The sequence below is a fragment of the Pseudoalteromonas sp. HF66 genome (assembly GCF_011806445.1).
GTDB lineage: Bacteria > Pseudomonadota > Gammaproteobacteria > Enterobacterales > Alteromonadaceae > Pseudoalteromonas > Pseudoalteromonas apostichopi.
Map to the genome: position 1 here is coordinate 1 of NZ_JAATOU010000026.1, position 51,990 is coordinate 51,990.

At 40.8% G+C, this 51,990-nt stretch carries 48 protein-coding genes and 1 riboswitch; of the genes, 30 read left to right on the top strand and 18 right to left on the bottom strand.

The features are described 5' to 3' along the window. Nucleotides 1–378 precede the first annotated feature (378 nt). From HCZ11_RS17890 to ung, 11 genes are all read left to right on the top strand, one after another. Nucleotides 379–807 carry an FKBP-type peptidyl-prolyl cis-trans isomerase gene (locus HCZ11_RS17890; RefSeq protein ID WP_167659121.1) on the top strand — a complete coding sequence of 143 codons (429 nt, stop codon included), beginning with the start codon at nucleotides 379–381 and terminating at the stop codon, nucleotides 805–807. An 83-nt stretch (nucleotides 808–890) separates the two neighbouring features. Further along, on the top strand, nucleotides 891–1,508 hold the full coding sequence (locus HCZ11_RS17895; protein WP_167659122.1) for a histidine phosphatase family protein: 618 nt from the start codon (nucleotides 891–893) through the stop codon (nucleotides 1,506–1,508). Between the two features lie 12 nt (nucleotides 1,509–1,520). After that, nucleotides 1,521–1,659: riboswitch (cobalamin riboswitch) on the top strand. A gap of 80 nt (nucleotides 1,660–1,739) precedes the next feature. Then, a complete protein-coding gene (locus HCZ11_RS17900; protein ID WP_167659123.1) occupies nucleotides 1,740–2,570 on the top strand; it encodes an ABC transporter ATP-binding protein in 831 nt (276 codons plus the stop codon). Further along, the gene (locus HCZ11_RS17905) at nucleotides 2,536–3,552 is read left to right on the top strand and encodes an iron ABC transporter permease (protein ID WP_130049542.1); all 1,017 of its coding nucleotides are present in this window, start codon (nucleotides 2,536–2,538) and stop codon (nucleotides 3,550–3,552) included. Before HCZ11_RS17900 ends, HCZ11_RS17905 begins: the two co-directional genes overlap by 35 nt. Before the next feature lie 3 nt (nucleotides 3,553–3,555). After that, a complete protein-coding gene (gene cobT, locus HCZ11_RS17910) occupies nucleotides 3,556–4,617 on the top strand; it encodes a nicotinate-nucleotide--dimethylbenzimidazole phosphoribosyltransferase (RefSeq protein ID WP_167659124.1) in 1,062 nt (353 codons plus the stop codon). Between the two features lies 1 nt (nucleotide 4,618). Then, on the top strand, nucleotides 4,619–5,425 hold the full coding sequence (locus HCZ11_RS17915) for an adenosylcobinamide-GDP ribazoletransferase (protein WP_167659125.1): 807 nt from the start codon (nucleotides 4,619–4,621) through the stop codon (nucleotides 5,423–5,425). Next, entirely contained in the window at nucleotides 5,422–5,949 is a 528-nt protein-coding gene (cobU, locus tag HCZ11_RS17920) for a bifunctional adenosylcobinamide kinase/adenosylcobinamide-phosphate guanylyltransferase (RefSeq protein WP_167659126.1), read from the top strand. Before HCZ11_RS17915 ends, cobU begins: the two co-directional genes overlap by 4 nt. Further along, entirely contained in the window at nucleotides 5,949–7,445 is a 1,497-nt protein-coding gene (locus HCZ11_RS17925; RefSeq protein WP_167659145.1) for a cobyric acid synthase, read from the top strand. The genes cobU and HCZ11_RS17925 overlap by 1 nt, the downstream gene beginning before the upstream one ends. Next, nucleotides 7,442–8,041, top strand: coding sequence for a cob(I)yrinic acid a,c-diamide adenosyltransferase (gene cobO, locus HCZ11_RS17930; RefSeq protein WP_130049538.1), 600 nt, complete (start codon nucleotides 7,442–7,444; stop codon nucleotides 8,039–8,041). Before HCZ11_RS17925 ends, cobO begins: the two co-directional genes overlap by 4 nt. 1 nt (nucleotide 8,042) lies before the next feature. After that, nucleotides 8,043–8,900 (top strand): cobalamin-binding protein, encoded by an 858-nt coding sequence (locus HCZ11_RS17935; RefSeq protein WP_130049537.1) that lies wholly within the window; start codon nucleotides 8,043–8,045, stop codon nucleotides 8,898–8,900. Continuing rightward, nucleotides 8,897–9,571 carry a uracil-DNA glycosylase gene (ung, locus tag HCZ11_RS17940; protein ID WP_167659127.1) on the top strand — a complete coding sequence of 225 codons (675 nt, stop codon included), beginning with the start codon at nucleotides 8,897–8,899 and terminating at the stop codon, nucleotides 9,569–9,571. The genes HCZ11_RS17935 and ung overlap by 4 nt, the downstream gene beginning before the upstream one ends. 32 nt (nucleotides 9,572–9,603) lie before the next feature. Here the strand turns inward: ung and HCZ11_RS17945 are convergent, their stop codons facing one another. Further along, nucleotides 9,604–9,792 carry a DUF3545 family protein gene (locus HCZ11_RS17945; RefSeq protein WP_054554247.1) on the bottom strand — a complete coding sequence of 63 codons (189 nt, stop codon included), beginning with the start codon at nucleotides 9,790–9,792 and terminating at the stop codon, nucleotides 9,604–9,606. A gap of 186 nt (nucleotides 9,793–9,978) precedes the next feature. Continuing rightward, a complete protein-coding gene (gene tal / locus HCZ11_RS17950) occupies nucleotides 9,979–10,929 on the bottom strand; it encodes a transaldolase (RefSeq protein WP_130049535.1) in 951 nt (316 codons plus the stop codon). Between the two features lie 221 nt (nucleotides 10,930–11,150). On the opposite strand from tal, the gene yaaA reads away from it, so the two are divergent. Continuing rightward, nucleotides 11,151–11,930: a peroxide stress protein YaaA gene (gene yaaA / locus HCZ11_RS17955; RefSeq protein WP_167659128.1), complete on the top strand. Its 780-nt coding sequence runs from the start codon at nucleotides 11,151–11,153 to the stop codon at nucleotides 11,928–11,930. Nucleotides 11,931–12,047: 117 nt separating this feature from the next. Continuing rightward, a complete protein-coding gene (locus HCZ11_RS17960; RefSeq protein ID WP_167659129.1) occupies nucleotides 12,048–12,983 on the top strand; it encodes a mechanosensitive ion channel family protein in 936 nt (311 codons plus the stop codon). A 375-nt stretch (nucleotides 12,984–13,358) separates the two neighbouring features. On the opposite strand, the gene serA is transcribed toward HCZ11_RS17960, so the two are convergent. From serA to HCZ11_RS17985, 5 genes are all read right to left on the bottom strand, one after another. Further along, nucleotides 13,359–14,588 carry a phosphoglycerate dehydrogenase gene (gene serA / locus HCZ11_RS17965; protein WP_167659130.1) on the bottom strand — a complete coding sequence of 410 codons (1,230 nt, stop codon included), beginning with the start codon at nucleotides 14,586–14,588 and terminating at the stop codon, nucleotides 13,359–13,361. Nucleotides 14,589–14,602: 14 nt separating this feature from the next. After that, nucleotides 14,603–15,256, bottom strand: coding sequence for a ribose-5-phosphate isomerase RpiA (gene rpiA, locus HCZ11_RS17970; protein ID WP_167659131.1), 654 nt, complete (start codon nucleotides 15,254–15,256; stop codon nucleotides 14,603–14,605). Between the two features lie 54 nt (nucleotides 15,257–15,310). Beyond that, the gene (locus tag HCZ11_RS17975; RefSeq protein ID WP_167659132.1) at nucleotides 15,311–15,907 is read right to left on the bottom strand and encodes a 5-formyltetrahydrofolate cyclo-ligase; all 597 of its coding nucleotides are present in this window, start codon (nucleotides 15,905–15,907) and stop codon (nucleotides 15,311–15,313) included. Nucleotides 15,908–15,920: 13 nt separating this feature from the next. Further along, nucleotides 15,921–16,487 (bottom strand): hypothetical protein, encoded by a 567-nt coding sequence (locus HCZ11_RS17980; protein WP_130049530.1) that lies wholly within the window; start codon nucleotides 16,485–16,487, stop codon nucleotides 15,921–15,923. A gap of 118 nt (nucleotides 16,488–16,605) precedes the next feature. Then, on the bottom strand, nucleotides 16,606–18,123 hold the full coding sequence (locus HCZ11_RS17985; protein ID WP_167659133.1) for a S10 family peptidase: 1,518 nt from the start codon (nucleotides 18,121–18,123) through the stop codon (nucleotides 16,606–16,608). 242 nt (nucleotides 18,124–18,365) lie between these two features. Between HCZ11_RS17985 and HCZ11_RS17990 the strand changes: the two genes are divergently transcribed. The 5 genes from HCZ11_RS17990 to mrcB all read left to right on the top strand — a co-directional run bounded on the left by HCZ11_RS17990 (nucleotide 18,366) and on the right by mrcB (nucleotide 24,092). Then, the gene (locus HCZ11_RS17990) at nucleotides 18,366–19,595 is read left to right on the top strand and encodes a diguanylate cyclase (protein WP_130049528.1); all 1,230 of its coding nucleotides are present in this window, start codon (nucleotides 18,366–18,368) and stop codon (nucleotides 19,593–19,595) included. Between the two features lie 181 nt (nucleotides 19,596–19,776). Continuing rightward, nucleotides 19,777–20,115 carry a P-II family nitrogen regulator gene (locus tag HCZ11_RS17995; protein ID WP_054554260.1) on the top strand — a complete coding sequence of 113 codons (339 nt, stop codon included), beginning with the start codon at nucleotides 19,777–19,779 and terminating at the stop codon, nucleotides 20,113–20,115. A gap of 9 nt (nucleotides 20,116–20,124) precedes the next feature. Then, nucleotides 20,125–21,354, top strand: coding sequence for an ammonium transporter (locus HCZ11_RS18000; RefSeq protein ID WP_130049527.1), 1,230 nt, complete (start codon nucleotides 20,125–20,127; stop codon nucleotides 21,352–21,354). 160 nt (nucleotides 21,355–21,514) lie between these two features. Next, entirely contained in the window at nucleotides 21,515–21,676 is a 162-nt protein-coding gene (locus HCZ11_RS18005) for a YqaE/Pmp3 family membrane protein (RefSeq protein ID WP_082401591.1), read from the top strand. A gap of 91 nt (nucleotides 21,677–21,767) precedes the next feature. Continuing rightward, the gene (mrcB, locus tag HCZ11_RS18010) at nucleotides 21,768–24,092 is read left to right on the top strand and encodes a penicillin-binding protein 1B (protein ID WP_167659134.1); all 2,325 of its coding nucleotides are present in this window, start codon (nucleotides 21,768–21,770) and stop codon (nucleotides 24,090–24,092) included. A 402-nt stretch (nucleotides 24,093–24,494) separates the two neighbouring features. Here mrcB and HCZ11_RS18015 read toward each other — a convergent pair whose 3' ends face one another. From HCZ11_RS18015 to HCZ11_RS18045, 7 genes are all read right to left on the bottom strand, one after another. Continuing rightward, nucleotides 24,495–27,422, bottom strand: a complete 2,928-nt coding sequence (locus HCZ11_RS18015) for a TonB-dependent receptor (protein WP_167659135.1) — start codon at nucleotides 27,420–27,422, stop codon at nucleotides 24,495–24,497. 500 nt (nucleotides 27,423–27,922) lie between these two features. Next, on the bottom strand, nucleotides 27,923–29,203 hold the full coding sequence (gene hemL / locus HCZ11_RS18020; protein WP_167659136.1) for a glutamate-1-semialdehyde 2,1-aminomutase: 1,281 nt from the start codon (nucleotides 29,201–29,203) through the stop codon (nucleotides 27,923–27,925). Between the two features lie 72 nt (nucleotides 29,204–29,275). Further along, nucleotides 29,276–30,292, bottom strand: coding sequence for an aspartate carbamoyltransferase (locus HCZ11_RS18025; protein ID WP_130049524.1), 1,017 nt, complete (start codon nucleotides 30,290–30,292; stop codon nucleotides 29,276–29,278). Between the two features lie 104 nt (nucleotides 30,293–30,396). After that, a complete protein-coding gene (locus tag HCZ11_RS18030) occupies nucleotides 30,397–30,831 on the bottom strand; it encodes a CopD family protein (protein ID WP_130049523.1) in 435 nt (144 codons plus the stop codon). Nucleotides 30,832–30,851: 20 nt separating this feature from the next. After that, complete coding sequence (locus HCZ11_RS18035; protein WP_167659137.1) at nucleotides 30,852–32,534, bottom strand: chloride channel protein; 1,683 nt, start codon at nucleotides 32,532–32,534, stop codon at nucleotides 30,852–30,854. A 98-nt stretch (nucleotides 32,535–32,632) separates the two neighbouring features. Beyond that, nucleotides 32,633–33,838, bottom strand: coding sequence for a transporter substrate-binding domain-containing protein (locus HCZ11_RS18040; RefSeq protein ID WP_167659138.1), 1,206 nt, complete (start codon nucleotides 33,836–33,838; stop codon nucleotides 32,633–32,635). 193 nt (nucleotides 33,839–34,031) lie between these two features. After that, a complete protein-coding gene (locus HCZ11_RS18045; RefSeq protein ID WP_130049520.1) occupies nucleotides 34,032–36,407 on the bottom strand; it encodes a diguanylate cyclase in 2,376 nt (791 codons plus the stop codon). A gap of 177 nt (nucleotides 36,408–36,584) precedes the next feature. On the opposite strand from HCZ11_RS18045, the gene erpA reads away from it, so the two are divergent. Together erpA and HCZ11_RS18055 are read left to right on the top strand one after the other, a co-directional pair. Then, nucleotides 36,585–36,923 (top strand): iron-sulfur cluster insertion protein ErpA, encoded by a 339-nt coding sequence (gene erpA, locus HCZ11_RS18050; RefSeq protein WP_036966451.1) that lies wholly within the window; start codon nucleotides 36,585–36,587, stop codon nucleotides 36,921–36,923. A 1,190-nt stretch (nucleotides 36,924–38,113) separates the two neighbouring features. Next, nucleotides 38,114–38,353: a helix-turn-helix transcriptional regulator gene (locus HCZ11_RS18055; RefSeq protein ID WP_054562310.1), complete on the top strand. Its 240-nt coding sequence runs from the start codon at nucleotides 38,114–38,116 to the stop codon at nucleotides 38,351–38,353. Between the two features lie 117 nt (nucleotides 38,354–38,470). Here the strand turns inward: HCZ11_RS18055 and HCZ11_RS18060 are convergent, their stop codons facing one another. The 4 genes from HCZ11_RS18060 to HCZ11_RS18075 are packed head-to-tail and all read right to left on the bottom strand — an operon-like array spanning nucleotide 38,471 to nucleotide 42,205. Beyond that, the gene (locus HCZ11_RS18060; RefSeq protein ID WP_167659139.1) at nucleotides 38,471–39,850 is read right to left on the bottom strand and encodes an MFS transporter; all 1,380 of its coding nucleotides are present in this window, start codon (nucleotides 39,848–39,850) and stop codon (nucleotides 38,471–38,473) included. 36 nt (nucleotides 39,851–39,886) lie between these two features. Then, nucleotides 39,887–40,504, bottom strand: a complete 618-nt coding sequence (locus HCZ11_RS18065; protein WP_167659140.1) for a peptidylprolyl isomerase — start codon at nucleotides 40,502–40,504, stop codon at nucleotides 39,887–39,889. 2 nt (nucleotides 40,505–40,506) lie between these two features. Further along, the gene (locus HCZ11_RS18070; RefSeq protein ID WP_167659141.1) at nucleotides 40,507–41,058 is read right to left on the bottom strand and encodes a YajG family lipoprotein; all 552 of its coding nucleotides are present in this window, start codon (nucleotides 41,056–41,058) and stop codon (nucleotides 40,507–40,509) included. Nucleotides 41,059–41,071: 13 nt separating this feature from the next. Continuing rightward, nucleotides 41,072–42,205 carry a methyltransferase gene (locus HCZ11_RS18075; RefSeq protein ID WP_167659146.1) on the bottom strand — a complete coding sequence of 378 codons (1,134 nt, stop codon included), beginning with the start codon at nucleotides 42,203–42,205 and terminating at the stop codon, nucleotides 41,072–41,074. Nucleotides 42,206–42,246: 41 nt separating this feature from the next. On the opposite strand from HCZ11_RS18075, the gene HCZ11_RS18080 reads away from it, so the two are divergent. The 10 genes from HCZ11_RS18080 (at nucleotide 42,247) to HCZ11_RS18125 (ending at nucleotide 51,876) form a co-directional block, all read left to right on the top strand. Continuing rightward, nucleotides 42,247–42,834, top strand: coding sequence for an alpha-ketoglutarate-dependent dioxygenase AlkB (locus HCZ11_RS18080; protein WP_167659142.1), 588 nt, complete (start codon nucleotides 42,247–42,249; stop codon nucleotides 42,832–42,834). A gap of 73 nt (nucleotides 42,835–42,907) precedes the next feature. Further along, nucleotides 42,908–43,219: a BolA family transcriptional regulator gene (locus HCZ11_RS18085; RefSeq protein WP_167659143.1), complete on the top strand. Its 312-nt coding sequence runs from the start codon at nucleotides 42,908–42,910 to the stop codon at nucleotides 43,217–43,219. Between the two features lie 179 nt (nucleotides 43,220–43,398). Further along, a complete protein-coding gene (fabV, locus tag HCZ11_RS18090) occupies nucleotides 43,399–44,592 on the top strand; it encodes an enoyl-ACP reductase FabV (RefSeq protein WP_130052186.1) in 1,194 nt (397 codons plus the stop codon). A gap of 347 nt (nucleotides 44,593–44,939) precedes the next feature. Next, the gene (locus HCZ11_RS18095) at nucleotides 44,940–46,283 is read left to right on the top strand and encodes a Na(+)-translocating NADH-quinone reductase subunit A (protein ID WP_130052185.1); all 1,344 of its coding nucleotides are present in this window, start codon (nucleotides 44,940–44,942) and stop codon (nucleotides 46,281–46,283) included. A 4-nt stretch (nucleotides 46,284–46,287) separates the two neighbouring features. Beyond that, entirely contained in the window at nucleotides 46,288–47,490 is a 1,203-nt protein-coding gene (locus tag HCZ11_RS18100; RefSeq protein ID WP_130052184.1) for an NADH:ubiquinone reductase (Na(+)-transporting) subunit B, read from the top strand. Next, nucleotides 47,483–48,235 (top strand): Na(+)-translocating NADH-quinone reductase subunit C, encoded by a 753-nt coding sequence (locus tag HCZ11_RS18105; RefSeq protein WP_054562304.1) that lies wholly within the window; start codon nucleotides 47,483–47,485, stop codon nucleotides 48,233–48,235. Before HCZ11_RS18100 ends, HCZ11_RS18105 begins: the two co-directional genes overlap by 8 nt. Then, entirely contained in the window at nucleotides 48,235–48,867 is a 633-nt protein-coding gene (locus HCZ11_RS18110) for an NADH:ubiquinone reductase (Na(+)-transporting) subunit D (protein WP_054554281.1), read from the top strand. The genes HCZ11_RS18105 and HCZ11_RS18110 overlap by 1 nt, the downstream gene beginning before the upstream one ends. A 10-nt stretch (nucleotides 48,868–48,877) precedes the next feature. Beyond that, nucleotides 48,878–49,486 (top strand): NADH:ubiquinone reductase (Na(+)-transporting) subunit E, encoded by a 609-nt coding sequence (nqrE, locus tag HCZ11_RS18115; protein WP_016708692.1) that lies wholly within the window; start codon nucleotides 48,878–48,880, stop codon nucleotides 49,484–49,486. Between the two features lie 19 nt (nucleotides 49,487–49,505). After that, nucleotides 49,506–50,732: an NADH:ubiquinone reductase (Na(+)-transporting) subunit F gene (nqrF, locus tag HCZ11_RS18120; RefSeq protein ID WP_130052183.1), complete on the top strand. Its 1,227-nt coding sequence runs from the start codon at nucleotides 49,506–49,508 to the stop codon at nucleotides 50,730–50,732. 112 nt (nucleotides 50,733–50,844) lie between these two features. Further along, complete coding sequence (locus tag HCZ11_RS18125) at nucleotides 50,845–51,876, top strand: FAD:protein FMN transferase (protein ID WP_167659144.1); 1,032 nt, start codon at nucleotides 50,845–50,847, stop codon at nucleotides 51,874–51,876. Nucleotides 51,877–51,990: the final 114 nt, after the last annotated feature.

Genomic DNA, 51,990 nt, shown 5'->3' on the forward strand with positions numbered 1-51,990 from the left:
TGCCGAACTCAGTAGTGAAACGAAACAGCGCCGATGATAGTGTGGCATTTGCCATGTGAAAGTAGGACATTGCCAGGATCCTATTAAAGAAAGCCCGATTCGAAAGAGTCGGGCTTTTTTGCGTTTTAGCTGTCAGCTTTCAGACGTCAGCTGAATGATCGCTGACGGCTGAAAGCTGATAGCTCTGTATTGGGTTTCGCTGAGCTCTACCCAACCTACGCCAGACCCTCAAACTTTCCCTTTTCTAACTCGTATCTTTCCCCTTTCTAGCTTGTAACTTTACTCTCGCTAACTCGCTACAGACGATACTTGCCCTTGCTTCACTGACTTTGTTATGCGATAAAGCGTTTTAAATTTGTAATACAATTAAGGTTTGATGTGTCTCGTAAGAAAACAACCAAGTCGAAAGGCTCTTCAGGTTTAAATCGTAAAAATAGTGAAGCATTTATTGCTAAGTTCTCATCTCATCCTGATACACATCTATGTTCGTCGGGTTTAATGTATAAAGTGATTGATGAGCTTGAAGAGGAGCGAATTACAGAGTTCGACACAGTGGTCATTAATCAGCGCATTATGCTTGCTGATGGCACTGTGATTGCCGACAGTTACAAAGCGGGTATGCCAGAGGTGTTTGCATTATCTGAAGCAATCGAAGGGTTAAAAGAAGGCTTGTTGCTAATGAATATTGGTTCTCGTTATGAATTTGTGATCCCTCCAGAGCTTGCCTGGGGTAAAAAAGGTAACGGTGGCAAGATTGGCGCAAATGCAGTGCTTCATTTTGACGTTCGATTAATGCGTTTAGCTTAATTCTCTTAGTGTAACAGCCTTAGCATAACTCGACAGAGTAATTAAAACGCGTTAACGTTCACTATTGGTTACTGAGGAACATTATGAACGCATTTGCTTCACGAGTTTACTTTCTTCGCCATGGCGAAATAGCTACGCCTGGAATTCTTTCTGGGCAAATCGATGTTGATTTATCTGAACAAGGCTATAGACAAATGCGCCAAGCCTCAGCTGAACTCAAAAATTTAAATGCCATATATAGCTCACCGCTGAAGCGTTGCTCAGTTCATGCTGACTATTTAGCAAATCAACACAGATTGAACGTTCGGTATTATAACGCTCTGAAAGAGTTCAATTTTGGTGATTGGGATGGCCAAGACTACCAGCAGCTTTGGCAGCAAACAAGTAAACCTCATATCGGTGATTTTTGGCAGCATCCTTGGCAAGTAAAAGTACCGAATGGTGAAGCTATGGCTGATTTTTATACTCGGGTAGATACATGGTGGCAAACGTTTTTAGAATCATTGTGTGAATCTAAACATACTCAGTCACTAGTAATTAGCCATGCTGGTGTGATTAAACAAATTCTAGCTATCGTTTGTCAAATGCCTAAACAATCAGCTACACATTTAAATGTTTTTCATCTCCCATATGCTGGGCTTATAACACTCGATGTATATATTGATGAACAAGGACAGGCTTGGCCAAAAATTGTTTTTTAGCCATCTAGAGCGATATTCATTGAATTATTTACTTAGCCCGCCATAATACTCATATGCTATGGAATGGAGTGCAATTCTCCAGCTGTTCCCGCAACTGTAATCCATCTAAATAATGGTTAGCCAGATACTTAGCACTAACAATTAATCATCGAGCGGGTCAACTCACATCATTTTCTGGTACTTACCAGTGCTTTCTTGTGCGTTGCTATTACTCGCCAAGAGAGAATAAACTTGCAACAAAATAGCCTTAGCGCTGCGCCATTAATATCAGTTTCTGATTTAAGTTGGGGTACTGCGAATAAAACCATACTTAAATCAATTAGCCTTGAATTAAAAGCAGGGCAATTTATCGGTTTACTCGGCCCTAATGGTGCTGGTAAATCAAGTCTGCTGCGCTGTCTTTATCGTTACTTGAAACCTCAGCAAGGAGCCGTGCTGCTAAGCGGTGAAGATATTTGGAAAATCAGTGCTGATGAATATGCAAAGCAGGTTGCGGTGGTTTTACAAGAGTCTCCATCGCAGTTTAATTTGTCATTATTTGATGTTGTGAGTCTGGGCTTAACCCCTCATAAACGACTTTTCAGCGGTACCTCTGTCAAAGATAAGCAGCGAATATATCAAGCGATTAAGCAGGTTGGTTTGTCGCATCATAGTGAGCAAGCATTTGATTCTCTCTCTGGTGGCGAAAAGCAAAGAGCGCTCATTGCACGCTCTATCGTACAGCAGCCTAAGCTGTTGATCATGGATGAACCAACTAGCCACCTTGATGTTAAATACCAAATTCAAATAATGGAATTAGCAAAGTCCCTCGATGTGACTGTGCTTGCTTCTTTCCATGATTTAAATCTCGCAGCAAGTTTATGTGATGAATTACTGGTGATTGATGAAGGTCGCTTGATTTGTCAGGGACAACCAAAAGCGGTACTAACAGAGCAGCTGTTAAGTGATGTATTTGGTGTATGCGCAACAGTATCTGCTCATCCCCAATCAAACAATGATAAGTATATTCCACACATTACTTACTTCTATGGTTATCAGACTCAGGAGTATCATCGTGACTGATGCAATACGTTTAAGTGTCTGTATCCTAGTTGGGCTTATTAGTTGCTTTTTAGCTCTTAGCTTTGGTGCTGCTAATACACCACTGAGTGAAGTATTTGATGGCTTATTTAGCCAAGGTAGCGATGAGTTTGTGCAGCGTATTATTTGGCAGCTACGCATGCCAAGAACCGTACTGGCATTTTTAGCGGGATCTGGGCTTGCCCTTGCGGGATTAATTTTGCAGACCGTAACCCGAAACCCACTTGCTGATCCTTATTTGTTTGGAATTTCTTCGGGAGCTTCATTCGGTGTCGTGTGCTTTATAGCCCTAACAGGCGTGAGTTTTGGTTTTAGTATGTCAATTGCAGCATTTGCCGGAAGCTTACTCTCTATGCTGTTGCTCATTGCTATTGCAGGCCGTCGCCATGTTGGCCAAGTTGAAGCCATGTTACTTGCCGGCGTTGCTTTATCATTCTTATTTAGTGCTATGACTAGTTTGCTACTTTATTTTAGTGATCCTCAAGCCATTACAGCTATTTTATTTTGGACCATGGGCAGTTTTTCTCGTGCGCAGTGGGATACTCTTTGGATGCCATTTATAGTTATTACTGCCTGTATGGCACTGATGATTGCTTTTCGTCGTCAGCTTAATGCAATGCTACTTGGTGATGAAAGTGCCGCGACTTTGGGGATTCATGTACAGCGCTTTCGGATCATGATGCTACTGCTAAGTTCATTAATAACTGCAGTGCTTGTTGCTATGTGTGGTGGCGTCGGTTTTGTTGGCCTGATGATCCCACATATTGTGCGTTACTTTTCGCCACAAGGCAGCAGCCATAACTTAATCATGACTTCGCTAGTCGGCGGTATTTTTATGGTGTGGGTTGATGTGCTATGCCGAACCTTATTGAATAATCAAGAATTACCCGTTGGTGTGATCACAGCAGCTATCGGCAGCGTGTTTTTTTTATTCTTATTGTATTTTCGTAAACAGAGCAGGTAGTTAATGTTTAATATCATGCCAATTAACCAGCAGTTTTCAGCTATTATTCAACAAAAAATAGACCTTAAAGCGAAGCCGCTTGGTGCGTTAGGTCAGCTTGAAAGCTGTGCTAAACAATTAACGCTTATTTTCTCAAAGCAGCTCGATAGAGAGCAGGCGCTTCTAGCCTTCAAACCGGTTATTTCTAGCCCTACTCTGGTTGTATTTGCTGGCGACCATGGTGTTGCAAGCCAAGGGGTGTCAATTGCTCCTAGCTGCGTTACATCACAAATGGTGGCAAACTTTGCAGCAGGAGGCGCAGCGATCAATGTATTTTGTCGTCAGCTAGGTTGGCAGCTCGAAATTGTTGATGCCGGAACCCTCAGTACTGCACATGGTAAAGGTGTGCATAACCAGCGTTTAGGTGAAATCACCGCACCTTTAAATACCGAAATGGCGATGTCTCTTAGCCAAGTTAAGAAAGGGGTTGAGTTAGCAAAGCAGCGAGTTCATTCACTCTATGAGCAAGGCTGCAATACCATCGCCTTTGGTGAGATGGGCATTGGCAATACCACAAGTGCTGCGGCATTGATGGCTGCCTTGTTGTCGTTACCTGCCAGTCAATGTGTTGGTAAAGGCACAGGCGTGAGTGACGAGGTTGTTGCTAAAAAAATCAAGGTTGTCGAGCAAGCCCTTCAATTACACCAAGCTCATTTTAGCGATCCACTAATGACGCTTGCGGCATTAGGTGGTTTTGAAATTGTTCAGATCACCGGTGCTATTTTAGCTGCTGCCGAGCTTGGCATGGCTGTGATCGTGGATGGCTTTATTTGTACTGCAGCAGCGCTTGTTGCAACTCGGATTAATGCAAACGCTCGCGATTACATGATATTTGCTCATGCCTCTGATGAACAAGGGCACAAAGCAATGCTCAATGCCTTGCATGCAGCACCTTTATTGCAGCTTGATTTACGTTTAGGAGAGGGCACCGGGGCTGCGCTTGCCTTACCTTTATTGCAAGCATCTTTGGCGTTTTACAATGACATGGCAAGTTTTGCCGATGCCAATGTTGAGCAAGTATTTTAATATGAGCACTGAACTTAACACATCAAATACTACCCCAAGTCAGCTTCAGTTACTTTTACTGGCGCTTAGCTTTTTAACGCGCATACCCGTTAAATTAAACTTTGCAGTATCGAGCACGGCACTCAATCAGGCCAGCCGTTATTTTGCATTAGTCGGGGTTTTATTAGGTGTACTTTTAGCGCTAAGCTTTTTGTTGTTGAACTGGTTATTCCCCGCTGCTATAGCAATAGCGTTAGTTATGGCCTTTAGCTTGATAATTACAGGGGCATTTCATGAAGATGGCCTTGCTGACGTGTGGGATGGCTTTGGTGGTGGTTGGCAAGTTGCAGATAAACTCAGCATTATGAAAGATAGTCGCTTAGGGACGTATGGTGCAGCGGCGTTAGTGATGGTTTTATTAATTAAGTACCAAACACTCGTCGCACTCACCGAAGCAACCAGTATTCTTGTTATTGCACTTGTTCTAGGGCAAAGCCTAAGCCGAGTTGTAGCAACAAGCTTAATTGCAGATATGGATTATGTAAGTCAGGATGCCACATCTAAAGTAAAACCAATAGCGATGCATTTAAGCACACAAAGTTATCAAATACTGCTAGCAACTGGCGGCGCAGTCTTGGCAATAGCATGGTTGTTTTTTGGCTTCACTCTAGGGCAATTACTGATACTCATTAGCGTGCTTTTTGTTACTCGATTATTATTAAAGCGCTGGTTTGAAAAACAATTATCTGGCTATACCGGCGATTGCCTAGGTGCTGCCCAGCAAGTGTCAGAGCTTGTTACCTACCTTTGCTTGGTGAGTCTATTATGAGCCAACAACATACTTTAATTTTAGGCGGTGCTCGCAGTGGTAAAAGTCGTTTTGCTGAGCAGTTGGCAACTAATTCAAACAAACCGCTTATCTACGTTGCTACCGCAAACGCTGGCGATGAGGAAATGGCTGCCCGAATTAGTAAACATCAAATAGAACGAAGTAAGCATTGGCAACTTGTTGAAGAGCCTTTGTATTTAGCCAAAGCATTACAACAGCATAGCCAGACTGAAAACTGTATTTTAGTGGATTGTTTAACGCTGTGGTTAAGTAATTGCTTATGCCAGCATGGTGAGGCATTTTGGCTTGAGCAAAAAGCGGCCTTACTCGATGCGCTAGTGCAATTGCCGGGTGAGGTGATCTTGGTCAGCAATGAAGTGGGTCATGGTATCGTGCCGCTAGGTGAATTAAGCCGTCAGTTTGTTGATCATTCAGGTTGGTTGCATCAAGCCTTAGCACAGCAAGTTGCACGTGTTGAGTTTGTGATTGCAGGTCTTGCACAAACCTTAAAAAGAGAACAATGATGAAAACATTAATGGTGCAAGGCACGACCTCAGATGCAGGTAAAAGTACCCTTGTAGCAGCTCTTTGCCGGATCTTTGCAGAGCGAGGCATTAAGGTTGCCCCCTTTAAGCCACAAAATATGGCATTAAATAGCGCTGTAACCGCTGATGGTGGCGAGATAGGTCGAGCACAAGCTCTGCAGGCTATAGCAGCAAAAGTGCCCGCAGAAGTCGATTTTAACCCTATCTTGTTAAAGCCCAATAGCGATACAGGGGCGCAGGTTATCGTCCATGGCAAAGCGCTTTCGAATATGGAAGCGGGCAGTTACCACGATTATAAAAAAGTGGCCATGGATGCGGTTCTTACTTCGCAGCAGCGCTTAAGTGAGCGTTTTGAGTTATTGGTCGTTGAAGGAGCTGGCAGTCCTGCAGAAATCAACCTACGTGAAAATGACATTGCTAATATGGGTTACGCTGAAGCGGTGGACTGCCCGGTAATTATTATTGCTGATATCGACAAAGGCGGTGTGTTTGCTCACTTAGTTGGGACGTTAGCGTTATTGTCTGAGTCGGAGCAGGCGCGAGTTAAAGGCTTTGTAATTAACCGCTTTCGGGGTGATATTGCGTTATTGCAAGACGGTTTAGATTGGTTAGAACAATATACAAATAAGCCCGTGCTTGGGGTTTTACCTTATTTACATGACTTAGCGTTAGATGCAGAGGATGCTGTTGCTATAAGTAATCAGGTCGATAAACCGCAATTACGGATAGCAGTTTTGTTATTGCCTCATATTAGTAATCATACCGACTTTGATGCACTGCGATTACAACCAGAAATCGATTTACTGTATGTACGTCATACTCAAGCTATTCCTAATGTCGATTTGATCATTATCCCTGGTAGCAAAAATGTTTTAAGTGACCTAGCCTTTTTAAAAAATGAAGGTTGGCATAAACAAATAACACGTCATTTACGCTATGGCGGTAAAATACTCGGTATATGTGGTGGACTACAAATGTTAGGCAATTACCTAGAAGATCCACATGCTGTTGAATCTAATTTAGGTAGTGCAGAAGGATTAGGGCTTGCTGACTTTAAAACGCAATTAGGGCAGCAAAAAGTACTAAGCCAAGTATCTGGCATACTTCATTTAAATAATAGCGATAACGCAATTTCAGGTTATGAAATTCACGCCGGGATAAGCCAAGGATCAGCACTTAAAAAGCCATTTTTGAGTTTTAATAATCACCCGAGTGGATTTAAAGAGGATGGTTTTATTAGCGATGATAACCAAGTGGCGGGTACTTACTTACACGGCTTGTTCGATACGCCAGAGGGCGTGGGCGAGTTAACAGCTTGGCTTGCTCCAAATAGCCAAATTAAGCCAATTGATATTAATTTAAACCGTGAACAACAGTTAAGCCGTTTAGCGAACGTGGTAGCAGAGAATCTCGATATTGAACAAATCATCAATATTTATGAGAACTTCAATTTAGAGCATAAGGAACAACAATGAGCGAACAGAATCAAGATAAGCACCAACAACGCCAGCAAAAAGTAAAAGAAAAAGTAGACGAACGTATTGCTGCGGCACAAAAAGAGCAGGGGATTTTTCAAGTTATAACTGGCAACGGTAAGGGCAAATCTACCTCTGGTTTTGGCACTGTAGCACGTGCGGTAGGTCACGGAATGAAAGCGGCTGTGTGCCAGTTTATTAAAGGCACATGGGAGTGTGGTGAACGTAACTTACTCGAAAAAGCTGGGGTTGAATTTGTCATTATGAACACAGGTTTTACCTGGGAAACACAAAATAAAGAGTCAGATACCGCTGCTGCGCAAGTGACATGGCAAGAAGCAAAAAGAATGCTGAAGGATGAGTCGATTAACCTCGTTATGCTAGACGAAATAACCTACATGATCACCTACGGCTATATTGATTTAGACGAAGTGCTAGAGGCAATTAGCTCTCGCCCTGCTATGCAATCGGTAATTATTACAGGTCGTGGTGCGCACCGTAAACTAACCGACTTAGCTGATACAGTCAGTGAAGTCAGAAACGTAAAACATGCTTTTGATGCCGGTATCAAAGCGCAAAAAGGATTCGATTATTAACATGAAGGCCATTAAGTTTGCACTCTTAGGTTTTTTATTTTATTTACCGGCACTTACACAGGCCCATGAAATAAACAAGCCACAGCGCATTGTTGCTTTAGCGCCGCATATCGTTGAAAACCTGTTTGCGATTGGTGCAGGTGAGCGCATTGTTGGTACCGTTGACTATGCTGACTTTCCTTTGCAAGCGAATGATATTGAACGAGTAGGTGGCTATTACGGCATTAACATGGAAAAACTGTTGTCGTTAAAACCGGATCTTGTACTAGCTTGGAAAACGGGTAACAAAGCTGAAGATCTAGCTTATATTGAAAAGCTAGGTATTCCAGTTGCTTACAGTAATCCTAATCAGGTTGATAATGTTGCCGATGAACTACGTAAACTGGGTACGCTTACGCATTTGCAAACAAAGGCAAATAAAGTTGCCAAAGAGTTTGAAGATAAACTCAATGCTATTCGTACAGCTCAAAAGGGCAAACCGAAAGTTTCGGTGTTTTATCAATTATGGCCTGAACCTATGATGACAGTTGGTGGAAACACTTGGATCAATCAGCTATTAACCATTTGCCATGCCGACAATGTGTTTGCTAATAGTGATACCGACTATCCGCGTATTAGTATTGAAAATGTATTGGTTGCCAAACCTGAAGTGGTGATTATTCCAGATGAAAAATCGAAAAAGCCTCAGCCTAAAATTGATTGGCGCCAATGGCCCGAATTGCCAGCTGTGCAGCATAACCAGTTTATTAGTGTGAACGCTGACTTATTGCACCGTTTTACAACTCGTATGCTTGATGGCTTGACTGATATGTGTGGTAAAATAGACATTTCTCGTCAGCAAATACAGGCTTCAAAATGATCGACTGGCAAACATTTCTAGATACCGAACTTGCGAAACCTTACATGCAAGAAACCTTGCAATATGTGGCAGATAGGCGAGCAGAGGGTGTTACCGTTTATCCAAAAGATGAGCAGGTTTTCTCTGCTTTTGATGTTACACCACTAAATGAAATCAAAGTGGTTATTTTAGGGCAAGACCCATACCACGGAGAAGGTCAGGCCCATGGTCTTTGTTTTTCGGTATTGCCTGAAGTTAAAAAGTTACCTCCGTCATTGAAAAATATGTACAAAGAATTGGCGACAGATATTGAAGGTTTTGAGATACCACATCATGGTTATTTGCAAAGTTGGGCAGAACAAGGTGTGTTTTTACTCAACACTGTACTGACTGTTGAGCAAGGGCAGGCTCATTCTCATAAGCACCTTGGCTGGGAGCAATTTACCGATGCAGTGATTGCGCTTATCAACCAGCACTGTGACGGTGTGGTGTTTGTATTATGGGGCGCACATGCTCAGAAAAAAGGTAAACACATAGATACCTCGCGTCATCATGTGATTCAAGGTCCGCATCCATCACCGCTTTCTGCTCATCGTGGCTTTTTTGGTTGTCAGCATTTTTCAAAGGCAAACCAGCTACTTATTGATCAAAACAAAGCGCCGATCAATTGGTCGTTGCCACAAATTCTATAGCACAAATGCAAAAGGCCCTTGCGGGCCTTTAATTAAAAGTCTAATTCATCAAGCTCAACGCTGTCTGTGAAATAGTCTAACTCCTGTAGTTCTTTGCGAAGTCTATGCTTATCTTTTAGAGCTTCGATTTCGCGCCATTTTCTCTTTTTATTTTTTGTAGAGGTCTTTTTTGTTGTGCTAGGACCTTCTAATATTTCTAAAATATCGTCTAGGCTATCCATGAACTTCTCCTATTGATTTTTTGAACCTCGGAAATACCTATACCACAGGCTGCTCAAAAATAGAATAAAAAAGTGACAATACTGTTACAGAAGTGTGATTGATAGATGAATAGATCAAAGGTTTAGTTATTTTAGAAACAAAAACGCCACCTAGCGGTGGCGTTTCAAAAAATGCTGTAATTTAAATTACATTGCTTTAAAACGAGCTTCTAATTCAAGCTGCGCTTGTGCAAAAGAACGAATACCCTCAGCAAGCTTTTCTGTTGCCATCGCGTCTTGGTTATGTAACCAACGGAACTGGCTTTCAGTCAGTGGTGCTGGTTTTTCTTCAACAGCAAAGTCGCTTTCTAATAAGTACTCTTGTGCATCAGTTAATTGGCCAAGCTCTTCTAAAAGTGCAGGGCTGATAGTTAACTTATCACAGCCAGTAAGCGCGATGATCTCGCCTGTGTTACGGAAGCTTGCGCCCATAACTACAGTTTTGTAATCATGGCGTTTGTAGAACTCGTAAATGCTACGTACTGATTGCACGCCTGGATCGTTTAGCGGATCAGTTGGTTTTTCCATACCATTAGCAACATGCCAATCCAGGATACGGCCAACGAATGGTGAAATTAAAAATACATTCGCATCGGCACATGCGCGAGCTTGTGCTTCAGAGAATAACAGCGTTAAGTTACACTTAGTGCCTTCTTTTTCAAGCTGTTCAGCGGCTTTGATGCCTTCCCACGTTGATGCAACTTTGATTAGGATCTTATCTTTGCTAACACCTTCTTTTTCGTAAAGGCTTAGTAAAGTGTGGGCTTTATCGATAGTCGCTTGGGTATCAAATGATAAACGTGCGTCTACTTCTGTTGAGATATAGCCCGGTACGATTTCGCTAATTTCTTTACCAATTAATACAGCAAAGTAATCACATGCTAACTCAAGTTGTTTAGCTGCATCTTGCTCGGTTTCTTTGGCATATTGCCACGCTTTATCTAAATAAGGCTTATACGCTTCAATTTCACTGGCTTTTAAAAGTAGAGATGGGTTTGTTGTTGCATCTTCTGGTTGGTGCTTTTTGATAGCTTCGATATCACCCGTATCTGCAACAATAGATGAATGTTGTTTAAGCCTTTGTAGTGCTGAAGTCATTTGCTTTCCTCATTCCAAGCAAGTTAAAAGAAAATCCATTATAGCGGCCTTTATGCTGCAACACTATGACAGTGTTTAATAGGTCAAATGTCCTTAATACAGAAAACTAGAACATTATGTATGAAAGAACAGCGGATAAAGGCAGGACGAAACAAAACGTGCATTTTGATTCAATTAATGTTGAAATTGACATCAAACAAATTACAAGTCAATAGCTAAGTATGATCACTGTTATTTCACCTGCAAAAAATTTAGATTATGAAACACCAGCCACGACCGATAAATTCACTCAACCTGAATTACTCGAGCACAGCGAAGAGTTAATGTCAGTTTGCCGTGATTTAACCCCAGCGCAAATTGGCAGCCTAATGAAAATCAGCGATAAACTAGCGGGTTTGAATGCGGCACGTTTCGCCGAGTGGTCACAGCCATTTACGCAACATAACGCAAAACAAGCAGTGCTAGCCTTTAATGGCGATGTGTACGGTGGATTAGATGCACAAACTCTTAGTGATGCCGACCTAGATTACGCACAGTCGCACTTACGTATTTTGTCAGGCCTTTATGGTGTATTGAAGCCACTCGATTTAATGCAAGCTTACCGCCTTGAAATGGGCACTAAACTAGAAAACCCACGTGGTAAAAACTTATACCAGTTTTGGGGCAGTGTTATCGCCGAAAAGCTTAATACTGTGCTTGCTGAGCAAGATAGCAAATATTTGGTAAACCTTGCTTCGAATGAGTATTTTAAAGCGGTTGATAAAAAAGCCTTAAACGCTCAAATTATTACTCCACATTTTAAAGACTGTAAAAACGGCCAATATAAAGTGATCAGCTTTTATGCGAAAAAAGCTCGCGGCATGATGGCACGTTACATCATTGAAAATAAAATTACCCAATTAAGTGATTTAAAAGATTTCACCGTTGCAGGATATTACTTTAGCAGCGATGCAACAGCAAAAGAATTAGAGCCTGTTTTCTTACGGGAAGAGCAGAACTAATTTTTTAGTAAAATGAATTAGAAGAGCCGTGCTAAGCACGGCTTTTTTGTGCCTGTATGAAACTGGCGTTTATTTTGCAGACCACTCGCTATGTTTCTTAAATGATCAGGTAATCGTATGTTAAAAATACCAACCGTAGGTGAGGCCGAAAAACTTATAGAAGAAAAACTCGGTGGCTGGGTTGATATCATTATAAGCCATATTCCAAACTTTATTGTCGCAGTAGTCATCACTATCGTATTTTCATTACTGGCGCGTATCGTTGGCTCAATGCTTAGAAAGCTATTACGCCGCTCGTTAGAGTCTTCGCAAATAGCAGACTTAATGTCATCGATAGCCAAGGTTATTGTGTTATGTGTAGGCTTATTCGTAGCTCTTGATTTCCTGGGCCTCAGAGGCACGGTCACCTCATTACTTGCCGGTGCTGGTATTGTTGGTCTTGCGATTGGTTTTGCCTTTCAGGATATGACAGAGAATCTTATAGCAGGTATTGCTATGGGGATCCGCAAACCATTTAAAACAGGTGATCTAATTCGCACCGAAAGCGTGTTCGGTACAGTACGGGCGATTAATCTTAGAAACACCCTCATTGAGAACTTTTATGGGCAACTTATCTTAGTGCCTAACAAGATTCTATTTAGAAATATACTCAGTAATTACAGTACGTTAGGTGTGCGTCGTATTGAGGTGCCAGTGGGTATTTCGTATGCTGACGACCCAGAACAAGCCGCAGAAGTGATTGTTAAAAAAATCAATGAGTTTGATTTTGTTATTAAACAAGAAGAAACCGCCGTTTACGCCGAAAGCTTTGGTGATAGCAGTGTTAACCTACTGGTTTGGTTTTGGATTAAATACCCTGGCGAAGCGGATTTCATGACCGTTCGTCACAAGGCTGTTGTGGCAGTAAGAAACGCGCTAAGTGAAGCTGACATGACCATTCCATTCCCAATCCGCACGTTAGATTTTGGTATCAAAGGCGGTGAGAAATTAAACGCCATGATAAGCGAAAAACACCAAGATAAAGACGCAGAACCACAAGCGACTGATGAGTAAAATTTACTGACTCATCGGCGTGATTTACACAGGGAAGTGTGGCTGAGGAGGGGGGGAGTTTATTTTCGCCGACATAGAGTGAATCGTTTTTGCCTCTAAAAACTTTTTGTCCAAATACAAGCTTGTTCTCATTTTTACTGTTTTTTAGAAATGATTGGTGTTTTATTTGTTAGAAATAAGCCTTCGCGCGAAATAAATTTCACGCCTACGGTGAACTATTTTTGACTTAGAGCTTAAAATTTAAGGCTTAAAGCTAGGTTCTTGTGTTTGGTTTCGCTGCGCTCAAACCAACGGGCTTTCAGCTTAGCTCTACAAACAAAAAAAGCGCAAGCAGTTTAACTGTTTGCGCTTTTTATTTATTCGATATGCCAATGATTAGTGAAGGATACGTGCTCTGATTGTCCCTTCAACAGCACTTAGCTCTTTAAGAGCTACTTCTGATTGATCTGTATCTACATCAATTACTACGTAACCAATCGCTTCGTCTGTTTGTAAGTACTGGGCTGCGATGTTGATTCCGTGCTGTGCAAACGCTTGGTTAATTTGCGTTAGCACACCTGGGCGGTTGTGGTGTACGTGTAATAAACGGCTGCGGTTTGCAAGCTCAGGTAATGATACTTCAGGGAAGTTAACTGCTGTAATAGTTGAACCATTATCTGAGTACTTAGCAAGTTTGCCTGCTACTTCAATACCAATATTTTCTTGTGCTTCTTGTGTTGAACCACCAATGTGTGGAGTCAAAATCACGTTATCGAACTCGCGCAGCGGTGATACGAACTCTTCATCATTTGATTTTGGTTCTACAGGGAACACGTCGATTGCTGCGCCGCTCAGCTTTTTATCACGCAGTGATTCTGCTAGAGCATCAATATCAACAACAGTACCGCGAGAAGCATTGATCAAGATGGCGCCTTGCTTCATTACTTCAAGCTCTGCCATACCAATTAGGTTCTTCGTTTGCGGTGTTTCTGGTACGTGTAAGCTAATAACATCGGCACGTTGTAATAACTGAGTTAGGTTATGAACTTGCGTTGCATTACCCAGTGTTAGTTTGTCTTCGATATCGTAAAACTCAACGTTCATACCGATATTTTCAGCCATGATACCTAGTTGTGTACCAATGTGGCCGTAACCAATAATACCTAACGTTTTACCACGTGCTTCGAATGAACCGTTGGCTGATTTTAACCAACCACCGCGGTGCGCTAGGGCATTACGCTCTGGAATACCACGAAGTAATAATAAGATTTCACCAAGTACTAATTCTGCCACAGAGCGTGTGTTTGAGAATGGCGCGTTAAATACCGCAATACCACGTTCACGGGCACCTTGCAGGTCGACTTGGTTAGTCCCGATACAGAAGCAGCCGATTGCGACTAGCTTTTCAGCTGCTTCTAATACCGCTTCATTAATATGAGTGCGAGAGCGAAGGCCTACAAAATGCACATCTTTAATGCGCTCAATGAGCTCGTCTTCAGGTAAGGATGTTTTTACGTAATCAATATTACTGTAGCCATTACGCTTAAGCGTTTCTACAGCACTTTGGTGCACGCCTTCCAGCAAGAGAATTTTAATTTTGTCTTTTGCTAACGATACCTTACTCATATCCTCATTCCTATTTACTTTATTTGCGGCCCATTTTTGGTGCCGATAATGACTTTATCTGCGCCACGATGGGCAAATAAGCCGTTTGTTACTACGCCAACAATCTGGTTGATTGTTAGTTCTAATTCTTTGGCGTTGCTGATATCTAAATTGTGCACGTCTAAAATGACGTTACCGTTATCTGTTACAACACCTTCACGGTAAACAGGGTCACCGCCTAGTTTTACTAGTTCACGAGCTACATAGCTGCGTGCCATTGGGATCACTTCAACCGGTAGTGGAAATGCGCCTAATGTTGTAACTTCTTTAGATTCATCAACAATACAAACAAATTGTTTTGCTACCGCTGAAACGATTTTCTCGCGTGTCAGCGCTGCACCACCGCCTTTGATCATTTCATTTTGTGGGTTGATTTCGTCTGCGCCATCAACATACACATCAAGGCTTGATACATCGTTTAGCTCGAATACTTCTATACCCAGTGCTTTTAACTTTTCAGTTGAAGCCTCAGAGCTAGAAACCGCACCAGTAATGGCGTCTTTTACTGTATCAAGTGCATCAATAAAGTGATTCACTGTAGAGCCTGTACCTACACCAACAATGGTATTTTCGTTTACAAACTCAAGGGCTGCCCAGGCAGCGGCTTTTTTTAATTCATCTTGCGTCATAATTATGTGCTCAGTTAGCTGTCAGAGAGGGTCTATAGTATACAAACAGTTTGCTTACCATTGGTAGATTTTCTCTGGGGTTATAATGTGTTTTAACGGTACATCCCACGATTCAATAGGCAATGCTGGAACATGCTGACATTGATGGGCAAGGCCGATCAAAATCGGTTTTTGCCAGTTTTCTTGGTAATACCGAGCCAACGTTTTGTCATAAAACCCGCCGCCCATTCCTAAACGGTTACCTTGATCATCAAATGCCACTAATGGCATAAGTAAAATATCAAGCTTGTCTAGAGGACATATTTGACTGCAATTTAACTTGGGTTCCAAGATACCATAGCGGTTTGTAGTCATGGGTGAATTTTCTTCATACCTTTGAAAGTATAAAGTTGTACCGTTGAAGGGGTGGATTATAGGCAGGTATAAATGCTGTCCTTGCACCCATAATTCTTTAATTAACAATGAGGTGTCTAACTCTCCGTCATTACTAAAATAAATGCCGATATGGGCGTTTTTAGGTGTTTTTAACGATTTTAAGTGTTGAGTAAAATTCACTTTTAGCGCAATTGCTGCATTTTTTTGTTGTTCAACAGTCAGTGAATTGCGCTTTTTTCGAATGGATTGTCTGATTTCTGCTCGTGTGTTGCTCATGTCAATATTAGTGTTAACTTTCTAAAAAGGAGAAAAGTTCAGGAAAAAGCTCCACTACACCCAAAATGATTAATAATAAAATGACCATCGCAATAAGCGAATAGAGTAGTGTGTTTGAGCGTTTTTTAACGGGCTCTGTTAATTCGTCTTCAAGCAGCAGAGCATCTTCTTGCCAGCTATCGTCGCTATCAGCAACACTATTATTTTCTGGCTCAGGTAAACGTTGCTCTAGGTCATCTAGCTTTTCTTCTAGGCGAATAAGGCTACTGGTAATGTAATCGAGGGCATCGAAAATACGTTCTTCACGCTCTTTGGCTTGTGCGGCTAAATTTGTTGATTGGCTGCTGGTGGCTGTTTGATTAACGCTTTGGAGTTTAGCTTTAATGCCTACACTGGCAAGCAACTTAGCTTGTTTAAGTGCTTTATCTTGCTCGCTCGGCGCAAATAATGGCTTATGCTCAAACAGGGTCGCTACTTTGTCTGTTGTTGTTTTTAGTTTTGCGGCTAGTTGTTCTGTTGCTTGTGTTTGGTCGACACCGGCTTCAAGGCCTGCAAACATCACACGAAATTTTTCTGCCATTTGCTGATTATCCAAATCCTTAAATCAATGACTTGAGTATATACCCAAATAGATTGGTGGAAAAACAAAAGCCCGCATAAAACGGGCTTTTTCTATTATGGGTTTGCAAATACGCTGTTTAGTATTTTGCTGATTTGCTTTCGGCTGGTAGTGATTTAAGGATAAAATCACGTAAGTCATTATTTGATGACTCTAAATCAGCATGACGTAAATACATCATGTGACCACTACGATAGCCTTTAAAGCTTAAGCGATCTTTCATTTTGCCACTTGGATCTAACTGCCACATTGTGTATTTAGCATCAAAGTAGTTTGTTGCACCGTCATAGTAGCCAGATTGGATCATCACGTTTAAGTATGGGTTTTGTGCCATTGCTAAACGTAAGTTTTCACCTGTGTTGTTGCCTGAGCGGTCCCAAGGGTGAACATTACCAAATAGGTTATATTTGATATCTGTTTTGTAGTTAAGCTCTTCACGAAGATAATAGTTAATTGCAGGCGTGAATGAGTGTAACCAAGAAGTCAGTTCTGCCCAGTAATCAGGAGACTCACCTGCATCACGTTTGTCGATACCTAGGTAACGAGAATCTAAACGACCCACTGTTTGGCCGCGCTCACGTAATAACTCTTTCCAAAAGAAATTAGTTGGAATATCAAGGTTGTTTTGCTCAACAAACTTCTCAGATAAGCCTGCGTATTTTGCTGCTTGCTTAATGATTGCTCGCTTTTCATCTGCAGGTAAAAAACCACCTTTAGCAATTGCTGGTAAAAACTTATTAACGGTGAACTGTTCAACTTCAGGTAGTAACTCGTCTAAGTCTTTTGCTTGTAAGTCTGAGCTGAGGGCTTTGTGGTACCAAGCTGTCGCTGCAAAGTAAGGTAGGCGATTAGCTGCTTCTACCGGGCCTTCTCGTTTAATACCAATTTCAGTTGGTGATACTAAAATAACGCCGTTGATATACATCCATTGGCGATTTTGTAATTCGTGAGCAAGACCAGAAACACGAGTCGTACCATAGCTCTCACCAATTAAGAACTTAGGTGAGCGCCAGCGCTCGTTGCGAGAAACAAAAGTATTTAACCACTCTGCTAAGTATTTGATGTCAGCGTTAACACCAAAGAACATTTTTTGTTGGTCTGATTTACTCGGAAGCTCACCTTTTTCGTTTTCAAGAACACGTGAGTAACCCGTGTTAACTGGGTTGATATAAACAATATCAGCCACGTCTAAAATTGAGTAAGGGTTATCTTTTACGCCATAAGGTTGAACTGGGTAGCCTTCGTCATCAATTTTTAATACACGTGGTCCAGTATAGGCAAGGTGCATCCATACTGATGCAGAGCCTGGGCCACCATTGAAAGAAAAGACCAAAGGACGTTTTGTTCTATCGTCTACTTTATCACGGGTATAATAAGTATATTGCAGCGTTGCTACGGCATCACCTTGTTCATTCCAAACCGGTTGTGTGCCAGTGGTTGCGGTATATGAAAAGCGCTCACCATTAATGCGAGCTTTATGCTCTGTCACTACTTTGCTGTCAACGTCAATACGACGTCCATTATCTGCAAAGCTTGGAGTACTGAAGGTCAGTGTTAGTGCTGTCACTGACAAGCCAATAAAACTAACTAGTTTCATGTTGATTCCTTATTATTCGAATTGCAGCTATTAAAAAGTAAAGCCAACTCGATGACAAACTAATGAGACTAGTGACCAATATTAGCTGTTAAACAGAAAAATAACCGGAAATGCTGAACGATTACAAAAAAGTGCATTTTTTAGCAAAGATATTTTGCTTAATTATTTAGCTAGATTAAAAAATGACGTATATTTAGCGTGTTTATAATCTGTGTACACGTGCTTAGAAAAGAGAAGTTGCAATGCAAAGAGTATTAGTCGTCGAAGACAGTAAAGTAGTACAGCAAGTGTTACGTCATCTCGCTGCTCACTATTTAGATGTAGCTGTTGACTTTGCGTGGTCTTTAAAAGAGGGCGTCTCTTTAATATCAGAGCACGATTACACCTTAGCCTTAGTCGATTTAACGCTACCTGATGCGATGAATGGCGAAGTAGCTAAATACACCTTATCAAAAAATATTCCAACCGTTGTCCTGACATCAAAGATTGATGAATATATTCGCCAGCAAATGTTAGAGCTTGGTGTAGTAGATTACGTGGTTAAAGATAACCGTGATTCATATCATTATGCGATAAAGCTTGTTGCGCAACTACTTAGAAATGATGGGAGTAAAGCGCTAGTAGCCGATGACTCAGTATTGAGCCGCACTTTAATGAAGCAAATGCTCGAAAAGCAATTGTTTGATGTACGCGATGCCCAAGATGGTGAGCAAGCATTGCAAATGTTAAAAGACGACCCTGAGATTAAGTTGTTACTTACAGACTATGCAATGCCAACAATGGATGGTTTTGAGTTAGTGAAAGCGGTGCGTAATTTCCGTGGCCGTGATGACTTAGCAATTATCGGGTTATCCGGTGCGGGTAAGCATGGCTTGTCGGCGCGTTTTATTAAATACGGAGCAAACGACTTTTTAACTAAGCCGTTTATGAATGAAGAGTTTCATTGCCGTGTTATGCAAACCATGGAGCAGCTTGCTTTAATAGCCGATATAAAAGAAAGTGCATACCGCGACCATTTAACTGGTTTGCATAATCGTCGTTATTTTTATCAATACGCAGAAAAACTGCTTAAAAATGTTGAGCAAGAAAACGTACTGGCCTTGCTTGATATCGACTTCTTTAAAAATGTGAATGACCAGTTTGGTCATGAAGCAGGTGATCAGGCTCTAAAGCAAGTGTCTTCATTTTTAAAGACTAAATTTGATGACTTCACTATCGCTAGAATTGGCGGCGAAGAATTTGCAGTGGTTCTGCACAATATGAATTTAGCTAACGCAGAATCTAAACTCAATATTTTCAGAGAGCAGTTAGCGAGTCATGCTTTTTCAATTAACGGTGAGCCTTATTCATTAACGATGAGCATCGGTATGACCCTATTCCAAAAAGTATCACTTACAGCTGCGATGCGCATTGCTGACAAAGCCTTATATCAAGCCAAACAGCAAGATCGGAACTGCTTAGTTCAGTTATAGTTGTGCTTACTGCACCAGCGCTGGCTAATTGTTAAAAAAATGCACCATTAGGGTGCATTTTTTTTGTGCAAAAACTAGTTTTTATTCATAATCAATTGAAATTAAAGAATAAAAAATAATGGCACAAAGGTTGGATTGTATAAACCAACAGGATAACAATAAGCGTCCGAAGGGGGCCACTATGAAAATGATTAGTGCAATAATAAAGCCATTCAAACTTGATGATGTACGTGAAGCATTGGCTGATTTAGGCATTGAGGGGATGACAGTTGTTGATGTAAAAGGCTTTGGTCGTCAACGCGGTCATACTGAACTATATCGTGGAGCTGAATACCAAGTCGATTTTATTCCAAAAATCAAACTTGAAATTGCAACTCGTAGCGAAAATTGTCAACGCGTAGTTGAAACCATCACAAAAATTGCTTCAACAGGCAAAATTGGTGACGGCAAAATTTTTGTTTACGACTTAGACCAAATCGTTCGTATTCGTACGGGCGAACTAGATGAAGAAGCAATTTAAGGGGGAATTATGGAAAACACTATCGTAGAGTTGAAGTTCTCACTCGACACTTTTTACTTTTTAATGTCGGGTGTTTTAGTAATGTGGATGGCGGCTGGTTTCGCTATGCTGGAAGCAGGTTTAGTGCGTGCAAAAAATACAACAGAAATCCTAACTAAAAACGTTGCACTATTTTCTATTGCCTGCACTATGTTTTTATTAGTGGGTTACAACATCATGTATGTTGATAATGCAGAAGGCGGTTTCATTCCTTCATTTGGCGCATTAATTGGCACTCAAGCTGCTGATGCGGACCACTCTTTAGAGTCTGATTTCTTCTTCCAAGTTGTGTTCGTAGCAACGGCTATGTCAATCGTATCTGGCGCGGTGGCTGAGCGTATGAAGTTATGGGCATTCTTAGTTTTTACTGTTGTTTTAACTGGTTTTATCTACCCAATCGAAGGTTACTGGACTTGGGGCGCAGGCTTCTTATCTGAAATGGGCTTTGTTGATTTCGCTGGTTCTGCAATCGTTCATGGTGCAGGTGCTGCGGCAGCGCTAGCTGGTGTACTTTTCCTAGGTGCTCGTAAAGGTAAATACGGTAAAAACGGTGAAATCTATCCAATTCCAGGTTCTAACTTACCGTTAGCAACACTTGGCACATTAATCCTTTGGATGGGGTGGTTTGGTTTTAACGGTGGTTCACAACTACTTGTTTCTGACGCTGAAAATGCAACAGCAGTAGGTAAAATCTTCTTAAACACTAATGCAGCAGCAGCGTGCGGCGCTATTGCAGCACTATTCGTATGTAAAGTGTTATGGGGTAAAGCTGATTTAACTATGGTTCTAAATGGTGCATTAGCAGGTCTTGTAACAATTACTGCAGAGCCAGCATCACCAACTCCATTACTTGCTTGTTTACTTGGTCTATTAGGTGGCTCACTGGTTGTGTTTAGTATTGTTGCGCTTGATAAAGCAAAAATTGATGATCCAGTGGGTGCTATCTCTGTACATGGTGTGTGTGGTTCATTAGGTATCATGCTAGTACCACTTTCAAACTCAGATGCAACCTTTGTTAATCAATTAATTGGCTTAGTATGTATCTTAGGGTTTGTGTTCATCGCATCATCAATCGTGTGGGCAATCCTGAAAAATACCATGGGTATCCGTGTTACCGAAGAAGAAGAGTTGAACGGTATGGATCAACATGACTGTGGTATTGATGCTTACCCTGAGTTTGTATCAGTTCGCAGTAACTAATCTCAGTGCGTGCAGTAGCACGTACCTAACAATATCATTGTGTGTTCAAATCAAAGCTCTACTTAGGTAGGGCTTTTTTGCATTTAAATAACTTTTCTCTAATAAGCGAAATAGTCACTTTTGAACTATACTTTAAATTCCAAACTAATAAGGAAAAACTATGGATAACAAACTCTTACTTATAATCATTTCACTGTTTTTACCGCCTGTGGCAGTATTTTTAAAAGCGGGTGCAGGTAAAGACTTAGTGATTAACATTATTTTATGCTTCATCTTTTTTATACCAGCAGTGATCCACTCGCTATGGCTGTGTACTCGCTAAACGAGTTTAAGTGACTGTTAATTTTACAGGTGTTAACATTGCGCTGTTTAAGGTGTATTCCTGTAAAATTAACTGACCAATAGCGAACTCAATGGCTGATAAAAAAACTCCTGCAAAAAAGTCGTCTAGCAAACCTAAGGCGGCATCAAAGAAAAATACCACTAAGCGCTCACGCGCACCCAAAGGCCCAGCTAAAGCCAGTGTAACAAGAAAACTTTGGTCAATCTTTTGGAAGCTTTCGCTCGCATTGATTATTGCTATGGTGCTGTATCTAATTTATTTAGATGCCAAAATTACCCGTCAGTTTGAAGGCAATAAATGGCAGTTACCAGCACAAGTTTATGCCCGTGCAATGAGCTTTTATCCTGGGCAATACTTGTCTCAGCAAGAGGTTATTTGGGAATTGAACCGCTTAAATTACTCATCTGTAAATAAGCTAAGCCGTACCGGTCAGTATGTTAAATCAGCCAATAGTATTAAAGTGTATCGCCGTGAGTTTGAGTTTTATGATGGCCTAGAAGATTCACAAGTAATTGAGCTGCGCTTTTCGGGGCAAAAGTTAGCAACAATCAAAGATAAGTTTGGTCGTCGTTTAAACAGCGCGCGATTAGAGCCGGTACAAATTGCCCGAATTGGTAATGACTCAAAACAAGATCGTGAGTTTGTACCGCTTGATAAATTTCCACCAATGCTAAAAGACACCTTGCTGGTGGTTGAGGACCGTAATTTTTATCAACACCACGGCGTATCTGTGTGGTCAATTATGCGCGCTCTATACAGTAATATTAAAGCTGGTAGAACAGTGCAAGGCGGTAGTACCTTAACTCAGCAATTAGCAAAGAATATTTATTTAACCCGTGAGCGATCGCTGGTGCGTAAGTTTAATGAAGCTCTTATCGCATTAATATTAGATTATCGCTACAGCAAAGATGAAATATTAGAAGCCTACCTCAATGAAGTGTATTTGGGTCAGTCTTACAATCAAGGTGTTCACGGTATGGGTCTTGCCGCTGAGTTTTATTTCTCAAAACCTGTGGATGAACTTGAATACGATCAAATTGCACTGCTTGTGGCTATGGTCAAAGGTCCCTCGTATTACAACCCGCGTCGTTATAGCGAACGTGCAATGGAGCGCCGTGATCTCGTACTTCGTTTAATGGTTGAAAATAAGCTTATTGATACTCGAGAATACCGCGCGGCGTTAAAGCGTCCTATTGATATTGCACCGATGAAAGACAGCCTGCAAAAGTCATATCCGGGTTACTTAGAGTTGGTTAATCGCGAATTAAAACGTTTGTTACCAGATCAGCAGGTGTTAGATGCTGGGGTACGTGTCTTCACCTATTTTGACTTACAAAAGCAAACAGCAATGGAAGAGTCTATTGAAGCAAGTTTACCTTACCTAGAAAGGCGCCCAAAAACAGAAGAGCTTGAGGCGGCGATGATCTCTGTTAATGTTGAAAAGGGTGGGGTCTCAGCATTAGTTGCAGGTCGTGACGTACGTTATTTTGGTTTTAACCGAGTGCTAGATACTAAGCGTAACATTGGCTCATTAGTTAAGCCCGCAGTTTATTTAACTGCATTTGAAAGTGGCAAATTTAATGTTGCCACTTTAGTGGATGACTCGCCGCTACAAGTGACTAATGAGCAAGGTAAAGTATGGCAACCTGAGAACTTCGACAAGCAGTTCCGCGGATATATGCCATTATATAAAGCATTTAGTAATAGTATTAATATTCCTGCAGTTAATACTGGTCTTGATGTTGGTGTAGATAAAGTGGCCGATACCTTGAAGCGTTTAGGTGTAGAAGGGCGTATTGATCAATACCCATCATTGCTTTTAGGTGCACTTGAGCTTTCTAGTTTTGAAGTGGCACAGCTTTATACTACCCTTGCCGCAGATGGCCAGTACCGCGAATTAACGTCTATTTCAGCACTGACTGACTCAGTAGGTAAAGTACTTTATAAACATGAAGTGGCTTCGCAAAAACGCTTCGACGATGCATCAATTTACATGACCAAGTACGCAATGAAACGCGTGACAAAAGACGGTACCGCTAAACGTTTAAACGCCCACTTCCCATCAATCCAACTTGCAGGTAAAACAGGCACTAGTAATGATTTACGCGATAGCTGGTTTGCCGGTTTTGACCAAAACACAGTTACTGTTGCATGGATTGGTCGCGACGATAACAAGAGCACAGGTTTAACAGGCAGTGTTGGTGCACTAGAAGCCTATATTCGCTACCTTAAACCACTCAACCCTGAAGCCATAGCGGATACTCGTCCTGCTTCTATTCGTTGGGCATTCATTAATGAAGAAACCGGTTTACAAGCACCTCCTGGGTGCGGCAAAGTGGTGCAGCTTCCAATTCGAGCCAGCGAGTTTGAGCCGAGACCTAGTTGTCAGCGTTAAACTTGGTCCTTCAAGTATTTAGCTCAATGTATAATTGAGCTAAATTTGTATGTTGTAGATTGCAATGAATGTACTTTTTTCAGTGCTTCTGGCAAGCAAAATGACGTTTATAGAGCTTGAATTGCAGTACTTTATTGAATGATTTGTACAATAATTTGTTATTCTTGTATGCCTAAATCAGACATTAATACCGCGAAAACTATTAACCTACCATTAGTATGGTTTTATTTTGAAGCCTTGTTCCTTCCTCATGCTTTCACTTGTATTTTATAAGGTTGCTTGATTCACTTTAAATAAATATCGACTAATTATTGCAGCACTATTTAGTTGTAAATATTAAAAAATAAAAGCCTCATAATGAGGCTTTTAGAATCGTTGCTTATCTTACTAATTTAATCGAAATTAAAAGTCGTAAGAAGCAGATAGTTGGACTCTACGAGGAGATTGATAACTTTCAGCTAAACCAAATGTTGCACTGTCATCACCAGCCGCTATTTCAGCAACTTCGTCATAACGAGTTGCTGTAGCTGCATCAAATATATTGAAAATATCTAATGCGAAGCGTACTTTTTGATCATTAAAGTGCAAGTTGTACGTAAAGTTAAGATCTAATCGCGCTGTCCAGGGAGTTGTTCCCATACTGCCGCGAGGATAGCGTTTATCACCTACATAATAAGTATCGCCATAATCATATAAGTCTGGGTTTGGTGTATAGCCCGCACCTAGTGCTGTCCAAGGACGACCAGAAGCAATATTTAGATTTGCGCCTACTAAGAAGTTTTCAGTAACTGCGTATGCACCGTAAACTTTAATATTGTGACGACGGTCTGCTGGTAAGTTACCGTTAGCACCATCCATAAGATAAGGGTAATCCCAGTCTTGTGTTAAACCAGCATCATCTTGACCATTATCAGATTTAACAAAACCTTCTGTGTTACCGTAGTTATGTGACCAAGTGTATAGTGCTTTTAAAGACCACACCTCATCCCAACTTTTCTCAATTGAAAGGTCAACTGCAGCGTAACGACGTTTAGCTTCAGGATAACCTAGCTCTTCAGCTGTGAAGCTATACTCTTCAGTTACACCGTCCCCATCTAAGTCAAAATTAAATGTTGCGCCATTACCTGGGTTAAATAGGAACCAGTTTTCACCAATTTTTTCACCATTTTCATCAGTAAAGATGTATGAGCCATCATCAATTTGATTACCAAGTGTGCGGTATGTACCTTTGATGCTCCAAGACCAGTCATCATTAATCGCTGCTTGATAACCTACAATGATTTCATCATTGTACATAGGCTCAAGATCTTTATCTGCTAGGGTGTTTGAAGGTTTTGCTGTGCCATCACCACCATTTGAAATAGCGATATCACCTAATTGATTGCTCAAACCAACAGGAGTACCATCAGCATTAAGGCCTTCATACTCGTACCAAGTGTGAATATAAGTTTCGGCACCTGCAAGGCGAATGTTCGTATTTGCAGCAACAGGTAAGTAATATCGACCTGCTGTAATAAATAATTTACTGTCACCGTCACCATTGATATCCCAAGATGCACCTAATCTTGGCGCAATTTGGTTATCAATAGATACAAATTCATCGCCATCAGCATTGTAGTTTGTGAAACTGTCATTACGTAGACCTAAAGTTAACGTTAAGTTATCTGTAACAGCCCATTGATCTTCGATATAAATCGCCCAGTTTTCAACTTCGAATGCACCACCATTCTTATAGTTACGTACACGAGTTGTTTTCATTTCTTCTGGAAGAATATAACCGTTTGGAAGGCGAGCACCTTCTTCGTATGTTCTGTAGTAGTAGTAAATACCACCAGAGTTAATCGTAGTTGCATCTGATGTATTGGTTTCTGAGTCATAACCAAATCTTAATGTATGCTCATCATTTAAGTACCAATCAAAGTCAACGCGCAATTGCTCGCGCTTATCTTCATTGGCGCCTACAGTGAAGTTTACATAACAGGTAGTATCAACACCTAAGTCTGCGTCATAGCCAGTAGGGCAGTCATCAAAGTCAGAATAATCAGTTTCTGAGAATTTAACTTCACCATACATAGCAGACATGCTTAAGTCATCAGTCAGGTTACCTGTATAACGTACTGCAAAACTTTCACCACCGCGTTTGTGATAAGCTGTACCGCCATCTACTGTGTAGTTGCCAACGCCATTAGGATCTTCGATTGTGCTTTCTGAGTATGTGCGTTCATCGCTAAAACCCCAAAGCATTAATTGATGATCATCATTGATGTTCCAGTCAATACGCGCTAGATAGTAAGGGTCATCATCTTTTTCTTTTGTTAGAGAGGTTTGAGAAGCATTACCGTACTCTTGTTCGATATCACGGAATGTATAAATTCCGTAGAAGAAAAGCGTATCTTCAATTAGTGCACCTGAAGCATAAATATTTGTTTCAAATGAGTTTACATAGTCATCTTGGTTGTTAACAAATAAATCACCAATACAGTGACCATCAGCAGCCTCACAACGATCATTTTGTAAGTAAACTGAATTTGGTGCTTGTTCTCTTAATGAATCAGGAGAGTAAATTGACTCAACACCAAAGTGAAAGTCATTTGTACCTGATTTTGTTACTGCAGAGATTAGGCCACCAGTTGTTCGACCAAACTCAGACGAATAACCACCAGTCTTAATTTGGAAGCTATCATATGCTGAGAATGGGATGGTTGCGCCACCTAAACCGTTACGGAAGTTAGTCATATTAAGACCATTTACGTAATATGCGTTTTCTGCGACAGATGAGCCACCGAATGATGCTTGATCACCAAAGCGACTATCACCTTCAGTTGCACCAGGAGCTAGTAAAGCAACTGATGTTAATGAACGAGCAACCGGTAATAATTCAAGTTCTTCTGAACTAATGTTCAATGATGATTCCGTAACCGAAACGTCAACAGCACGAACTGCGCCACCAACAACTGCAATACGTTCTATATTACCTTCAACCAATGGAATCTCGAGTAGTGCAGTTTTACCAACACCGATAATTACATCGTTGATCTGTGCTTTTTCAAAACCAGCCTGTGACACTGTTACATTATATTTACCAACAGGTACTTGGTTAAGATTAAACTGGCCATTTGCATCTGCAATGAGAGTTTTTTCATAACCTTTTGACTTATCGGTAATGGTGATTGTTGCACCAGCTAAAGAAACGCCAGACTGAGTAACGATGTTACCTTTGATTGCACCATTAACATTGTCAGCCATAGCAGGCATTGCTGCACTTAAGGTCATAGCAACAGCTGCAGCTGTGAATGAACGCTTAAATGTTTTTGAAAAGTTGTTTTTCATTGAGCTTTCCCTGTGAAATTTTAGATTTTGATTTGTTATTGTTTGTTAATAACTACCACGCTTTGTTTTTTATTTATTTGGGGTTTTAACTATTAAATAAAGCGTGAAACAAATTGGTAACACATTGGGGACATACAGATCAATTTTTTATATTATAAATACGATAAACTTACAAAAAAACGCCTTGGAACGATCTAAAATTGACTTTTTTTGCTTGTTTATACAAAAAATACACAGATGTAATTTGATGTAATTGCGTTAAGTAAATTTTAATTCTACTTTTAATTCTTATAAAACAGTTTGTTGGGTTTTTTATATCGCTTTCGTTATATTTTAAAATATAAATGCAGGGAAAAATCATTTGGTTTGTATAAATGATGTTTTAATTATAATATTTTTGGTTTTTAATTTTCGAAAATAATCTTATCTATTATTTTCTGATGGGGTAAACGTTTGGAAGTATAGGCCACCGATTAAAAGTGACCTATATTATTTTCGGTTTAAAGCTTCGCGAATGCGCGCTCTGCTGCTGCAATAGTATCGTTGATCTCTTTTTCAGAGTGTTCAGCACATACAAAGCCAGCTTCGAAAGCTGAAGGAGCAAGGTAAACGCCTTCTTCAAGCATTAAGTGGAAGAACTTTTTAAAGCGCTCTAAATCACACTCAGTCGCTTGTTGGTAGCTAGTTACTTTTTCTTTGTCAGTAAAGAAGAAGCCATACATACCACCCGCGTAGTTTGTTGTAAGTGGAATACCTGCTTTTTTCGCTGCGGCTTCAAAGCCTTCACAAATTGCTTTGCTCTTAGCTTCTAGTTCATCGTGTAGACCTTCAGCGCATAATAACTCAAGCGACTTTAAGCCTGCAGTCATGGCAATTGGGTTACCTGATAATGTGCCTGCTTGATAAACTGGGCCGACAGGTGCGATGAAATCCATGATTTCTTTCTTACCGCCAAATGCACCCACTGGCATACCGCCACCGATTACTTTACCTAGGCAAGTAAGGTCTGGTTTGATGTTGTAGTAAGCTTGTGCGCCACCTAAAGCAACACGGAAACCTGTCATTACTTCATCAAAAATAAGCACTGATTTGTATTCATCACACACTTCACGTAGACCTTCTAAGAAGCCAGGTACAGGTGGAATACAGTTCATGTTGCCAGCAACTGGCTCAACGATGATACAGGCAATGTCATCAGCGTATTTTTCGAAAATTGCTTTGACTTCATCAAGGTTATTAAACGACACCGTTAATGTGTGCTTAGCAAAATCTTCAGGGATGCCCGGTGAATTAGGAACGCCCATTGTAAGCGCGCCTGAGCCTGCTTTTACTAGTAGTGAGTCGGCATGACCGTGGTAACAGCCTTCAAACTTTAAGATCTTGTCACGTCCAGTGAAACCACGCGCTAAACGAATTGCACTCATAGTCGCTTCAGTACCAGAGCTTACCATACGTACTTTTTCGATTGATGGTACGAGCTCTTTTACTTTTTCGGCCATTAAGATTTCAGTTTCGGTCGGTGCACCATAGCTTAGGCCATTTTCAACGGCTTCTAATACCGCTTGTTTAATAGCAGGGTGGTTATGACCCATGATCATTGGTCCCCATGAACCAACGTAATCGATATAACGGTTACCATCAGCATCAAAGGTAAAAGGACCTTCAGCTTTAGTGATGAATAAAGGAGTACCGCCAACGCCATTGAAGGCACGAACTGGTGAATTAACACCGCCTGGGATTGATTCTTGTGCGCGATTAAAAAGATCTTGGCTAATTGTCATGAATAGTCCTATTGGGTTGTCACGTTAAATGAGTTGGTTTGCAAGGGCTCAAAGAACCCAAAACGAAGCGTGTTAGCTATTACGTTTACGGCTGAACCAAGGCACGTCGACTTCATATTGCTCAACTTTGTCGGCAACATCTAAGGTTAGAGCAAACAACGCCATGCGAATTAACACGCCATTTTGTACTTGGCGAAAAATTGCTAGGTTGTCGTTGCTATTTAAATCGTTATCTAGCTCGTTTGCTTCTAAACGGCTATCTCTAGGAAGTGGGTGCATCAGTACTGAGTTGGGCTTACAGTGTGCGTTGTAAATTGCTTGGCTGATACGAAAACCACCACGGTATTTGTTAGCTTCTTCTTGTGAAGGGAAGCGTTCCTCTTGGATACGGGTTTGATACACAATATCTGCCGCCAAGTTGCCTTCCATTTTATCCACTACTTGTATTTTATGACCAGCGTTATCAACAGCATCCAAAATGTAGTCTGGCATTTGCAAGCCATCAGGTGCCACCATAGAGAATTTTACGTCTTTATAATGACAAAGTAGTTTAGATAGAGAATGTACAGTACGGCCATATTTTAAATCACCTACAAGGGCAATGTGCATACCGTCGATACCTTGGTCGAAACGACCAAGTTCACGTTCGATGGTTAGTAAGTCAAGCAAGGCTTGTGTCGGGTGCTCATTCGAACCGTCACCGCCATTGATAACAGGTACATCGCAACCTGTGGCAAATTCAGCAACAGAGCCTGCGTCTGGATGGCGCATTGCAACTGCATCTGCATACGCTGAGATTACGCGAGCTGTATCATATAAAGACTCACCTTTTGCTAACGCAGAGCTTTGCATGCCCGTGGTTTCACGAACTAAGCCACCAAGTAAGTTAAATGCAGTGCCGAAGCTTACACGGGTACGTGTACTTGGCTCGAAGAACAAGTTCGCTAAAATTGCGCCTTCTAAAACATTGGTGCGCTTTTGCTTTTTAGCATAAGGCTCCATTTTCTTAGCAACTGCAAAAATACGTTCAATACAATCTCGATCAAGCTGATTGACCGACAGGATATTTTCACCTTGGAAACTTAGCATGGGGTTTGTTCCTAATTACATTTATTGGGCGCTGGCGCTCGGTATGGGAGGCCGCATAAATTTGCGCAGTACTATAGCAAATTTTTAGCGTACACAGCAGCAAATTATAAGTTAGGTTTAATAATTGCCAGTGCCACTATAGCTAAAAGGATGAGTACTGGAACTTCATTAAAAATACGGTAAAAGCGATCGCTTCGTGTATTACGGTCATGCTTAAAGTCAGCCAGTAATTTAAAGCAGTAGCCATGGTAGATGTAAAGAATAATGACTAACACAAGTTTGTAGTGCAGCCACATGCTATATCTAAACCAATCACGGCCATATTCAAAAATAGTGAGTACGCCAAACACCAGTGTTAAAACGGCAAACGGTGTAACAAAATAAAGTAAACGACGCTCCATTACTTTAAGCATTGAGTTGCAGGCTTTTTCTTCACTCATTGCATGGTATACAAATAGTCTTGGCAGGTAAAAAATACCTGCAAACCAAGCAATCATAAAAAATACGTGGAAAGTTTTATAAACTAATAGTGCAGTCATTTAAGCATCCATTTTAATTGTTATAACAAGCTGTTACGTATGGTAAGGATATGTCTGATTTGGTCCCAACGCAAAAGTCCCATAATTTGTTGGTTATCAAGCAGGTTGTAAATATACACTGCACCGCTGCGCTTATCTTTTAGTAAGTCAAAGGCATCGGCTAAAGTGGCTTGGCTACTTAAGCCCGCAAGGCTAACATATTTGATATTACTTTCTTGGTCAGACATCAAACTTAAATCATACTCTGCGAGGCGGTAGCCATTTTCTTCATCATGAACAATAAGAGGGGTTTGGCTATCAAGGGCATCCAGCGACTCTTTGATTTGTTGTTTGTCGTCACTGTAGAGTAGCTTGAATTGTTCATCCATTTCATCCATCACCCCGACTTTTTGCAATGCTTCGGTGGCTGGTGATATTTGATATTCAAGCCCTTGGAAATCGAGTTGTTGCATAAAAATAGAGCGGTTACCAAAAAACTGCAGTGCAGTGACATAGGCCGTTGAGATCACAATCATCGCAGGCACAATAATCTCAGGACTTGAAGTTAACTCCATAACCGTGGTTAAAGCTGCAAGTGGTGCGTGTAATGTCGCGGCCAATAACCCTGCCATGCCAAGCATGCTATAGGTACCTGTGATATTAACGCCTGGGCTAATAAACTGTGCAAAAAAGGCCATTAAGGTGCCCATCAAAACTCCTAGCCCAATAACAGGGCCGATGATTCCGCCGGGGATACCTAAACCAATAGCAAACAAGGTGGCGAGTAATTTGGCAATCAAGATGGTTGTTAAAAACTGCACATCGTCAGGTGATTCAATAGCAATAGTAATAGCACTCATACCAGAGCCCATTGCATGAGGGACCATATAAGCAATCAAGCCCGCGATAAATCCTGCCAGTAATAGGCGAGGAAACATGCTAAGTGGTTTAAATGTGCGAATTATGAGCATTAAGTTTTGGTTAAACGCATAAGCAACAGCGCCAAGTGCCATACCAAAAATGATTAAAAATGGATAATGCCAACCACTCAATGGGTTCATGGTGATAAGCGCAAGCTCTGAAGCATCACCGAAGACAAATTGAGTTGCTAATGCCCCTGTAACCGCTGCAAGCATGATGGGCACGAAAATATGCACTTTATATTCCCTGAGCACCACCTCCATTACAAATATGACGGCTGCTAGTGGTGTATTAAACGATGCGGCAATACCTGCCGCGACACCACAACCCGTAAGAGTGCGCATTGCATTATGGGGAAGGTGTAACTTGTCGGCGAGTAAACTGGCACCTGTTGCGCCCATATGTACTGATGGACCTTCTCGACCAACTGAAAAACCACTAATTAGAGCTAGTGCACCACCGACAAATTGGTTGACCGTGTTATAGAGCGGCATATGACCATAATGTTTTTTAATGCGGTGTATTACGAATGGGATGCCAAGGCGATAATGCTTAAAGCCTGTTAAGGCGGCAAATAAGGCAATTAATAAGGCTGCACCAACAGGCATTATCACCCGTTCGTAAGTTGGTAAAGTGGTAAAATCGTCGGGCTTATCTAAAAATAAGCTTTGAAAAAACATGATGGTGAGGCGAAAAAGTATGATCAACACTGCCGCAATTAACCCTGCACTTACACCAAGTAAGCACAATTGCACAGATGTTTTAGGCTTTGCTAGGCGACGTCTTAGTCTCTCAAGCCACATGCATATTTCCTCACAGCACTTTTGAGCTGCATTTTAGCAAATCAAATTCACTAAGTCGTTGGGATTTTATAATTTATCCGCATTTTGGGTAAATTTAGCTAATCTGTGCTGTTGTTAATTTGCTTCGTTAATTCAGGTAAGCGAGCGGTAATTGCTTTAGATAATTCATCTACAAGCGGTGCGTGTTTTTTATGAATAACTGTGTTTATAGCCAATTGTCTTAAGATAACCACAGAGAAGTCATTTTGAAAAATGTTGATATCGCTATTCAGTGCAGGGTAGAGCGCATAATCTAGACGGCCTTTTTTTAACATTTTAAGGGTATGGCTTAAGTCTTCGTTATTAATAATTTCTGCCTTTATATCAAACTCGCTGAGAATCTCGGTATCACCAATAGAACTCATAATTCGATTATTTGGTTTAGCTAAAATATCCCGGTCACATGGCCGTGATTTTCGACACAAAAGTACCAAGTTTATAATGCCAAGACTTGGCTCAACGACAATCACGTTGTCGAACTTTTTTAGGTTGCTTTTTGAACGCACAATATCACCGTCAACCACGCCTGCGTTCAATAGCAATACGCCTCTTCTAGCCGGGGTTGCTTGCATCTGAACCTTGATATTTAAATCACTATAAACATCAGCCATTATTTCTTTAAAAGGCGTGATGCGAGGTATATCTATATAGGTTAACAACAATTTTTTTGGCCGAGAGTAGTTTGTTGCTAAAGAACTAGTGCCAGCAAATAAATCATTGAGTAAAGTGATTTTAGCCTGATTCTCCGCATTATCTCTCATACCAATCACTAACGGGAAGTCTGGAAACTGAGTCACTATTTTTGGCTCTGGGAAGTTCTGCTGCCTTGCAAAGTAATTAAGAACTTTTGGCGCACTAATCGCAAAATTAATTTGCTTAGTTTGCATTAAGTGAAACAACTCTTTATCGTTTGTTGTTTTTACTATGCTGTCTTCATAGGATTTGATTACTTTTTTGATAACATCAGGGTAGGTGTAGGGCCCAACAACTCCTACTTTATTTTCACTAAAAAGCTGTTCAATATTTTCAAAATCCTGTGGGTTTGACTGGGTAGTAATAACCGCTATTTGGGAGTTTAAGATAGTTGGTGAGGCAATAAAACCAGGCATTACTTCTGAAGGCCAAGCAGGATAATAACCAAGGTAGCCTGTTAACTCGGCTTTTTTTATAGCATCCTGCCAAGGTAAGTATTCAACCTCAAGACTTATAGATTGTTTAGCAAGCGAGCTTCTTAAAAAAGCGATGGCATCTCCGCCATTTTCCATTTCACTGCTAGCATATGGAGGGAATTCTAGTGAGGTTATTTTCCAAGTTTCTTGTAACCTTGTACTAGCAGCTGAAGATGAGCTGAAAACAAGTATAATAAGAGCATAAAAACAAGTGCGCATGGTAAAAAGTTATTATTAATTGTTTAATAAGTATACGTCTAAATTAGATTTATTATCAGTATTTATTTGCTTATTTACAGCTCATAACATTACAGCTAAAGCAGTGATGCTTTTGGTTATACATGCGTTTGTCGGCCATGCTTAGCAATTCATCAAATGATTGAGCATCGTCGGGGTATAGTGCAAAACCAACACTCGCTTCAACTTGCAAATCACCAAACTCAGATTTTATAGGCGCTTTAATTGCACATATCAAGCGTGATAGCGCACGGTTTATTTGTGCTTGGCTCTCTATGTCGGTAACAATAACCACAAACTCATCTCCACCAATGCGTGCAACGCAATCGGTCTTGCTAGCTGTATCTTGTAAGCGTTTGGCAACCTCTACCAAAACTTTATCCCCCATAGCATGGCCATGGCTATCGTTAATCGGCTTAAACTTATCAAGATCAAAGTACAAGCAACCTACTTTAGAGCCTGTCTTTTCAACCCGAGCAAATTCTTGTTTGATGAAACGCTCAAGCGCATTTCGGTTAGCTAAACCAGTAAGATGGTCTGTTTGTGCCAGCTGTCGTATTTTTTTCTCTGCCATAACTCGTTTCGTAATATCGAAATTAACGCCAATCATACGGTTGCCGTATATTCTGCCATCAGCATTGATATAGCGGGTTTTGCCAGAAGGCAGAACTATTTGAAACTCTGCGTGGAACTCTTCGCCATTTAAGATCGCGAGTTTTAGCTTGTTGGTCACGTCTTCATATTCATCTGGATGCAGGCTATTTGCCCAAGCTGAATAGTCCCCTTTAAATTCTGATTTTGGGATCTCGAATAAGGTATGCATCCAGTCATCCCAAATCAGTTCGTTAGTATCAAAGTTCCATTCCCATATGCCAATATGTGCGGCATCAGCTGCCATAGACATACGCTGGTGTAAGCTTTCAAGCTCGCTTTTAGCTTGTTTTAATTCAGTCACATCTTCAGATACATCCAGTAAATATTGTGCTTTACCGTTGCTGTCTTTTATTGCGAGTTTACGGGTTTTTAGGTAGTGAGTATTGCCATCGATAGTGATTGGATTTTCATCGATAGTAAGGGTGTCATCTCCTTTTAATACATCGCGATCGGTTTGCACGAAGCTGACTGCTTGTTCATTACTAAAAATATCAAAGTCATTTAAGCCGATTAGTTGATTTTTACTTTTACCAAGTAGTTGCTCACCGGCCTTATTTACATGGCTAAATGTTAAATGCCCAGCTTCTTTCACAAACAACATAATTGGCAAATTATCGAAAATAGTTTGCGTAAAGGCTTCTTGATTTCGAATATCAGAGAGATCTTTTATGGTTGCAACATAAGGTCCGGACTCTTTTTTACCAATTGAACTGATTGCTAAAGTTATAGGAAACCGCTTTTTGTTCGCTCGTTGTCCTTTTAAAAGTCGGCTGGTCCCTTTACCTGCACTTTTTTTGCTAAGCTGTGAGTCTCGTAAAATTTCATCAAGTTCTATAGAATTTTCCGGTATGAGAGTGCGAATATGTTTACCAATTAAGTCGTGTGGTTGGTAACCAAAAATGTGGATAACAGCAGGGTTGGCAAATTCAATTCTCCCTTCATTATTAAAGCTAATAACCGCATCTTTTACCGTACTAAGCACAGCTTTTAATTTTGCCGATAACAAGCTCCTTGCTCTGAGCTCAACAACACCCAGTACAAGCAGGCTTAATGCTGCAAGAATAAAAATAATAAGTTGAGCTAACGTTGAGTAGTCATGGTTCGTAACATAAGTGGTATATTCAGTTTCAAAAACCGACATCGATATCATGCCGATGTAATGCATCCCCGAGATTGCACTGCCCATTATCAAGGCAACGACCAGATTCATTCGTGTTTTATGAACGCCTTTGGCAAGTCGAAAATCATTAATCTTTAGTGCGATACCTGATAAAACAATAGCTACGAGAATAGACAAAGAGAACAGCCAAGGTTCATAGGCCATTTTTGCAGGTATAACCATCGCCATCATACCAACAAAATGCATACAACCGATTCCTGCACCCATTAAAATACTTCTGAAAAATAATCCTTTATCCGTTTGTAAGGCAGGGGATAGTACGATGTAACTGGCAAATACACTTGGTAAAATTGAGACCAAGGTGATGCTAATATTGTATTCAATAGGGATGGGTAAGTTATATGCAAGCATACCAACAAAGTGCATTCCCCAAATCCCTATTCCTAAAAAGCAAGAAGCCATGATGGTCCAGACCTGACTTTCATTTTTTAGATAAGAGTGCTTGATACGGGCAGATAATAAAAAAGAAATATAGGAAGCGAATATGGCTATGAGGATTGAAGCAGAAACGAGTAGTAAATCGTAGTCTGCCGGAATGACCTGTGCACTGTTTAAGTGATCAGTTATAAAGTGAAGCTTGAAGTGCTCTATCACAATTACCTTTCCTCAGTGCAAAATATCGCCAGCTAAAATGTAGTACAAATTAACTTTAGTCCAATACAAATAGGTTAGCCAATTGTCCCGCTAAATTGAGTTGTCCCATGTGGATACTTGATTAAAACACTCGGGTATTAGATAATTGCAACCATTATAGGTTTTGAGGGTTTTGGTATGTCAGATGAGTTGCCAATCAAGTTCAGCGATGCAGCGGCTGTTCGTGTTAAACAGTTAATCGAAGAAGAAGAGAATCCAGATCTTAAACTGCGTGTTTACGTAACGGGCGGTGGTTGCTCAGGATTTCAATATGGTTTTACTTTTGATGAAAAAGCTAACCCTGGCGATTTAGAAATTGTAAAAAATGGTGTGACACTAGTTGTTGATCCCATGAGTATTCAATATCTGGTTGATGGTACTGTTGATTACACTGAAGGGCTTGAAGGTGCACGCTTTTTTGTGAATAACCCGAATGCAACAACTACCTGTGGTTGCGGAGCCAGCTTCAGCGTTTAATTAGGTATTTATGAAAGCCACTTGATGTGGCTTTTTTATTGCTTTAACTTCTCATAAAACCCCGTCTCAGCTAAATATTACGTATTATTAGCAGGATTTTTTGCGTAGCCACGCTTACAGACATAGTTAGAGCAGCAAGGGCTCATTCCTCGTGTGACAAGTAAAGTGTGTGGTGAAACGCAAGAGCGAGATGTGTAAGAAGCCTTTATTGAGCATGCATTTGTGTCTGCGCTGTTCGTGATGGGTATCATATTGTGAAGGCAATTTAACAGCTTTTATCAGGCGTTTTTGATTTTAAGTGCCATGCTATTTTCAACTGTGGTTTGTTCTTAGTTTAATTGTATTAAAGCAACCTTTTGGTATCGTGATAAATAACAATATAGTATTGATTAATACTCATAATGTTTAACACAACCTAGGTCTAGCAACAAAAGAGGCGATTTAGCGAACCGGTGCCCAGCGTTTGCATCCGGTACTGTTAACTACCTTTTTGTGATTAATGCCGATGGTGAGTGCATTGACAACGGTTGTTGCCAGTGAGTTAACATTTGTCACAGAGTACTTTCGCCATTTTGTTGATGCTCAGAGATCGTCATCAGTTATCGGTAAATTCGTTACTGTTTAATTAAAAATGAGTGACCCTAGTGTTGGGTCACTTTAATCATCAGTAAAAAGAAGCCTAAAACTAACGCAGATACGATTAAAATATATACAAATCCTTTCTTGCCTTGCTTAATTGGTACGCCATTTTGTTTTAAAAACAGGTACCAGACCGCACACAGTACAATTGGCAACAAAAATAATATACGAAACATTTCCTAGCCTTTTTCAGTATTTACATACACTTTAAGCATAAATATGCAGAATTTAAAGCGATACTTTCATCTTGTTACGCTTCCAATTGATCAATTTTTTGGTACAGTTAACCAGTTAACCAGTTAACCAGTTAACCAGTTAACCAGTTAACCAGTTAACCAGTTAACCAGTTAACCAGTTAACTATAGAGCACTTGCTTTTATTTTAGCTACACTTTGACTTGTGTACAAAAACGGTCCATACCTAATATGTAGACATTTGTATCATTAATTACTCAAAGTGAAAGTTATTAGTATATAATGTATCCAAGAGTGAGACGGGCAAATTTCGCTCTTAAATTATTAACTTGAATCATCTAGTAGGAGATGTATTTTATGATGGGTAAAACAGTTTCTTCTGAAGAAAACTCGAAACTAACAAAATGGCTTAAAACTAAACGCCACGAGAAAGGTCACACAATGCGTAGCCTTGCACAGGTTTTAGGTACGCCGCACTCTTTCATTGGTAAAATTGAAAACCAAGAACGTCGTTTAGATGTTATTGAATTCATGCGTTATTGCGACGCTTTAGAAGTTGACCCATACGAAGGTCTTAATCTGCTAAAAGACGCTTAATTATTCATTACCAAAAGCGAAACGCCGCTTTTTAAGTAATACAAATGGTGCAAGGAAGCACTATTAAAACCTCTCCCTTGCATTCCCTTCAAATTAATCACATTCGTATTAAATATGTTAATTGTTTTGATGATAGTTGTTTTCTAACGCATAAAGCTTATGGCGAATTAAGAATAAGAATACCAGTGATGGGATCACCATTAGTGCTGTTAGCACAAAGAACATCGCCCAATTTCCCCCTAGCCAGTCATCAATAACCACGCCGCTGTAGCTTGAAAGTAAGGTTCTGCCTAAATTTCCTAACGAAGCAAGTAGTGCATAGTGGGTTGCACTAAATGCTCTATCGCATAACATGGATATAAACGCCACCATGGCTACCAGCGACCAAGCTTGGGTAAAGCCATCAATAATAATAGCAAAGGCGTATAAACTCAGCTTAGGGCCTGCAATTGCGATCCAAGCGAATGCTAGGTTTGAAGCTGCCATCGCAATACCGCTGATAAATAAGCCCTTTACAATGCCATAACGTTGATTAAATAAGCTACCTAGAAAGGTGAAAGCGATGGTGAGCACTGCAGTACCCACTTTTGAGAAGGTAGCTATGTCACTATTTGAAAAGCCTACTTCTTTATAAAACACGATAGACATTCGCCCTAAAAAGGCTTCACCGATTTTAAATAGGAAAATAAAGGCCAATAACGCTAAAGCTGTTTTTACGCCATTACGGGCGAAGAAGGTTCTGAAAGGATCAAAAACGGTCACAGCAAGCCAGGCAATCACTTTAGCAAAGCGAGTTTGCTTACTACCAGCCAGCTTTTGTTGATAGGTTTGTTCAAGCGCCGCTTGTACAGTGTCGCGATTTGAGTCTGGCTCTTTTGCCCAAAATACGCTGCTCATTAATAGCAACATCACCACAGATAAGAAAAAGTAAACTTGTGGCCAATCAATTGAAGGAATATCGGCCATATAAAATGGCAGGGCGCCTAATAGGGCGTAGCCGCTCCACCAACCTGAAGTAGCCATTGCTGCCGCAGCGGTGGCTTTATGGCTCTCATTTTCGGCCAAAGTATCGATACGAAACGCATCAATAGCAATATCTTGAGTTGCAGAAGCGATTGCGATAACTAAACACAGCGCGGCAGCAAACCAGAGATTGGCTTTAATATCGAGCCCTGCAAGTGAAAATGTGCCAATAAAAATCACTGACTGGCAAAGTAAAATCCAACTACGGCGCTGACCTAGCCAGTTAAATAAAACAGGTAACTTTACCCGGTCAACAAGCGGTGACCATAAAAAGTTAATGCTATACGCACCAAACACGATGCCAAATAACCCAATCATACTGCGGCTTAGGCCTTCGTCTTTTAGCCAAGCCGACATAACAGAGCCAATTAATACCCAAGGAAAGCCGCTGCTGATACCAAAAATAAAAATATTGATTAAACGTTTATCTTTGAAGTACGAGAAATACTCTGAAATAGAAAGGGTTTTTGTCATAGTGTTGCCAGTTTAAGGAGCGTGCGCCCCTATTTATTATTGGTTAGCGTCTAGCACTTTTACATTTAAGATAACAACAGGATCTTTGGGTACAAAGCTGTAACCGATTTTTTCGTTGAAAGCTGTTTCGACACGCATAATTTTGTCTAGTGTGTCATAGCCATCCATTACCATACCGAATACAGCAAAGCCCCAGTCGCGACCAGGATTAAGATGGTCGTTGTCGTCCATGTTGAAGAAAAACTGGCGAGTACCTGAGTGAGGTTTACGGTCTTGATATGCCATTGCGATGCTATACATATCATTTTTTAACCCGTTGCCACTTTCATTAAAAATAGGGTCGTTTTCGTGCAGACCATCGTAATCTTTATCGTAACCACCGCCTTGAATAACAAAATCACGTTCGTTGTCTTCATCACGCTCAACACGGTGAAATACACTCCCCTGATAACTGCCATCTGCAACGTAAGTTAAAAAATTATTTACTGTAATTGGCGCTCTTGAGCGATCCATTTCGACCACAATACTGCCAAGCGTAGTGACAATTTCAACGCGTGGAAACATGTTGTCTTTTTGAATAAATTTACCCTCAGTCGCTGCGAATGAACTGTGAGCAAACAACAATACAAAACTAAGTAAAAAAATACGCTTCATAGTTAACCTTCTAAGTAGGCGATTAATTCTGGGTCAGATACAATGCGGGTAATTATTTGTTCAGTCAACTTATTAAGCTGACCTTCTATTTTTGCGCGATCATGTCTGAGCGGCCCTTCAATAGTCGCATTACCTTGGTAAATTTTATTGAAAGTGCTCGCATTTTTGACCACTCGTACCCCAAATTCTATTGTTGCATTGCTGCTATGGGACATCATTTTTTCTGTAACAACCGCTTGTAGCTTGTGAATATCTAATTCAAAACGCGTTGTTGATAAGTTTGAAATGTTTGCACCATTTCGGCTTAAAGCACTGTCTAAGGTGCTTTTTACAGAATCAGTAATTCCTGGGCTTGCAAGAGTTTTAATCTTGTCAGATTCAATTATTTTTAGGGTTACGTTGTCGCCACGTAAGTCAATCACGCTAGTACTAACATTGGCACTAATATTTGAAATTTTCCCGCCTTGATATACTGGGTTAAAAATTAATTGATTAGGCTGGTTGCTACACGCAGTAAGTGCGGCTAACAAACATAAAGGAAGTAATCTTTTCATGAAGTAAGCTCCATTAATTATTTTTTGTAGCACTCAGTACTACAAACTTCTTGTTTGACCCAAGTAACTTACAATTGCCGAACATGCGTTTTAATTTTTCATGGTAGTCAAGGTGACGATTACCAATTATTCTTAATTCACCGCCTTGTTTTAATGTTTGTTTTGCCTGTTTAAACATTTGCCAAGCAATGTGATCCGTGACGGCTTGTGCTTGGTGGAATGGTGGGTTACATAATACAAGGTCAGTACTATTCGGCTTAAAATCGGTTAAACAGTCGTTTTGGACAAATTCACACTGCGCTAATTGCTCTGGTAAATTGTGAGTGACGTTTAATTTAGCTGATTCAACGGCCATATACGACTCATCAACGAACGTTATATGGGCGTTAGGGCAACGATTTAAGGTCATCAAGCCAACAACACCGTTACCACAGCCTAAATCAATGATACTGCGTGTTTTGCTTGTTTGCGGTAAATAGTTAAAGAAAAAACGCGCGCCAATATCTAATGAATCTCGTGAAAAAACATTTGCATGGTTTTGTATTTCAAATTCACTACCTTCTAGAGGCCAGTTAACAGGGTAGGGAGCTACTTTATTAAGACCACTGGTTTTACTGATGACTAAACGAGATTTTTTTACCGCTAAACTCGTCGATGTTTCACCAATATACTGGCTAAAGGCTTTGATGGTTGAATTATGGATATCTTTCGTTTTACCAGCAGCAATAACATCGATGTCACTAGGCAAAGCTGCACTAATTGCAGCAAGTTGATGCTGAAGATAGCCTAAATTGCGTGGCACTTTTAAAATCACTAAATCAACCTGATTAGGTAACGCTGCTAATGAGTCCAATTGTGTTAAAGATTCTGTTGATAGCTCATTGGCTTGTAAATTATAACGAGTAGCTTGGTGGGCAATATACGAGTCGTTAACTGAATGAACTGTTAATGTATTTAAAGCACAGGCTAACGCGCCAAAGCTGTCATTGAGTATTAGGATTGAATTTGCATGTGGATAGTGCTCTTGTACATAATTGACAAGGTACTCATCGCCTGAGTCCCACGCTTGAAGACTGCGATTTTTTTGATCTAACGGAAAGCGTTCTAGGGTATAGGTGTTATCACCGAGCTGTGCTTGGGTGGTCATCATGATTTTACGAAAGTATTAATGTATAGGTAAATTCTAACATGCAACAGCCAAACGCCAACCCTAATCATTTGCCTGAGGGGTTTTATTATCAAGCTAATGCATTAAGTGCACAAAAAAGCCTCGAGTTATTTTACTATCTACAGCAGCACCTAAATTGGCAGCAACCAACGATAAAGGTATATGGAAAAAGCCATGTGATCCCGCGTTTGCAATGCTTTATTGCTGATCCGAATGTTAACTATGGCTATTCAGGGTCACAGCTAATTGTTGAACCGTGGCCAGAGGTGCTTGATGCTATGCGTGCGCGTTTATCTAAAGCAATGCATATTCCATTTAATGCATTATTGGTAAATTTATACCGTGATGGGCAAGATTGTATGGGCTGGCATAGTGATGATGAGAAAGAACTTGGTGAGCAACCAACAATCGCTTCTGTATCACTAGGGGCCGAACGGATATTTAAAATAAAACATAAACACAATAATGAACAACATAGTGTTGTGCTGCAAAGTGGTAGTTGTTTAATTATGAATGGATTTAGCCAGCGAGATTACCAACATAGTTTACCAAAGCAGCAAAAACTTAAACACCCTCGAATTAACCTTACCTTTCGTTCAATCGTATAAAATCATTGGCAAAATGAGTCATGCCCTTGATATAGTAGCTAACAATTATTTTGCTATTAAAGGTTCATGACACATGTCAATGCAACAACAAATTGAGGAAAAGCTCGCGGCAGGTATCGAATGTAAACACCTAAATGTTGTCAACGAAAGTCATATGCATAGCCGTGGAACCGAATCGCACTTTAAAGTGGTTGTTGTGAGTGAAGAGTTTGCTGGTAAACTTTTGCTTGCCCGTCATCGTCAAATAAATGAGCTATTAAAAGATGAATTAGCAAACCATATTCATGCATTAGCAATTCACACTTTTACTCCAGAAGAGTTCAGTGAACAACATGGACAGGCACCTGAGTCACCGAAATGCTTAGGTGGCTCAAAGTTCGATTAAATTAGCAGGACAGTCACCTAAAATTAGATGGACAGTCACTGTAACTAGCTTGTTACTTGGGTATTTTAAGCTCGAAAGATTTAAGTGGGTCTGAAAAATTTTTACTGATCAGACCTGTATTTTAACTATTAGCCTTTAAACTAGCGCTAATTTTTATTGTGATAGATATAGGATGATCAATGGTCATTAAGCCGAAAATTCGTGGATTTATCTGCACTAACGCGCATCCAGTAGGGTGTGCTGAGCACGTACAAGAACAAATTAATTATGTGAAAGCGCAAGGACCACTAAGCAATGCACCTAAAAATGTATTAGTGATTGGTGCGTCTACAGGTTACGGCCTAGCATCACGTATCACAGCTGCATTTGGTGGCGGTGCTAAAACGCTAGGTATTTTCTTTGAAAAAGAAGGTAGCGAACGCAAAACAGGTTCTGCAGGTTGGTACAACACTGCGGCATTCCAAGCAGCTGCTGAAGAAGCCGGTTTATGGTCTAAGAATATCAATGGTGATGCGTTTTCTAACGAAATTAAGCAAAAAGCAATTGATACAATCAAAGCTGATTTAGGTAAAATTGATTTAGTTATCTACAGCCTTGCGTCACCTCGTCGTACTGATCCAAATACAGGTGAAACTTACTCATCAACACTTAAGCCAATCGGCTCTGATATCACAACGAAGAACTTAAATACTTCAAAGCGCGTGATTGATGAAGTAACCGTTGAAGCGGCAAGCCAAGAAGACATCGACAATACAATTAAAGTAATGGGCGGTGAAGATTGGGAAATGTGGATTGACGCGCTTAAAGAAGCAGATGTTCTTGCTGATAATTTTAAAACAACAGCTTACACTTATATCGGTAAAGAGTTAACATGGCCAATTTACGGTCATGCGACAATTGGTAAAGCGAAAGAAGATCTTGACCGTGCAACACAAGCAATCAAAGAGTCTACAAAAGACTTAAATGGCGAAGCGTATGTTTCTTCATTAAATGCGGTTGTGACACAAGCAAGCTCAGCAATTCCAATTATGCCTTTATATATCTCTGCTTTATTCAAAGTAATGAAAGCAGACGGCACATACGAAGGTACCATTGAGCAAATTCATTCGCTATTTACTGAGAACCTTTACGGTGAAACGCCACGTTTTGACGAAGGTGGTCATTTATTCCAAAACTACAAAGAGTTAGAAGATGATGTTCAAGCTCGTGTACAACATGTTTGGGATACAGTAGATACAGATACAATCGACGAATTAACGGATTACGTGGGTTACCACAATGAGTTTTTACGTTTATTCGGTTTTGGTATCGACAGTGTAGATTACGAGCAAGATGTGAATCCTGATGTTGCGATTTCACAACTAATCGATTAATTGCTAAACAAACTGATTTTGAAAAGTCGCTTTTTTAAGCGACTTTTTTGTTTCTGGGTGAAAATAAAACACCATCAATAGCACTTTGGTCTATATTGAATTTTATTCAAATGGTTTTTGTAGTCTAAATAACCGTATCTGTCGTATAAATTTCATATTTGCTCTCGCATAGTCACCCTGATTGATGTTAAAATTCGGGCAATATATGTGAGGAGTTTACTGCGTTGCTTGTTTGGGGTGTTAAACAGGCTATTCTTTGATATTTAGAGTTTAACTTGAGCATATCAAATGGCGACGTGGTTGGTACGATTTTTCAGTTTCTTTCCGTTAATGTAATGCAAGTGCGTATGATCAACATAAAAAAAGGTCTGGATTTACCGATAGAGGGCGCACCTCAGCAAGTTATTCATGATGGTTCTGCCGTCAAACGTGTAGCTGTGCTAGGTGAAGAATATATTGGTATGCGTCCAACCATGCATGTTCGCGTGGATGACCAAGTCAAAAAAGGCCAGGTACTTTTTGAAGACAAAAAGAACCCAGGCGTCTTATTTACTGCACCAGCTTCTGGGGTAGTAAAAGAAATTAATCGTGGTGCTAAACGTGTGCTGCAATCTGTTGTTATTGAAGTTAATGGCAGTGAGCAAATCACCTTTGACTCTTTCAAGGCCGACGAGCTTTCGAGCTTAGACCGTGAAAAAGTTAAAGAAGTACTAGTTCAGTCAGGTCAATGGACAGCACTTCGTGCTCGCCCATTTAGCAGAGTAGCTGCTTTGGATGCAAATCCTAGCTCTATCTTTGTTACGGCTATCGACACTAACCCGCTAGCTGCAGATCCTGCAGTAATCATTGCTGAGAATACTCAAGCATTTGAAGCTGGTTTAGCTGTGGTGTCTCGTTTAACTGACGGTAAAGTATTTGTTTGTAAACAAGCTGGTAGCCAAGTGCCTAGTTCATCAATCCCTCAAGTAGAAGTACATGAGTTTGGTGGCAAGCATCCGGCTGGTCTTGTTGGTACACACATTCATAACTTAGACCCAGTTTCTGCAAGCAAGCAGGTTTGGCACTTAGGTTACCAAGACGTAATTGCGTTTGGTAATTTATTCCTAACAGGTGAAATTTTCACAGACCGTGTAGTTTCTCTTGCAGGTCCTCGTGTTAAAAACCCACGCTTAGTGAAAACTCAGTTAGGTGCATCTTTAGATGATTTAGTTGCTGGCGAATTAGAAGACGGTGATAACCGTGTAATTTCTGGTTCTGTATTATCTGGCGCTATTTCTCAAGGTCCACACGCGTTCTTAGGTCGTTACCATGTTCAAGTATCTGTATTACTTGAAGGTCGCGAAAAAGAGCTGTTCGGTTGGATTGCACCAGGTGCTAACAAGTTCTCAGTAACACGTACCTTCTTATCTCACCTTGCTCCTAGCCGTCTATTTAACATGACGACTTCAACAGGTGGTTCGAAGCGTGCCATGGTTCCAATTGGTAGCTATGAGCGTGTTATGCCTTTAGACATCCTACCTACACTATTATTACGTGATCTAATCGCACGTGATCTTGATGGTGCAATTTCGTTAGGTGCGCTAGAGCTTGATGAAGAAGATTTAGCATTATGTACCTTCGTTTGTCCAGGTAAATACGAGTACGGTTCAATCCTACGCGATTGCTTGACTACGATCGAGAAGGAAGGCTAGAGAGATGGGTTTAAAGAAATTTCTAGAAGATATTGAGCCGCATTTTGAACCGGGTGGTAAACACGAAAAATGGTATGCGCTTTACGAAGCAGCTGCGACTATTTTCTACACGCCAGGTTACGTAAATAAAGGCAAAACACACGTTCGTGATAACATCGACCTAAAACGTATGATGATTTTAGTGTGGATGGCGACGTTCCCTGCAATGTTTTTTGGTATGTTCAACATCGGCCATCAGGCTGCAGGTGCTTTAGCGCAAGGTTTTGAACTAGCAAACACATGGCAAGTTGGTCTGTTCCAATTATTCGGTGGTGAATTAACTGCTGACTCTGGTTGGGGCGCGAAAATGTTTTACGGTGCCTGCTTCTTCCTACCTATCTACGCAGTAACGTTTGCTGTAGGTGGTTTCTGGGAAGTACTATTTGCTTCAGTGCGTAAGCACGAAGTAAATGAAGGTTTCTTCGTAACATCTGTACTATTCGCACTAATCCTGCCTGCAACGATTCCTTTATGGCAAGTTGCACTAGGTATTACGTTTGGTGTTGTAATCGCTAAAGAAATCTTTGGTGGTACAGGTCGTAACTTCCTTAACCCTGCTCTTGCCGGTCGTGCGTTCTTATTCTTCGCATACCCAGCGCAAATTTCAGGTGACACAGTATGGACAGCCGTAGATTCATTCTCTGGTGCGACTATGCTAGGTCAAGCAGTGGTTGGTTCACTTGATTACAGCAACATGGAACTATGGTGGAATGCGTTCTACGGTTTCATTCAAGGTTCTGTAGGTGAAACTTCAACACTAGCACTATTAATCGGTGGTTTATTCCTAATTTATGTGCGTATCGCTTCTTGGCGTATCGTTCTAGGTGTATTCCTAGGTATGGTTGCAACGGCATTCTTACTAAATACAGTTGGTTCTGAAACTAACGCAGTATTTGCTATGCCTTGGCACTGGCACTTAGTTCTTGGTGGTTTTGCATTTGGTATGTTCTTCATGGCAACAGACCCAGTATCTGCATCATTCACAGACAAAGGTAAGTTCGCTTACGGTGCGTTAATCGGCTTTATGGTTGTAATGATCCGTGTTGTTAACCCGGCATTCCCAGAAGGTATGATGCTAGCAATCTTATTTGCTAACTTATTTGCACCATTATTCGATCACTTTGTAGTGCAAGCTAATATCAAGCGGAGGTTGGCACGTAATGTCTAGTAATAACGAATCAATCGGCAAAACGCTAACCGTTGTTGTTGCACTTTGTTTAGTGTGTGCAATCATCGTATCGTTTGCTTCAGTTCAGCTTCGTCCTTTACAGCAAGCTAACAAAACACAAGATATTCAACGTAATATCTTAGCGGCTGCAGGCATTGAAGTATCAGGTACTGTGTCAGATACCTTTAACTCAAAAATTGAAGCTCGTGTTGTAGACATGAACACAGGTGAGTTTGTTGAAGGTGCTGATCCTAACTCATTTGACTTCGAGAAAACAAAATTCGACCAAGCTCGTAGCTTTGCGTTGAAAGCAGAAGGAATTAAAGACATCGCTGGTATTCAGCGTATGACAAAAAATTCACCTGTTTATATTTCGAAGAAACCTGATGGTTCTACAGATGCAATCATTCTACCAATCCAAGGTTATGGCCTTTGGGGTGTAATGTACGGCTTCTTAGCGCTTGAAAGCGATGGTGAAACAGTTAAAAACATCAACTTCTTCAAGCACAACGAAACGCCAGGTCTAGGTGGTGAAATCCAAAATCCACAATGGACTGCTAAATGGCAAGGTAAAGAGTTACCAATCAATATCATGAAGAGCGGTGCAAAGAATGAACATCAAATCGATGGTCTTTCTGGTGCAACATTAACTTCAAACGGTGTTGATCACACAGTTGACTTCTGGACTGGCGAGCATGGCTTTGGTCCATTCCTTGCGAAAGTACGTGAAGGAGCGTTGAAATAATGGCTGATACTAAAGAAATGAAGTCGGTCCTATTTGGCCCGGTATTCGCAAATAACCCGATCGCATTACAAGTACTAGGTATTTGTTCTGCGCTAGCGGTAACATCAAGCTTAAAAAATGCACTAATCATGTCAATCGCATTGACACTAGTAACAGCGTTTTCTAGCTTGTTTATTTCGTCAATTCGTAATCACATCCCATCATCTGTACGTATCATCGTGCAAATGACGATCATCGCATCACTTGTAATCGTTGTTGACCAAGTACTGCAAGCGTTCTCTTATGCAACAGCTAAAGAGCTTTCAGTATTCGTTGGTCTAATCATTACAAACTGTATCGTAATGGGTCGTGCTGAAGCATACGCAATGAAGTCACCACCGTTAATGTCTTTCCTAGACGGTATCGGTAACGGTTTAGGCTACTCAGTAGTACTATTAACTGTTGGTTTCATCCGTGAGTTATTCGGTAAAGGTTCACTATTCGGTGTTGATATTATTCCACTTGTACAAAATGGTGGCTGGTATCAACCAATGGGTCTATTGATTTTACCACCGAGTGCATTCTTCATTATTGGTTTATTCATCTGGGTACTTCGTACCTTTAAGAAAGACCAAGTAGAAGCAAAAGCGTAAGGGGCGAGCAGTGGAACATTATATTAGTTTATTTGTAAAAGCGGTTTTCATTGAAAACTTAGCTTTAGCCTTCTTCCTAGGTATGTGTACTTTCCTTGCAGTATCGAAGAAAGTAACAACATCAATCGGCCTAGGTGTGGCAGTTATCGTGGTACTAGGTATCTCAGTACCTGTAAATAACTTGGTTTATCATGCTGTTCTTGCACCAGGTGCATTAGAGTGGCTTGGCTACCCAGAGGCAGACCTTAGCTTCTTACGTTTCTTGACTTTCATCGGTGTTATTGCAGCACTTGTACAAATTCTTGAAATGGCATTAGATAAGTTCTTCCCTGCACTTTATAACGCGTTAGGTATCTTCCTACCATTGATCACAGTTAACTGTGCGATCTTCGGTGCGGTATCTTTCATGGTTGAGCGTAACTATAACTTCGGCGAGTCTGTTGTTTATGGTATCGGTTCAGGTGTGGGCTGGGCACTAGCAATTACTTTACTTGCTGGTATCCGTGAAAAAATGAAGTACTCAGACGTTCCTGATGGCTTACGTGGTTTAGGTATTACTTTCATCACTGTTGGTCTGATGGGTCTTGGCTTTATGTCATTCTCTGGTATTTCACTTTAATAGGTAGCGAGGATAAATCATGAATGAGATTTTCTTAGGCGTTGGTGTTTTCATCGCTATCGTTGTTATTTTAGTTTTAGTTATCATTGGTGCTAAATCTAAATTAGTAGCAAGCGGCGATATCATCATCGGAATTAATGGCGACCCAGAAAAAGCTATTAAAACATCTGCAGGTAGCAAGCTATTAGGTGCGCTAGCTGATTCAGGTATCTTCGTTTCATCTGCATGTGGTGGCGGTGGCTCTTGTGGTCAGTGTCGTGTTCACATCAAAGAAGGTGGCGGCGATATCCTACCAACAGAACTTGATCACATCTCTAAAGGTGAAGCTCGTGAAGGCTGCCGTTTAGCGTGTCAGGTAAATGTTAAGAACGACATGGAAATTGAGCTTGAAGAGTCAATTTTCGGTGTTAAAAAGTGGGACTGTACGGTTATCTCTAACGATAACAAAGCAACTTTCATCAAGGAGCTTAAGTTACAAATTCCTGATGGCGAGTCAGTACCGTTCCGTGCCGGTGGTTATATTCAAATTGAAGCGCCAGCACACCACGTTAAATACGCTGACTTCGATATTCCAGAAGAGTATCGTGGCGACTGGAACCACTTCGGTTTCTTCGATCTGGAGTCTAAAGTAGACGACGAAACAATTCGTGCATACTCAATGGCTAACTACCCAGAAGAAGAAGGCATCATCATGCTTAACGTGCGTATCGCTACGCCGCCGCCAAGAGACCTAAGCCTTCCATGTGGTAAAATGTCTTCGTACATTTGGTCACTAAAAGAAGGTGATAAAGTGACTATTTCTGGCCCATTCGGTGAGTTCTTCGCGAAAGATACTGATGCAGAAATGGTATTCGTAGGTGGTGGTGCAGGTATGGCACCAATGCGTTCACATATCTTTGACCAACTTAAGCGTTTACAATCTAAGCGTAAGATGAGCTTCTGGTATGGTGCGCGTTCTAAGCGTGAAATGTTCTACGTAGAAGATTTCGACGGCTTAGCTGCAGAAAACGATAACTTTGTATGGCACACAGCACTGTCTGATCCACAACCAGAAGATAACTGGGAAGGTTATACAGGCTTCATCCATAACGTACTTTATGAAAACTACTTGAAAGATCATGAAGCGCCGGAAGATTGTGAGTTCTACATGTGTGGTCCTCCAATGATGAACGCGGCTGTTATCAACATGCTTAAAGATCTTGGTGTAGAAGACGAAAACATCTTATTAGATGACTTCGGTGGCTAACACCATACACAAAACAATAAGTTTTGGTTAGAATACAGGCCTCGTAGCACATAGTGTTACGAGGCTTTTTTATTTCTATACCTAACCCTGTGGTATCTAAAAGGTGAATGCTATGAATAGAGTGTTTTATCGCCAAGGCTTGATGGCCTTTTTTCTATTAACTATGACTTTACTCATGGCTGGCTGCAGCCAAGCAGATAAGGCAGAAGAGCTTTATTTTGAAGGTAAGACAATGGGCACCACTTATCACATTAAGGTGTTTGCAGAGTCTTCAAAGGTTGCAGGTGTTGATTTACATCCTGAGATTAAGCAAGTGCTTAAAGACGTAAATCAGTCAATGTCGACATACATTCCAGATTCAGAAATTAATCAGTTTAACAATTTACCTGCGGGGCAGGTGATGCCAATTAGCGCTGATTTCAGAAACGTAGTAGCTGAATCAATCCGCCTTGGTGAATCAACGAAAACCTTAGATGTCACTATGGGACCACTTATTGATTTATGGGGCTTTGGCCCAGATAAAAAGCCGACTAAACGCCCAAGCGATGAAGCTTTGGCAGCAATGGTTGCAAAGATAGGAGTTGATAAGCTTAAACTTACTGATGCGGGTTTAATGAAAACAATTGATGGTTTAGAACTCTCGTTTTCTGCAACCGCAAAAGGCTATGGTATCGATAGAGTCGCACAAGTGATAGAAAGTCATGGCTTGAAAAATTATATGGTAGAAATTGGTGGCGAGTTGCGTGTATCGGGTATTAAGCCAGACAACATCACTTGGAAAATCGCTATTGAGCAGCCTGATGCTGAGCCTGGCGTTCGTAAAGTGCATAAAGTGATTGAGCCTGGTACCAATGGTATTGCAACATCAGGTGATTACCGCATTTTTTACGAAATGGATGGTGTTACGTATAGTCATCTAATTGACCCAGAAACAGGTATGCCTAGTCGCCATGATTTGGTATCTGTTACAGTTTTGCACCCATCAGCGATGACTGCTGATGGCTTAGCGACAGCGCTTACTGTGATGGGCATGGAACGTGCGCAGCAATACGCTGAGCAGCATGATCTTCCAGTTTATTTAATTGGTAAGTCAGACAATGGCTTAGTAACTTATTCAAGCCCTGCTTTCAAACCTTATTTGTAGCAGGGCAAGAAGCAGTGCATACCCAAGCCACCTCAAGATGCAGAATTCAGCGTTTCACAGGTGCTTAATATCAAGGCGTTACTTTGCAACAATGGCAGTCCCTTTTAAGAAGTA

Bases quoted from the DNA above. Each gene is read 5' to 3' on its own strand.
- HCZ11_RS17895 (WP_167659122.1), top strand. From the start codon at position 891: ATGAACGCATTTGCTTCACGAGTTTACTTTCTTCGCCATGGCGAAATA.
- HCZ11_RS17905 (WP_130049542.1), top strand. From the start codon at position 2,536: ATGGTTATCAGACTCAGGAGTATCATCGTGACTGATGCAATACGTTTA.
- cobT (WP_167659124.1), top strand. From the start codon at position 3,556: ATGTTTAATATCATGCCAATTAACCAGCAGTTTTCAGCTATTATTCAA.
- HCZ11_RS17915 (WP_167659125.1), top strand. From the start codon at position 4,619: ATGAGCACTGAACTTAACACATCAAATACTACCCCAAGTCAGCTTCAG.
- cobU (WP_167659126.1), top strand. From the start codon at position 5,422: ATGAGCCAACAACATACTTTAATTTTAGGCGGTGCTCGCAGTGGTAAA.
- HCZ11_RS17925 (WP_167659145.1), top strand. From the start codon at position 5,949: ATGAAAACATTAATGGTGCAAGGCACGACCTCAGATGCAGGTAAAAGT.
- cobO (WP_130049538.1), top strand. From the start codon at position 7,442: ATGAGCGAACAGAATCAAGATAAGCACCAACAACGCCAGCAAAAAGTA.
- HCZ11_RS17935 (WP_130049537.1), top strand. From the start codon at position 8,043: ATGAAGGCCATTAAGTTTGCACTCTTAGGTTTTTTATTTTATTTACCG.
- ung (WP_167659127.1), top strand. From the start codon at position 8,897: ATGATCGACTGGCAAACATTTCTAGATACCGAACTTGCGAAACCTTAC.
- HCZ11_RS17945 (WP_054554247.1), bottom strand. From the start codon at position 9,792: ATGGATAGCCTAGACGATATTTTAGAAATATTAGAAGGTCCTAGCACA.
- tal (WP_130049535.1), bottom strand. From the start codon at position 10,929: ATGACTTCAGCACTACAAAGGCTTAAACAACATTCATCTATTGTTGCA.
- yaaA (WP_167659128.1), top strand. From the start codon at position 11,151: ATGATCACTGTTATTTCACCTGCAAAAAATTTAGATTATGAAACACCA.
- HCZ11_RS17960 (WP_167659129.1), top strand. From the start codon at position 12,048: ATGTTAAAAATACCAACCGTAGGTGAGGCCGAAAAACTTATAGAAGAA.
- serA (WP_167659130.1), bottom strand. From the start codon at position 14,588: ATGAGTAAGGTATCGTTAGCAAAAGACAAAATTAAAATTCTCTTGCTG.
- rpiA (WP_167659131.1), bottom strand. From the start codon at position 15,256: ATGACGCAAGATGAATTAAAAAAAGCCGCTGCCTGGGCAGCCCTTGAG.
- HCZ11_RS17975 (WP_167659132.1), bottom strand. From the start codon at position 15,907: ATGAGCAACACACGAGCAGAAATCAGACAATCCATTCGAAAAAAGCGC.
- HCZ11_RS17980 (WP_130049530.1), bottom strand. From the start codon at position 16,487: ATGGCAGAAAAATTTCGTGTGATGTTTGCAGGCCTTGAAGCCGGTGTC.
- HCZ11_RS17985 (WP_167659133.1), bottom strand. From the start codon at position 18,123: ATGAAACTAGTTAGTTTTATTGGCTTGTCAGTGACAGCACTAACACTG.
- HCZ11_RS17990 (WP_130049528.1), top strand. From the start codon at position 18,366: ATGCAAAGAGTATTAGTCGTCGAAGACAGTAAAGTAGTACAGCAAGTG.
- HCZ11_RS17995 (WP_054554260.1), top strand. From the start codon at position 19,777: ATGAAAATGATTAGTGCAATAATAAAGCCATTCAAACTTGATGATGTA.
- HCZ11_RS18000 (WP_130049527.1), top strand. From the start codon at position 20,125: ATGGAAAACACTATCGTAGAGTTGAAGTTCTCACTCGACACTTTTTAC.
- HCZ11_RS18005 (WP_082401591.1), top strand. From the start codon at position 21,515: ATGGATAACAAACTCTTACTTATAATCATTTCACTGTTTTTACCGCCT.
- mrcB (WP_167659134.1), top strand. From the start codon at position 21,768: ATGGCTGATAAAAAAACTCCTGCAAAAAAGTCGTCTAGCAAACCTAAG.
- HCZ11_RS18015 (WP_167659135.1), bottom strand. From the start codon at position 27,422: ATGAAAAACAACTTTTCAAAAACATTTAAGCGTTCATTCACAGCTGCA.
- hemL (WP_167659136.1), bottom strand. From the start codon at position 29,203: ATGACAATTAGCCAAGATCTTTTTAATCGCGCACAAGAATCAATCCCA.
- HCZ11_RS18025 (WP_130049524.1), bottom strand. From the start codon at position 30,292: ATGCTAAGTTTCCAAGGTGAAAATATCCTGTCGGTCAATCAGCTTGAT.
- HCZ11_RS18030 (WP_130049523.1), bottom strand. From the start codon at position 30,831: ATGACTGCACTATTAGTTTATAAAACTTTCCACGTATTTTTTATGATT.
- HCZ11_RS18035 (WP_167659137.1), bottom strand. From the start codon at position 32,534: ATGTGGCTTGAGAGACTAAGACGTCGCCTAGCAAAGCCTAAAACATCT.
- HCZ11_RS18040 (WP_167659138.1), bottom strand. From the start codon at position 33,838: ATGGAAAATGGCGGAGATGCCATCGCTTTTTTAAGAAGCTCGCTTGCT.
- erpA (WP_036966451.1), top strand. From the start codon at position 36,585: ATGTCAGATGAGTTGCCAATCAAGTTCAGCGATGCAGCGGCTGTTCGT.
- HCZ11_RS18055 (WP_054562310.1), top strand. From the start codon at position 38,114: ATGATGGGTAAAACAGTTTCTTCTGAAGAAAACTCGAAACTAACAAAA.
- HCZ11_RS18060 (WP_167659139.1), bottom strand. From the start codon at position 39,850: ATGACAAAAACCCTTTCTATTTCAGAGTATTTCTCGTACTTCAAAGAT.
- HCZ11_RS18065 (WP_167659140.1), bottom strand. From the start codon at position 40,504: ATGAAGCGTATTTTTTTACTTAGTTTTGTATTGTTGTTTGCTCACAGT.
- HCZ11_RS18070 (WP_167659141.1), bottom strand. From the start codon at position 41,058: ATGAAAAGATTACTTCCTTTATGTTTGTTAGCCGCACTTACTGCGTGT.
- HCZ11_RS18075 (WP_167659146.1), bottom strand. From the start codon at position 42,205: ATGACCACCCAAGCACAGCTCGGTGATAACACCTATACCCTAGAACGC.
- HCZ11_RS18080 (WP_167659142.1), top strand. From the start codon at position 42,247: ATGCAACAGCCAAACGCCAACCCTAATCATTTGCCTGAGGGGTTTTAT.
- HCZ11_RS18085 (WP_167659143.1), top strand. From the start codon at position 42,908: ATGTCAATGCAACAACAAATTGAGGAAAAGCTCGCGGCAGGTATCGAA.
- fabV (WP_130052186.1), top strand. From the start codon at position 43,399: ATGGTCATTAAGCCGAAAATTCGTGGATTTATCTGCACTAACGCGCAT.
- HCZ11_RS18095 (WP_130052185.1), top strand. From the start codon at position 44,940: ATGATCAACATAAAAAAAGGTCTGGATTTACCGATAGAGGGCGCACCT.
- HCZ11_RS18100 (WP_130052184.1), top strand. From the start codon at position 46,288: ATGGGTTTAAAGAAATTTCTAGAAGATATTGAGCCGCATTTTGAACCG.
- HCZ11_RS18105 (WP_054562304.1), top strand. From the start codon at position 47,483: ATGTCTAGTAATAACGAATCAATCGGCAAAACGCTAACCGTTGTTGTT.
- HCZ11_RS18110 (WP_054554281.1), top strand. From the start codon at position 48,235: ATGGCTGATACTAAAGAAATGAAGTCGGTCCTATTTGGCCCGGTATTC.
- nqrF (WP_130052183.1), top strand. From the start codon at position 49,506: ATGAATGAGATTTTCTTAGGCGTTGGTGTTTTCATCGCTATCGTTGTT.
- HCZ11_RS18125 (WP_167659144.1), top strand. From the start codon at position 50,845: ATGAATAGAGTGTTTTATCGCCAAGGCTTGATGGCCTTTTTTCTATTA.